At 38.4% G+C, this 57,671-nt stretch carries 51 protein-coding genes (1 of these 51 cut by a window edge); 23 read left to right on the forward strand and 28 right to left on the reverse strand.

Annotated elements, in window-relative coordinates; translation table 11 throughout:
* Positions 1-336: 336 nt before the first annotated feature.
* The 10 genes from F0460_RS04010 to ku form a co-directional block, all read right to left on the reverse strand.
* On the reverse strand, positions 337-867 hold the full coding sequence (locus tag F0460_RS04010; protein WP_150010483.1) for a DoxX family membrane protein: 531 nt from the start codon (positions 865-867) through the stop codon (positions 337-339).
* Positions 868-1,011: 144 nt separating this feature from the next.
* Positions 1,012-2,001 carry an SDR family NAD(P)-dependent oxidoreductase gene (locus F0460_RS04015; RefSeq protein ID WP_150010485.1) on the reverse strand — a complete coding sequence of 330 codons (990 nt, stop codon included), beginning with the start codon at positions 1,999-2,001 and terminating at the stop codon, positions 1,012-1,014.
* 186 nt (positions 2,002-2,187) lie between these two features.
* The gene (locus F0460_RS16115) at positions 2,188-2,346 is read right to left on the reverse strand and encodes a hypothetical protein (RefSeq protein ID WP_190304082.1); all 159 of its coding nucleotides are present in this window, start codon (positions 2,344-2,346) and stop codon (positions 2,188-2,190) included.
* A gap of 83 nt (positions 2,347-2,429) precedes the next feature.
* Complete coding sequence (locus tag F0460_RS04020; RefSeq protein ID WP_150010487.1) at positions 2,430-3,164, reverse strand: DUF72 domain-containing protein; 735 nt, start codon at positions 3,162-3,164, stop codon at positions 2,430-2,432.
* Positions 3,161-3,892: a DNA-formamidopyrimidine glycosylase family protein gene (locus F0460_RS04025; RefSeq protein WP_150010489.1), complete on the reverse strand. Its 732-nt coding sequence runs from the start codon at positions 3,890-3,892 to the stop codon at positions 3,161-3,163. The genes F0460_RS04020 and F0460_RS04025 overlap by 4 nt, the downstream gene beginning before the upstream one ends.
* A gap of 26 nt (positions 3,893-3,918) precedes the next feature.
* Positions 3,919-5,088, reverse strand: a complete 1,170-nt coding sequence (locus F0460_RS04030) for a zinc-dependent alcohol dehydrogenase (RefSeq protein WP_150010491.1) — start codon at positions 5,086-5,088, stop codon at positions 3,919-3,921.
* 20 nt (positions 5,089-5,108) lie between these two features.
* The gene (locus tag F0460_RS04035; protein WP_150010493.1) at positions 5,109-5,339 is read right to left on the reverse strand and encodes a hypothetical protein; all 231 of its coding nucleotides are present in this window, start codon (positions 5,337-5,339) and stop codon (positions 5,109-5,111) included.
* Positions 5,340-5,600: 261 nt separating this feature from the next.
* Positions 5,601-7,463, reverse strand: coding sequence for a DNA ligase D (gene ligD, locus F0460_RS04040; protein ID WP_150010495.1), 1,863 nt, complete (start codon positions 7,461-7,463; stop codon positions 5,601-5,603).
* A 65-nt stretch (positions 7,464-7,528) separates the two neighbouring features.
* The gene (locus F0460_RS04045) at positions 7,529-8,140 is read right to left on the reverse strand and encodes a DNA polymerase ligase N-terminal domain-containing protein (RefSeq protein ID WP_150010497.1); all 612 of its coding nucleotides are present in this window, start codon (positions 8,138-8,140) and stop codon (positions 7,529-7,531) included.
* 36 nt (positions 8,141-8,176) lie between these two features.
* On the reverse strand, positions 8,177-8,956 hold the full coding sequence (gene ku, locus F0460_RS04050) for a non-homologous end joining protein Ku (RefSeq protein WP_150010499.1): 780 nt from the start codon (positions 8,954-8,956) through the stop codon (positions 8,177-8,179).
* A gap of 239 nt (positions 8,957-9,195) precedes the next feature.
* Between ku and F0460_RS04055 the strand changes: the two genes are divergently transcribed.
* Together F0460_RS04055 and F0460_RS04060 are read left to right on the forward strand one after the other, a co-directional pair.
* Positions 9,196-10,152 (forward strand): catalase family protein, encoded by a 957-nt coding sequence (locus tag F0460_RS04055; RefSeq protein ID WP_150010501.1) that lies wholly within the window; start codon positions 9,196-9,198, stop codon positions 10,150-10,152.
* Positions 10,153-10,156: 4 nt separating this feature from the next.
* The gene (locus F0460_RS04060; RefSeq protein ID WP_150010503.1) at positions 10,157-10,720 is read left to right on the forward strand and encodes an HD domain-containing protein; all 564 of its coding nucleotides are present in this window, start codon (positions 10,157-10,159) and stop codon (positions 10,718-10,720) included.
* Between the two features lie 65 nt (positions 10,721-10,785).
* Here the strand turns inward: F0460_RS04060 and F0460_RS04065 are convergent, their stop codons facing one another.
* The 4 genes from F0460_RS04065 to F0460_RS04080 are packed head-to-tail and all read right to left on the reverse strand — an operon-like array spanning position 10,786 to position 12,667.
* Positions 10,786-11,349 carry a YciE/YciF ferroxidase family protein gene (locus tag F0460_RS04065; RefSeq protein WP_150010505.1) on the reverse strand — a complete coding sequence of 188 codons (564 nt, stop codon included), beginning with the start codon at positions 11,347-11,349 and terminating at the stop codon, positions 10,786-10,788.
* A gap of 51 nt (positions 11,350-11,400) precedes the next feature.
* The gene (locus F0460_RS04070) at positions 11,401-11,799 is read right to left on the reverse strand and encodes a thiol-disulfide oxidoreductase DCC family protein (RefSeq protein WP_150010507.1); all 399 of its coding nucleotides are present in this window, start codon (positions 11,797-11,799) and stop codon (positions 11,401-11,403) included.
* Positions 11,796-12,443 (reverse strand): hypothetical protein, encoded by a 648-nt coding sequence (locus F0460_RS04075; protein WP_150010509.1) that lies wholly within the window; start codon positions 12,441-12,443, stop codon positions 11,796-11,798. Before F0460_RS04075 ends, F0460_RS04070 begins: the two co-directional genes overlap by 4 nt.
* Before the next feature lie 41 nt (positions 12,444-12,484).
* Positions 12,485-12,667 (reverse strand): hypothetical protein, encoded by a 183-nt coding sequence (locus F0460_RS04080; protein WP_150010511.1) that lies wholly within the window; start codon positions 12,665-12,667, stop codon positions 12,485-12,487.
* Between the two features lie 411 nt (positions 12,668-13,078).
* On the opposite strand from F0460_RS04080, the gene F0460_RS04085 reads away from it, so the two are divergent.
* The 5 genes from F0460_RS04085 to F0460_RS04105 all read left to right on the forward strand — a co-directional run bounded on the left by F0460_RS04085 (position 13,079) and on the right by F0460_RS04105 (position 17,197).
* Positions 13,079-15,247: a catalase gene (locus F0460_RS04085; RefSeq protein ID WP_150010513.1), complete on the forward strand. Its 2,169-nt coding sequence runs from the start codon at positions 13,079-13,081 to the stop codon at positions 15,245-15,247.
* An 11-nt stretch (positions 15,248-15,258) separates the two neighbouring features.
* Entirely contained in the window at positions 15,259-15,831 is a 573-nt protein-coding gene (locus tag F0460_RS04090; RefSeq protein ID WP_150010515.1) for a YciE/YciF ferroxidase family protein, read from the forward strand.
* Positions 15,832-15,852: 21 nt separating this feature from the next.
* Entirely contained in the window at positions 15,853-16,062 is a 210-nt protein-coding gene (locus tag F0460_RS04095) for a hypothetical protein (RefSeq protein ID WP_150010517.1), read from the forward strand.
* 270 nt (positions 16,063-16,332) lie between these two features.
* A complete protein-coding gene (locus F0460_RS04100; protein ID WP_190304083.1) occupies positions 16,333-16,812 on the forward strand; it encodes a DUF421 domain-containing protein in 480 nt (159 codons plus the stop codon).
* An 88-nt stretch (positions 16,813-16,900) separates the two neighbouring features.
* A complete protein-coding gene (locus tag F0460_RS04105; protein WP_150010521.1) occupies positions 16,901-17,197 on the forward strand; it encodes a hypothetical protein in 297 nt (98 codons plus the stop codon).
* 237 nt (positions 17,198-17,434) lie between these two features.
* Here F0460_RS04105 and F0460_RS04110 read toward each other — a convergent pair whose 3' ends face one another.
* Both F0460_RS04110 and F0460_RS16120 read right to left on the reverse strand, forming a co-directional pair.
* Positions 17,435-18,115: a YciE/YciF ferroxidase family protein gene (locus F0460_RS04110; protein WP_150010523.1), complete on the reverse strand. Its 681-nt coding sequence runs from the start codon at positions 18,113-18,115 to the stop codon at positions 17,435-17,437.
* 49 nt (positions 18,116-18,164) lie between these two features.
* Positions 18,165-19,187, reverse strand: coding sequence for a hypothetical protein (locus F0460_RS16120; protein ID WP_190304084.1), 1,023 nt, complete (start codon positions 19,185-19,187; stop codon positions 18,165-18,167).
* Positions 19,188-19,883: 696 nt separating this feature from the next.
* Here F0460_RS16120 and F0460_RS04120 point away from each other — a divergent pair.
* Genes F0460_RS04120 through F0460_RS04130 form a run of 3 tightly spaced genes read left to right on the forward strand, consistent with a single transcriptional unit; the run spans position 19,884 to position 22,155 of the window.
* Positions 19,884-20,741, forward strand: a complete 858-nt coding sequence (locus F0460_RS04120) for an SDR family oxidoreductase (RefSeq protein ID WP_150010525.1) — start codon at positions 19,884-19,886, stop codon at positions 20,739-20,741.
* A gap of 11 nt (positions 20,742-20,752) precedes the next feature.
* A complete protein-coding gene (locus F0460_RS04125; protein WP_150010527.1) occupies positions 20,753-21,640 on the forward strand; it encodes an SDR family oxidoreductase in 888 nt (295 codons plus the stop codon).
* Between the two features lie 20 nt (positions 21,641-21,660).
* Complete coding sequence (locus tag F0460_RS04130) at positions 21,661-22,155, forward strand: CinA family protein (RefSeq protein ID WP_150010529.1); 495 nt, start codon at positions 21,661-21,663, stop codon at positions 22,153-22,155.
* 61 nt (positions 22,156-22,216) lie between these two features.
* Here the strand turns inward: F0460_RS04130 and F0460_RS04135 are convergent, their stop codons facing one another.
* Positions 22,217-22,573, reverse strand: coding sequence for a hypothetical protein (locus tag F0460_RS04135; RefSeq protein ID WP_150010531.1), 357 nt, complete (start codon positions 22,571-22,573; stop codon positions 22,217-22,219).
* Between the two features lie 707 nt (positions 22,574-23,280).
* Between F0460_RS04135 and F0460_RS04140 the strand changes: the two genes are divergently transcribed.
* The 3 genes from F0460_RS04140 (at position 23,281) to F0460_RS04150 (ending at position 24,748) form a co-directional block, all read left to right on the forward strand.
* Positions 23,281-23,505 carry a hypothetical protein gene (locus tag F0460_RS04140; protein ID WP_150010533.1) on the forward strand — a complete coding sequence of 75 codons (225 nt, stop codon included), beginning with the start codon at positions 23,281-23,283 and terminating at the stop codon, positions 23,503-23,505.
* Between the two features lie 158 nt (positions 23,506-23,663).
* The gene (locus tag F0460_RS04145; protein ID WP_150010535.1) at positions 23,664-24,266 is read left to right on the forward strand and encodes a hypothetical protein; all 603 of its coding nucleotides are present in this window, start codon (positions 23,664-23,666) and stop codon (positions 24,264-24,266) included.
* A 260-nt stretch (positions 24,267-24,526) separates the two neighbouring features.
* On the forward strand, positions 24,527-24,748 hold the full coding sequence (locus tag F0460_RS04150; RefSeq protein ID WP_150010537.1) for a hypothetical protein: 222 nt from the start codon (positions 24,527-24,529) through the stop codon (positions 24,746-24,748).
* Positions 24,749-26,074: 1,326 nt separating this feature from the next.
* Here the strand turns inward: F0460_RS04150 and F0460_RS04155 are convergent.
* The gene (locus F0460_RS04155; RefSeq protein ID WP_190304085.1) at positions 26,075-26,857 is read right to left on the reverse strand and encodes a helix-turn-helix domain-containing protein; all 783 of its coding nucleotides are present in this window, start codon (positions 26,855-26,857) and stop codon (positions 26,075-26,077) included.
* Positions 26,858-27,250: 393 nt separating this feature from the next.
* Here F0460_RS04155 and F0460_RS04160 point away from each other — a divergent pair, with 393 nt between their 5' ends.
* Complete coding sequence (locus F0460_RS04160; protein ID WP_150010541.1) at positions 27,251-28,201, forward strand: erythromycin esterase family protein; 951 nt, start codon at positions 27,251-27,253, stop codon at positions 28,199-28,201.
* A 70-nt stretch (positions 28,202-28,271) separates the two neighbouring features.
* Here F0460_RS04160 and F0460_RS04165 read toward each other — a convergent pair whose 3' ends face one another.
* Positions 28,272-28,610, reverse strand: a complete 339-nt coding sequence (locus F0460_RS04165) for a hypothetical protein (RefSeq protein ID WP_150010543.1) — start codon at positions 28,608-28,610, stop codon at positions 28,272-28,274.
* Between the two features lie 2,128 nt (positions 28,611-30,738).
* On the opposite strand from F0460_RS04165, the gene F0460_RS04170 reads away from it, so the two are divergent.
* On the forward strand, positions 30,739-31,599 hold the full coding sequence (locus tag F0460_RS04170) for a helix-turn-helix domain-containing protein (RefSeq protein ID WP_150010545.1): 861 nt from the start codon (positions 30,739-30,741) through the stop codon (positions 31,597-31,599).
* A 509-nt stretch (positions 31,600-32,108) separates the two neighbouring features.
* Positions 32,109-32,456 (forward strand): hypothetical protein, encoded by a 348-nt coding sequence (locus F0460_RS04175; RefSeq protein ID WP_150010547.1) that lies wholly within the window; start codon positions 32,109-32,111, stop codon positions 32,454-32,456.
* A 1,446-nt stretch (positions 32,457-33,902) separates the two neighbouring features.
* Here F0460_RS04175 and F0460_RS04180 read toward each other — a convergent pair.
* Complete coding sequence (locus F0460_RS04180) at positions 33,903-34,607, reverse strand: RteC domain-containing protein (RefSeq protein WP_190304086.1); 705 nt, start codon at positions 34,605-34,607, stop codon at positions 33,903-33,905.
* Between the two features lie 188 nt (positions 34,608-34,795).
* Positions 34,796-37,171 carry an aminotransferase class I/II-fold pyridoxal phosphate-dependent enzyme gene (locus F0460_RS04185; protein WP_150010551.1) on the reverse strand — a complete coding sequence of 792 codons (2,376 nt, stop codon included), beginning with the start codon at positions 37,169-37,171 and terminating at the stop codon, positions 34,796-34,798.
* Positions 37,172-37,370: 199 nt separating this feature from the next.
* Here F0460_RS04185 and F0460_RS04190 point away from each other — a divergent pair, with 199 nt between their 5' ends.
* From F0460_RS04190 to F0460_RS04210, 5 genes are all read left to right on the forward strand, one after another.
* Positions 37,371-37,766, forward strand: a complete 396-nt coding sequence (locus F0460_RS04190) for a DUF7793 family protein (protein ID WP_150010553.1) — start codon at positions 37,371-37,373, stop codon at positions 37,764-37,766.
* Positions 37,753-38,661, forward strand: coding sequence for a helix-turn-helix domain-containing protein (locus tag F0460_RS04195; RefSeq protein ID WP_150010555.1), 909 nt, complete (start codon positions 37,753-37,755; stop codon positions 38,659-38,661). The genes F0460_RS04190 and F0460_RS04195 overlap by 14 nt, the downstream gene beginning before the upstream one ends.
* A gap of 103 nt (positions 38,662-38,764) precedes the next feature.
* A complete protein-coding gene (locus F0460_RS04200) occupies positions 38,765-39,235 on the forward strand; it encodes a MauE/DoxX family redox-associated membrane protein (protein ID WP_150010557.1) in 471 nt (156 codons plus the stop codon).
* A 496-nt stretch (positions 39,236-39,731) separates the two neighbouring features.
* On the forward strand, positions 39,732-40,748 hold the full coding sequence (locus F0460_RS04205; RefSeq protein WP_150010559.1) for a hypothetical protein: 1,017 nt from the start codon (positions 39,732-39,734) through the stop codon (positions 40,746-40,748).
* A 598-nt stretch (positions 40,749-41,346) separates the two neighbouring features.
* Positions 41,347-41,634, forward strand: coding sequence for a DUF6520 family protein (locus tag F0460_RS04210; RefSeq protein ID WP_150010561.1), 288 nt, complete (start codon positions 41,347-41,349; stop codon positions 41,632-41,634).
* Positions 41,635-41,691: 57 nt separating this feature from the next.
* Here the strand turns inward: F0460_RS04210 and F0460_RS04215 are convergent, their stop codons facing one another.
* The 4 genes from F0460_RS04215 to F0460_RS04230 form a co-directional block, all read right to left on the reverse strand.
* Entirely contained in the window at positions 41,692-42,120 is a 429-nt protein-coding gene (locus F0460_RS04215; RefSeq protein ID WP_150010563.1) for a hypothetical protein, read from the reverse strand.
* A gap of 196 nt (positions 42,121-42,316) precedes the next feature.
* Positions 42,317-43,396 (reverse strand): tyrosine-protein phosphatase, encoded by a 1,080-nt coding sequence (locus F0460_RS04220; protein ID WP_150010565.1) that lies wholly within the window; start codon positions 43,394-43,396, stop codon positions 42,317-42,319.
* A gap of 11 nt (positions 43,397-43,407) precedes the next feature.
* Positions 43,408-46,263, reverse strand: a complete 2,856-nt coding sequence (locus F0460_RS04225) for a TonB-dependent receptor (protein ID WP_150010567.1) — start codon at positions 46,261-46,263, stop codon at positions 43,408-43,410.
* A 144-nt stretch (positions 46,264-46,407) separates the two neighbouring features.
* On the reverse strand, positions 46,408-47,445 hold the full coding sequence (locus F0460_RS04230; RefSeq protein ID WP_190304087.1) for an AraC family transcriptional regulator: 1,038 nt from the start codon (positions 47,443-47,445) through the stop codon (positions 46,408-46,410).
* A gap of 358 nt (positions 47,446-47,803) precedes the next feature.
* On the opposite strand from F0460_RS04230, the gene F0460_RS04235 reads away from it, so the two are divergent.
* Positions 47,804-48,787, forward strand: a complete 984-nt coding sequence (locus F0460_RS04235) for a T9SS type A sorting domain-containing protein (RefSeq protein WP_150010571.1) — start codon at positions 47,804-47,806, stop codon at positions 48,785-48,787.
* 50 nt (positions 48,788-48,837) lie between these two features.
* On the opposite strand, the gene F0460_RS04240 is transcribed toward F0460_RS04235, so the two are convergent.
* The 3 genes from F0460_RS04240 to F0460_RS04250 form a co-directional block, all read right to left on the reverse strand.
* Positions 48,838-51,285 (reverse strand): alpha/beta hydrolase family protein, encoded by a 2,448-nt coding sequence (locus tag F0460_RS04240; RefSeq protein WP_190304088.1) that lies wholly within the window; start codon positions 51,283-51,285, stop codon positions 48,838-48,840.
* Positions 51,286-51,349: 64 nt separating this feature from the next.
* The gene (locus F0460_RS04245) at positions 51,350-52,717 is read right to left on the reverse strand and encodes a RagB/SusD family nutrient uptake outer membrane protein (RefSeq protein ID WP_150010575.1); all 1,368 of its coding nucleotides are present in this window, start codon (positions 52,715-52,717) and stop codon (positions 51,350-51,352) included.
* 17 nt (positions 52,718-52,734) lie between these two features.
* Positions 52,735-55,680 (reverse strand): SusC/RagA family TonB-linked outer membrane protein, encoded by a 2,946-nt coding sequence (locus tag F0460_RS04250; RefSeq protein WP_223810757.1) that lies wholly within the window; start codon positions 55,678-55,680, stop codon positions 52,735-52,737.
* Positions 55,681-56,993: 1,313 nt separating this feature from the next.
* On the opposite strand from F0460_RS04250, the gene F0460_RS04255 reads away from it, so the two are divergent.
* Positions 56,994-57,671: the 5' portion of a hypothetical protein gene (locus tag F0460_RS04255; RefSeq protein ID WP_150010579.1), read on the forward strand. Its footprint extends 285 nt past the window's final position; 678 of the gene's 963 nt are visible here — the first part of the coding sequence; it begins with the start codon at positions 56,994-56,996; its stop codon lies off the right edge, out of view.

A 57,671-nucleotide genomic window follows, 5' to 3' on the forward strand; every position in this document is an offset into this window, starting at 1 on the left:
AAAGTGTTTTTTCGGCGATCTTTTAATCGGTCGAAATTCACTTTTGAGGCTATATACGATCAATTGCTATTTATAAATTAATGAAATCGTGAATCTTCGATTTGATCGAAACGGTGTTTCACACAACGATCTGCTCTCGCTTCATGCAGTGGTTCGACGCTTCCCGAGAATCAGGACAGGCTGATCAAAACGTCATACCGCTAGTTTAATCTCTATTCAGTTTTTAATCAAAAATGAAATAGCTTTATACAGCAAGTCATACTGCATCGTATCTATTTACTTTCCGGGGACAGTGTAATTTAGATTCAGCTTTTTTTATACTAAATTGATTGAGTGCTAATAATACGTATCAAAAATAAAAAAGAAAACCGTTACTACCACGTAAGCTACAAGACCGATTATCTGTAATGAAACAGGAGCGGTTTGGATATTAGAGGAAGTATGAATATTTTTTGATGTATTAAATAAAGGTTTTATCCGGTACCAGTCCCACCCTATCAGCAAAAGTGCTGCGGCAACCATAAAGATCATAATTAATGATTTGTCATTTAAACCAACACTTAACGTAAAAACAAGAATATTGGAACAGATGCCGAAGAATAGCAGTGCTGCCAATGCCGTGTAACGCTGGGTAAATAATAACAATGCTGTAAGCAGCTGACAAAATCCTAAAAATTTCCAATACGTTCCTGTATGGTGCAGTTCTGTAAAGAAAGAACCCGCATACATTTCGGGGCATATTTCAGAAAACCTTTTTCCCTGTATCTTCAACAAACCCGAAGGTATCAACACCGTTGCGACCACAAATCTTAATGCTAAAATAGAATAATACCGCAAACTGATGCGTAGTTTTGCTTTTTCCTCCATGGGTTATTTAAAACTCTTTATTAAATTATTTATTATACCAGACTGTAAACCAGCAAAGACCGAGGCTTAAATAATGTATGAATATATTACAATTCAACGGAAACTGCAATGGGTACTGATGTAATCCATCAATAAAATATTGTATTACTTTTGTAATCTGTTTCTAAAAAATATAAAAGCAAAGCCAATACCGGCACCAATGATTACGGCTTTTTTTAAATTACCCGAGTCATTGTTCAATTCCGGTCGACCATATATTCTAAGAGGTTCCTGCGACTGCTTTAATACGTTGCCTTCTACTTCAGGCCCTTTCTTAATCTTCATCATCAGCCTCACAACCGCCGATGCCGCATTGTTGAAGAGCGTTGGGAAAATTTTGTACATTGTGGTAATTACTCGAGATTTAAAATCCGGGAAGACGTCTTTTTTAGGATTTTTTGCCAATGCAACCATAGCGTCTGCGGTCTCTCTTGGATCTGATGCAAGGGGTGAAATATTCATTTTAAAACCCGAATATTTAGCCGAATGCAGATTGCCTGTAGAATTCTGCAGCTGTGGATAAATATTGCATACGTGTATATTTTTATGGTTGGATATTTCGGCCTGTATACCTTCCATCATACCCCTGATCCCATATTTTGTAGAGGAATATACCGCACTGTAAGGCGCAGGCATGTATCCGCCAATGGAAATATTATTTATCAGAATTCCCTCATTCTGTTCTTTAAAAACCTGTACAGCATTATACGCGCCGTGCATATAACCAAAAAGATTTGTCTTTATAACCTGCTCGTGGACTTCCATGGGAATTTCTTCGAACTTTCCGCTTGCCATAACCCCTGCATTGTTTATCCAGACATCGATCCTGCCAAATTTTGCAAGTGTTTCTGTGGTTATTCTTTCTACATCGGCAGCTATAGAAACATCGGCAGCAATACCAATAACCTGTGTATTAAGCGCTTTACAAAGTTCTACAATCTCATTGATACCTTCCTGTCCGCGGGCAACTATCACTACATTGCAGCCTTCACGGGCAAATGCTTCTGCCGCCGCGCGACCCACACCACTGCTTGAGCCGGTAATCACCACTGTTTTGCCAGCCAAATCTTTCTCATAATTCTCTTCGGTTTTCATAAAAATCTTTTTTCTTTTTCAGCTACTCTACAACATTTATTGTGCCATGATTCACTTTATTACTTTACACCCAAATCGTCTATCACAATAGATCGAATATTAAGCAGCAGATAATCCTAACAACGTTTTTGACATAGAAATGGTCGGAATTTCTTCCGACCATCACTAGGCGTTCACCCTTTTAAATTATTTTTTCTCTTTTGTTTCCTTCTCGTTCGAAGTTACATCGTCACCCTTTCTTTTTTGCTCTTCGTGACCGCGGCTGTCTAAATTGTCTTTGTTTTCAGGTTTGCCGTTCTGTTGTTTTTTTACGAGTGTCGTTTCTTTGTTTTGTTCATTTTTCATAGCTCGGTATATTTAAAATTTAAATTACTTATTGATTGACAAAAGTTGCTGAAATAGTTAAATTTCTGTCATTGTTTAAAGGGTTATGTCAAGCTATCCTTCAGCTTCATAAACTGCATTGCATTTATTACAGCTGCTGTAGATGCCGTGTTGTTAAAATACACATATACCTCTTTGTAGGATGCTGCCTTTATTGTATTGTAAAGTGTTTGTATTTCTTCTTGCGAATATTCAGAATAAAACAGCTTTGGGACACCGTGCATGCGAAAATATCCAATTTTACCACCATCTATCAGATCAACATCCAAACCGGGATAGCTGGGATTGCAAAAAATTACACCCGTCTGCTGTAATGTTTCAACAGCATTTTTGTTCCACCAGCTTTTGTGCCTGAATTCCACAACGTTCTTAAAATCGGAATTTAAAAGTTTTATGAGCTTAACCAAATTCAGTTCGTTGTACAAAAAGCCTGGGGGAAACTGCCACAATACACACGCCAGTTTTTCTTTTAGTCCTTTAGAAACAATCTCGTAAAAATCTGACACTTCTATTTCACAGTCAACAAGTTTCTTTGTGTGCGTAATCACTTTTGGTATTTTGATACTAAAACTGAAATCATCTGGAGTTTTATCATACCATTTTTCTAAACTTTCTACGGTGGGAAACCTATAAAATGAACCATTGAATTCATACGTTGAAAAATGCGTGCAATAAAATTGGAACCAGTCTTTTTTTGGCAGATGATCCGGGTAAAAAACCGATTTCCAAGAAGGTGTTGCAAAGCTTGAACATCCGATGTTAAATTTAGTGTTACTCATACATACAGTTTTTGACAGTTTGTACAAAAGAAACTTCTGCGTTTTTTCTTACCTGTGTATTCCTTTACCAATAACCGACCACATTTAGAACACTCTTTTTTGGTATGCACCAGCCAATTCTTTTTTAGTTGGTTTTCTTTTTTCCATCGCAGAAAGTCGAAACTGTAGTTTTGCGCCTGCTCAACGATTTCTTTCATCTTTTTAGACGGAATTTTGCCTACCAATGAATTTGGATGTACACCCACCCTGAACAAAACTTCGTTCTTGATGATGTTCCCTACTCCTGAAAATACATCCTGATCCAGCAGTTCGTCACAAATCAATTCTTCTTTTTTATCAGCAAGTTTTTTAACTGCCAAACGCGGATTCCACTGTTCACTCATTACATCGGCGGACCAATCGTAAAGAGAATCTGCAGTTCCTTCCAATACCTTTACAGAAGCAGCATAAAAATTCATATGTCCGTTCTTGAAAAAAAGTCCTAAACGAACATTTGCCGATTTTGATTCGTTTACCAGATAACTGCCAAACAGCAAAAAATGAATACGGACGGTAAAGTCGTCAAAGCAAAGCAGCAGGTGTTTACCCCATGATTTAACATCGGAAAGAACTTTACCTTCCAACCTGTCACTATCAATTTTAGTATTACCGTGTGCTTCAACAACCTTTTTGCCGATAAAAACACTCATTTCTTCTTTTGCGATAACAATACTAGGACCTTCTGGCATATCTATTTGATCTGTTTAATTGAAAATTATGCCCAAGGATCTAAAACCACCTTTACACAATCTTCCTTCTTGTTTTTAAAAATGTCGTAAGCATGTGCCACTTCAGTAAGAGGTAGTCTGTGCGTAATGATATCATCCAACACAATTTTTCCATCGATCACATACTGCAACAGCTTGTCAATATGTTTGTGTACGACAGCCTGACCACCTCTTAAGGTTATTCCCTTATCGAAAAACTGACCTACAGGGAAATTGTCATAATATGTTGGATATACACCTAAAACGCTGACTATCCCACCTCTTCTCACAGCACTCATGCAAGCTTCAAGTACTTTAATAGATCCTTTTTCAAAATTTATTACCGCTTTTGCCCGGTCTAAAATAGATCGATCCGGTTCAAAACCTACAGCTTCTATACAGACATCTGCTCCACGACCTTTTGTTGTTTCCCTTATCTTCTCTACTACTTCTTTAGCACCGCTGTCCCACAAAATTGTTTCACAGTTTGCAGTTGCAGCAGCCTTGTCTAAACGGTATTGCAGCGTGTCAACAATTATTACGCGTTTTGCATTTCGCAGCCAAGCACTTTTAGCGGCCATTATCCCCACTGGACCAGCACCGAAAATTACAACAGTTTCACCACCGTTAACTTCTGCCCAATCTACACCCGAATAACCAGTTGGAAAAATGTCCGTTAAAAACAGAACCTGCTCATCTGATAAGAAATCAGGCACCTTACGGGGTCCGATGTCTGCATATGGAACACGTACAAACTGTGCCTGTCCACCATCATATCCACCGTACAGATCGGTGTATCCAAACAGTCCGCCTCCTTTCTGATCAATCAATCCGCCTTCGGGACCGTAGTGTTCATGGTTACTGTTTTCGCAATGAACGGGAAGATCACTGTTACAGAAATAGCAGGTTCCGCATGCAATTGGAAAAGGTATTACCACTCGGTCACCTTTTTTAAGATTTTTTACATCCTTGCCGACTTCTTCTACCACTCCCATAAATTCATGACCCAGAATCATGGGCTTAGGTTGCGGAAATCCACCAGAAAAAATATGGAGATCGGATCCGCAAATAGCTGTTGATGTTACACGAAGTATAACGTCGGTAGTATTTTTAATTTTCGGATCTTCTGTATTATCACAGGTTATTTTACCCGGTGCGTGAATTACTGCTGCTTTCATAAAACATTTTTTTAAAGTTATTATTCGTCTTTAAAATTTTTTCCTGACTTTTTATTTCTTGCCTCCTCCGTATTTTCGTCGGGTACTTTGTCTGCGTCTTCGGGCAACAGATTACTACCTTCTTTTATCTGTGATGCGCCGGCACCTGAATTTGTCTGATTGGCTTCATGAACATCTTTTCCTTTAATGTCTGTCGGGCTTGTTTTTTTATTCTTTTCACTTCCCGGAATGTTTTTGTCATCACTTTTCATCTTTCAAAGTTTTAAGTTGTTATATGGTAAAATAAATTACAAGAAGTATTCCCTTAATATTAAACAGTTCCTGATTATTGACTTAAATGCAGGTTTAATGCTTTGAATTATCTTTAAAAATGTTGATTAAATACTAAAAAAAACACACGTGTAATTTACTGAACATCAGTAAAGTGTCGATAAATTCCCCAGTACATAGAACGGTTACTCGACATATTATGTAACTGTAAACTCACTTCTGTATCAAAGTAACCTTCTTACTTAAGACGATAATTTTTTAATTGCCTTTAGCATATCGATCCCTTTACCCAGCACAGGTTTAAAAATATCGCCTTTTTCTTTCAGTCGATCTAATGCGTTATAGATATTGTAATCGGTTGGTTTTAATCCCTTTTTAACTTCTTTCCAATCCAAAGGCATAGAAACCGGTGCACCCTTTTTTGGACGCAGACTGTAAACACTTGCAAGTGTCTGACCTCTTCTGTTCTGCAGATAATCCAAATAAATTTTATCCTTGTCTCTTTTCTTCAAGCTTCTTTCCAAGGTTGTAAGATCGGGTAATTTCTGCTGAACCATCTGCATGAGCAAGTGCCCAAAATCTTTAACCTGTTCGTAAGAATATTTTGCGTTCATGGGAATGTAGATATGAATTCCCGAACTGCCCGATGTTTTTGGAAAACCTTCAATCTCTGCCAGATCCAGCACCTCTTTTACAACCTGCGCTGTTTTAATTACGTCTTCGAAGGTATTTTTCTCTGACGGATCGAGGTCTAAAACCAAATAATCAGGATTATCTGCCTTTTGAATTTTGCTTGTCCATATATTAAGTTCGATACATCCCAAATTATTCAAATAAGCCAGTGTTTCCTTATCATTACAGATTATGTAATTGATATACTTATCACCGCTTTCAGAGAACACTTTCTGTGTTTCTATCCAATCAGGGGTTTCATCGGCTGCGTCTTTCTGATAAAAACTCATACCGTCAATCCCGTTAGGATAACGGTTCATAGACTGCGGGCGGTTTTTAAGGTGTGGTAAAATATATTTGGAAATACTTTGGTAAAAGGCAATGACATCGCCTTTTGTAACATCATCATCGGGAAAATAAATTTTGTTCTGATTTGTAAGTTTCAGTTCCTGCTTTCCTATTTTCTTCAGCAACTCGTCTTTTCCGGTTCTTTTCTCAGGTTGCACTTTCTTCATCATTTCTTTTTTTGATTGTTTTTCGGTATTAAATGTCACATCATCAGGTTCTACATCATCTCGAAGCCTCAAAAAAATGGGATGGCGGTAAATATGATCTTTGGTAAGTTCCGTGAATTTAATTTCGGCAACCAGTTCTGGTTTTATCCATGTAGCTTTGGTATTTGTCTTGGGTGTAATTTTAAAAACCGATTTATCGGTAATCAGTTTCTGCATTTTATCGTAGATATCAGAAAGCGATTTATCGTTAAAACCACCACCAGTGTGACCGCAGAAAACCATTTCGCCATTGAGATATTTGCCCAGAACGAGGGCTCCGAATTTCTTTCGAGATCCTTTCGGTTGTGTAAAACCGCAGATAACGGCTTCGTCTGTTTTATTGATTTTTATTTTAAGCCATTCCGAACTGCGGATATTTTCTTTGTAAAGACCGTCTGTTTTCTTTGCTACAATTCCTTCAAGACCCATATCTTTTGCTGCCTGAAAAAATTCTTTTCCGTTCTGTAAAATATGGTCGCTGAATTTAATGCTATCGGTTTCAACCAAGGCGTCTTTCAATAATTCTTTCCGTTGCAGATACGATAAATCCATAGTTGAGTGACCGTTAAGCCACAGCAGATCGAAAACCTGATAAGCTAACACCAAATCAGGATTATCACCAATTTGCTGCAGCCACTGAAAGTTTGGTTTTCCTTTATCGTCATAGGCAACAATCTCGCCATCGAGCACCATATCGTGTTCCTGAAGTTTAAGCGAGTTGGTCACTTTTTTGAATTTCTGAGAGAAGTCGACCCCGTTTCTTGAATACAAGCGGATTTTATCTTTAGTTAAGTCGGCAATGGCGCGGTAGCCGTCCCACTTTATTTCGAATGCCCACTCTTGGTCATCAAACGGTTTGTCTGTCGTTTTGCACAGCATGGGTTTAATAAATTGCGTTAGTTTTTTCGCACCGGAAAGTGCCGGTGCATAATTTTTAAAATGTTTTATTCCGTTATTTGATTCCTTTTTTTTTTACTGCTTTTATCTGCTAGATAAGCCGTTACTTTCGAGTTTTTAGCAGTATTTTCTTCTGCGTCGTAGCCTTCGTCGACCGCATATTCGTCTTTATGCTTAATAAGCAGCCAGGCATTATCGTCTTTAGGATTTTTCATTTTAACCAACGCAAACTCCCCTTGCAGTTTTTTACCGTGCAATATGAATTTTAGCGACTGTTTATGCAGTTCGGCGCGCATGGTAAGATCATCACTTTTTCCAGAGGCTTTTTCAATAGGTTCATACGTTCCTTCGTCCCATATTTCCACTTCGCCGGCACCATAATTACCTTCGGGAATAGATCCTTCAAAGGTTCTGTATGAATACGGATGATCTTCTACCATCATTGCCAACCGTTTGTCGGCAGGATTTAGTGACGGACCTTTAGGCACCGCCCAACTTTTCAGCACGCCCTCCATTTCCAGACGAAAATCGTAATGCAGTCTTGAAGCAGCGTGTCTTTGAACAACAAACTTCAACTTTTTACCGCTAGCTTTCTTTTTACCTTTTGGTTCGGCTGTTTCCTTAAAATTCCGTTTTTTATTATAATCCTCCAGTGCCATAACTTATGATCTATTAATGAATAATCTAAACTATTATTAACCCGCTTTTTTCTTAGTTTTTTCCAAACTTGCCTTCAACATTGCCATAAGATCGGTAGCCTTACCTTCCGGTTGCTTTTGTTCAGTAAGTTTTACTTTTTTTCCTTTTGCCTTTTGTTTGATGATTTTAAGCAAGTCGGCATTATAGGTGTCTTTGTATTTTGACGGATCAAATGCCGTTGCAAGCGATTTTATCAACTGTTCTGCCATTTTAAGTTCGTCGGCTTTTGGGGCTTTTCCGGCGGGTATATTTAGATCTTTGTAACTTCTTAATTCTTCGGGATAGCGCATTCTGTTTACCATTAAAACCTTATCTTCATACGGACGGATCAAACACAATATTTCGCGCTCCCTTAAAACAAAAGAACCAATGCCTGCCATTTTTGTTTTCATTAATGATTTCAACAACAGTTTATAAGCTGCTTCGCCATTTTTCTGAGGTTCCAGAAAGTAAGGTGTTTCAAAAAGTGCGGTATCAACCTCTGCTTCTTTCACAAACTGGTTTATACTTAGAATTTTTGATTTTTCGGGACTGGCCGCTTCAAAATCTTCGTCTTCCAACACAATATATTTGTCTTCAATTTTATAACCTTTCACAATATTTTCCCAAGCCACCTCTTTACCGGTTTCGGCATTCACCCGTTTAAATTTAATGTTGCTAAGGTCCTTACTGTCCAACATATCCAAATCTAGTGTACTTGAATCTGTAGCCGAGTATAATTTAATGGGGATATTTACTAATCCAAAACCTATGGCACCGTTCCAAATTGCTCTCATAGCTTTAATTTTTTTTATGTACTGCAAAATCCTTTCCACTATTTTAAGATTTCATGTTTGAAATACTATCGGCAGATTCCTCTAAATATTTAAAAATTTATGATCTACACTGCTTTGTAGTTTTCCACAAAATGTCGTTAAAATCTACAAGTATCTGGTTGAGAAGCACGTATTTAAATACCCGCATCAAAAGCACGGCAGGTTTCGGAAAACGGTTCTACTTTTGCTTGCTATAACATATGGGGGAGAAATTAAAATACACGGCAGATTTAGATGCTTTAACAGCAGCAGAGCACCAACTCTTAGATGATTTAACAATAGACATCCGAGCATTTGTGAGGAAGTCGGCATCTATAAGCAAGGTATCATACAAAACGCGTGATGCCCATGCCACAACGTACAGTATTTTGGAAGGAAAATTTGCAGTTGATCCCGATTTTGAAGATCAACACCTGTTTCCAAAAAAAATAATGGATGCCGTTCTGCGGATTTCAAATGCACATTTAAAGATTATAAAAGGCAACGGTATCCCTGCTTACGGTTTTTCGATAAAAATAAGTGATGCCGGTACAACAACTGCCAATTTTCCATTGGTAAACTTTCCCTTATTTCCTTTTAACAGCGTAGCCGGATTTTTAAAGCTCTTTACCGCGTTAAATCGTTACTATACAGGTAATTTATTACAGAAGACCTATAATATTGCAAAAATACTGTTCGGCGTAACCATGGTTATCCCAAACGTGCTGCATAGATCATTCGTAAAAAACATTATGGGTTCTCTTAAAAAACGCAAAGATCCCATACTGTCATTCGACTACCATTCTATTGGTGTGTACCGATTTGGAGCTCATCTTGTTAAACTGAAACTTGTTCCACATGACAGACACCCTTCAAATAACCTGTCAATAGAAGGTTATATGAAAAACAACGGCCACTTTATAGCACAGCTTTACGTACAGTATGCATACAACATCGCAAACCAACCCGTGAACGAACTGCACAGGGAATGGACGGATTCGCCCTTTTTACCTGTAGGGAAATTTATATTCACGCAGATCGCCGACAAAAATGCTATGGAGCAGGAACTGCTTTCTTTTAATCCGTTTGACAATATTGAATCTTTTAAACCCGTAGGAAGAATTCAGCAGTTACGCGACAAGGCATACAAAGCATCATTAGAAGAACGAAGCAAGTAAGTTTATGAATAGTACTCTTATAAAAATACAACAATTTGCAGATCGTGCGCATGGCGAACAAATGCGTAAGTACAGTTACGAACGATACATAGTACACCCCATCAGAGTTATGGAAACCTGTATGAACTATACTTCTAAAACAACACTACTTGCAGCGGCACTGCTGCACGATGTTTTAGAGGACACCGCCGTTACAGAAACCGAACTGTTACATTATTTAGAGACACTGATGGATACCGAAGCTGCACATGAAACCTTAAACCTTGTGGTGGAGCTTACCGATGTTTATACAAAAGAAACGTATGCGCATTTAAACCGCAAACAGCGAAAGGAAAGAGAAACAGAACGTATTGAAGAAACAAGTGCAGATGCACAAACCATAAAATATGCAGATATATTAGACAACTGTAAAGAAATAACCGCAGCCGATCCAAATTTTGCTCCGAGGTTTCTTAAAGAATGTATGACCATTTTAAAAGCTGCACCAAAAGGAAACAGTGAATTATACAGTCTGGTTTACAACAGCGTACAAGCCGAAATACAAGGTTTAAAAAGAAGATCGCAATAAATTAAACATTAAAACCACCCTTTTTCAAGAGTGGTTTCTTTTTTTTTTGAGCAATATTAAAGTTTTTAATCTTCTTCTACGGCATCAAAATTAATATCATTGTATGCAGCTTCTGTGAGCGTAACATCGGCCTCTTTTTCTTCGTTCAGCGTTTGTTCCAGCAAAGAAGCTACTTTGTCTTCGCCTAACGTTTTGGCAAAAGCAACCAATGTTCCGTATGAGGCAATTTCGTAATGTTCGATCTTTTGCGATGCCGAAATAATGGCCGCATCACGTACCGGTCCCGGTTCGGTTTCTTCTAGAATTCCTTCACCTTCCTTAATAAGGCCTTCCATTGCGTCGCATTTTTTACCACGGTCTGATTCACCCAAAAGATCAAAGACCTGTTTTAAACGATCGACCTGTTTTTCGGTAACCACCACATGTTCTTCAATAGCCTTTTTTAGTTTTGTACTGCTGCTGTTGTTCGCCATTTTCGGCAACGCTTTTAAAAGCGCACGTTCCGCGTAAATGATGTCTTTTAATTCGTCAACAAATAATTCTCTCAAACCTTCGGCAGCAGTGCTTTTCGGTTTCACCATTGTTCCATTTTCTGGTTTTGACGTGTCTTTTTTTTGTTCATTTTTCATAGCTTTATACTTTTTAATTTAACAATACTGGTATAAGTTTATAATGGTTTATTAATCTAAAAACATTCTGCGTTGTTCTTTGGTTGGTAACGGGCAGTTACCTGATGCTAACTTGCTGCGGTTCTTTGCAACGAGATCATATATTTTATCACGCAGAAATTTTGGCAACACTTTAAAAACAGCTGCCAATTTGTACCAGCTACCCAACAGACTGCATATTTTAATGACTGCATTTGATTTTTCATCCACTTTTCCGTCTGGATGTATCAGGTACAGGGTATTAAATCTGTTAAGCGGCAGTTTTTTATCCGTTAAAAATTTTTGTCCGAAATTTCCCTGTAGTGATGCAAAGTTGAATATCCCTTTACGATCGTTTTTCATAACCCAGTTTACCCAGAAATTACAAAAGCCGCATTCGCCATCGTACAATAAAACATACATTTCCCTCATAATAATTTTTCGTTATAATTAAGTAGTCCATGTGACAGTGTTTTCCACTGTACCTTACTCACTGCCAAAACTCCCAAGGTAGCAAAGAGCACATTGCGGACTTTTTTACTTATTTTAGATACTTTTAAGTTAGGCTGTTCGTTTCTACCGTGCACAGAAAGTATAATTTCAGATTCTGTACGGTACAGAATCAAAGTATTTGATGCGTCACCGGTGAAAAAATGATCGACCTCTGATCCTGATCTGGCAGGATTGTGCGCCGGCTGCAACTGCATTACCACCGCATCGCCCAAAATATTCGGTATAGTCATGATACTGCTTATATAAACAAAATCATGTTGAGCATCAATTATCTTCTGTACTTTAGAAAAGCGTACCTTCATAAAATCGCCTTCTTCCGCCAAACGATCCAACCTGTATCCGTGTCGATCCAGCAATATAAAATCGGCATCGGTAAGGGTTGCATAATGTGCCCAATTGTTCACATCGAGCAACCTGTTTTTAATGCTTTTAAAAGCAATATCGGGATTATTCAATTCTTTAAGTTCCAAACTGCTGCAGGTATCACTGTACCTACCCTTTGTTTGTACAGGAATACATTTTTTAAGTTCTGCAGGTATCCTATTAAAATCGTCTATGTTCATACAGCTCCTTATGTTTGGTACTGATTGTTGTGCCTACACTACTATTCCCTATTAAAATCTGTTTCCTTACTACAACGTTTAAAAGCATGCCCCATAAGATTATCTGTATTAAACAATTTTCCGTTTAATCCGTCAATTATTTTACCTGAAAGATAATCAGGTTGTTTGTTCGGGTTGCTGTATAAACCACCATTGCATTCCTGGGTTGACTTATCTGTATTCATAACTTTTTGTTTTAATTAGACAAATAGCTTTTAGCAGATTTATTAGTTTATAAGGATCACAGTGTTTTATTAATAACAAGCAAAATTGAAACCAATTTTATTGTTATGAAAGTAATATCGTTTTAAGTAATATCGTTCAAGGTAGGGATCGCAAAGGCTGATAAGATGTAAACAACAAATTATCAGACTTCAAGCACAATAAGTAGCTACCAAACCGATTTAAAAATGAATGCACTCCATTAAAGGAAAATTCTGCACAAAATGTATAATAAAACCCCAATTTAATTTTGTTAAATTTTTGCTTTTTTTAAGAATCCCTTACAGATCAAAACCTAACTATTATTGGAACATTCTTTGAACATTCAAACACACAACCTACTTAATTAACAAAACAACCAAATACAAATAGCAATGAAAGAAAACGACCCTAACAACCCAAACCGACAAGAATCCAAGCAAGAAGATTTGTCGATCAACAAGTCAGACGGAACCAACAAATTCCTTACAACCAATCAGGGAGTAAAAATCAACGACGATAACAATTCCCTGAAAAGCGGTGAAAGAGGACCTTCTCTTTTAGAAGATTTTATCCTTAGAGAAAAGATCACCCATTTTGATCACGAGCGCATACCGGAGCGTATTGTACATGCAAGAGGATCGGGAGCTCACGGTTTCTTTGAAGTAACCAATCCCATCCCCCAATTTACAAAAGCTGCATTTCTGCAAAAAGCCGGACAGCGTACACCCATTTTCACCCGTTTTTCTACTGTAGCAGGATCACGAGGATCAACCGATTTAGCGAGAGACGTCCGCGGTTTTTCGGTTAAATTTTACACAGAAGAAGGTATTTACGATTTTGTAGGCAACAATATGCCCGTATTTTTTATACAGGATGCCGCAAAATTTCCGGACCTTGTTCACGCGGTAAAACCCGAACCGCACAATGAAATTCCGCAGGCAGCATCTGCACACGATACCTTTTGGGATTTTATTTCGCTGATGCCCGAGTCAATGCACATGATCATGTGGCTGATGAGCGACCGTGCCATTCCGCGCAGTTACCGTATGCAGGAAGGTTTTGGCGTGCACACCTTCAGATTGATCAATGATGCGAATGAATCGCATTTTGTTAAGATCCATTGGAAACCAAAATTGGGAACGCATGCCGTTGTTTGGGACGAAGCACAAAAAATATCAGGCAAGAACCCCGATTTCCACCGTCAGGATCTTTGGGAAGCCATCGAATCTGGTAATTTTCCTGAATGGGAATTAGGATTGCAGATAATTCCGGAGGCAGACGAACACAAATTTGATTTTGATCTGTTGGATCCTACCAAAATAGTTCCCGAAGAACTGGTACCTATCACCATTGTAGGACGAATGGTTTTGAACAAGAATCCGGATAATTTCTTTGCCGAAACCGAACAGGTAGCTTTCCATCCAGGACATATCGTACCGGGAATTGATTTTACGAACGACCCACTGCTTCAAGGCAGGTTGTTTTCGTATACCGATACCCAGCTTTCCAGATTAGGAAGTCCGAATTTTCATGAAATTCCTATCAACAGAAGCACCTCGCCAACGCACAACAACCAGCGCGACGGACATATGCGACAAGAAATAAACAAAGGCCGTGTAAGTTATCATCCAAATTCGTTAGGTGGCGGCTGTCCGTATCAGGCAATGATTGCAGAAGGCGGATTCAGCAGCTTCAACGAACGAGTTGATGCCCATAAGGTACGTGCAAGAAGCAACAGCTTTAACGACCATTTCAGTCAGGCACGTATGTTTTACGAAAGTCAGACACCTACAGAACAACAGCACATGGTGAAAGCATTGCGTTTTGAACTGGGAAAAGTTGAAACAACCGCGATCCGCGTGCGCATGCTGGGGTTATTGTCTAAAATAAACAGCGAACTGGCAGAAAAGGTAGCAGCAGGTTTAGGATCTAAAGTTCCTGCACAGCCAGAGCAGCCAATGAACCACGGTGTTGGTGCAGATAATGTTGGCGGTAACGAACCGACAGAAATTTCAAAAAACATTGTAACATCAGATGCTTTAAGCATGATTAAAAATCCCACGGTAACACCAACCATCGCCTCGCGCAAAATTGCATTTATCTGCAATCATGGTGTTAGTGAGGCATCGGTTATGAAAATGAAAACAGCATTGGTGGCAGAAGATGCCGAAGCATGCATTATTGCTCCGAACCTTGGATTTGTATCAACCAAAGAAGGAGGAGAAATCGCTGTAAAATTCAGTTTCTTTACGTCTTCATCGGTTCTTTTTGATGCCGTTTATATTCCGGACGGAACAAATCAGTCAGCACTTTCATCAGATCCAGACGTGATGGAATTTTTAAACGATGCCTACAGACACTGTAAAATCATCGGAACAGACGGGGACGGCATCGATCTGCTTTCTGCCCCACATTTCATGGCAAAAGGTGATGATTTAAAAGATGATGGAATTATTACCAGCAACCATACAAACAACGAACCATTTGAAACAGCCTTTATCGATGCCGTTAAAACGCACCGATTCTGGAAACGCGAAGAACTATTAGGTACCAACAAATAATCAAGGAAATCATGAAAAATAACGAACGACAAAAAAATACAGATACCACTGCAAAAAGTAGTAATGCGGATATTGTAGAAGCTGGAAAAGATGCTGCGACATCATTAAGAATGTTATTTATAGACGGCCTAAAAGATATCTATTGGGCTGAACAGGCACTCGTTAAAGCCTTACCAAAAATGGCAGCGAATGCTTCGGCACCCAGTCTTAAATCGAGCATTAAGGATCATATTGCCGTAACTGAAAATCAGGTAGTACGTCTTAAAGAAGTATTTAATATATTAGGTGAAAAAGCAGAAGGTATCAAATGTGAAGCACTTGCCGGACTTTTGAAAGAAGGCGACCATATGCTGGAAGAGACCGCTTATGGACCAGTGCGAGATGCTGCCATCATTGCTGCTTCACAAAAAATAGAACATTACGAAGTAGCTACTTACGGCACCCTTTTCGCCTTTGCCAAAGTTCTGGGTGAGAACGATGCAGCGAAACTACTGCAACAGACATTGGCAGAAGAATGTGAAGCTGATAAAATTTTAACCGACGTAGCAACCGGTTGCGTAAATATGGATGCTTCACAACTTTAAAGTAACATAAGGTAGGAAGTTATGAAGATTGCACGATGGATAAAATTCCCGGAAAGCCAGCCCGAAGAATCCGGGCTGTATGTAGTAAACTGGAAAATAAACAATGTTTACATCACTGTTTTGTCTTTTTTTGACAGAAATACCAAAAGATGGTACGATTGTAACGACCGTGAAAAATTACTTGAAGGCATAAATGCGTTCAATCCTTTCAAGGTAATACCACCTGTTTAACCCAAATGCTGACTAAACATGAAAAAGAATACCGTTTTAGCTATTGCAGTGATTTCAATACTTAGTCCGTTACTTATTGTAGCAGCCATCCATTATTTAAACGGCAGGCAAAGTAACAATACGAATATTATGGTTCAACGATAATAAATAAGCACCTGCGGGTGCTTATTTTGTTCTATAAAGCCTACTAATTAAACAGTAACATTAAAACATAAACAGCATATTATGAAAGACTTATTTTTTAAAGACTGGGAAAGCCTTTACCACATTGTGGTCTGCGCAACAGTATCGTATATCACCTTATTCCTGTTTATTCGAATTTCGGGCAAGCGCACACTAGCGAAGTTAAACGCTTTTGATTTTGTGGTGGCAGTTACGCTTGGTTCCACTTTATCGTCAATGATTCTGTTAAAGGTAACCGTATCCGAAGGATTAACCGCACTAATCATAATTATTGCCCTGCAATACCTACTGGCATATTTCGCAAAAAAGTCAAAAACCATGGAGAAAGCCATCAACAGTACACCCACCCTTTTATTTTACAATGGTGAATTTATAAACAGTAACATGGAAAAAGAACTGATTACAGAAGAAGAGATCTACGCGGAGATAAGGCAATACCGAATTGAACGTATAGCCGACGTGCGAGCCGTTGTAATGGAACTTAACGGTGAAATGACTGTCGTAAAAAAATCTGACGTTTTAAGTGCGCGCACTTCACTTGACGATATCGATACAGACAAGAAGTGATCAATTTCAAACTGGAAGCGGTAAATAATGGTCTGTATTTTGCTTGTATTTTATGAAACAATTTTAGCCACTTCAAAAGAAATAAATTATGAATCATACCAATGAACATACAGAAGATCCACAATCGGACGTTTATGTTGAACTTTCTGCCGTAGAAGAAAACAACATACAAAGAGGAATTATATTCAGTAACGTGAATTCGCTAAAACAAGACTGTGAAGTTTCGTATGAGCCGCATGAAGATCCTTTAGCTGCCGGTATTTATTCGTTTGATCTGTTTTACGAGCCAAATATTACAGTTGATGATGCTGGCTCAACAGATAAAAAAACCGAGCAGATATCCACAAATAAAACGTTGCTTAAATTAAAGAAACCACAAGAGTAATAAATGCGTTTTATTCAAAATTGAATATACTTAGGCATCTGAAAGCGGAAAGCGTATCGGCTGAAATACATACCTACCCAGCTAGGTTACAACATTATAATTTTTATAATGCTTGCCCGATGCTCTAAATAAACAATACAAAACCATGTACTCCTTTACATAAATAAGCTGGTAACCCTGTATATGGCTACCAGCTTATTTTTTAACTTTTTTGTAGTACAGCTAAATTAATAAAAATTATTCCTCTGCGGCGTCAAAATTTACATGCTCTTCAGCTATTTCAGTTAGCAGAAAATCTGTTTCTTCTTCTTCGTCCAAGGTTGTTTCCAATAAATCTGCTACTTTTTCGTGTCCCAAAGTTATTGCAATCTGTACCAGTCCGCCGTAGGTAGCAATTTCATAATGCTCTACTTTTTGCGATCCGATGATAATGGCCACATCACGTGTCATTGAACCGTCTTCGGTATTTTTAACCATTTCATCTACTTCCTTCAGAATTCCGTCGATGGCATCACATTTTTTCTTTTTAGCTTCTTCACCCAGATGTTTGAAAATTTTTTCCAATCGCAAAATCTGCTTTTTAGTAACCAGTTCGTGATCTTCCAACGCCTCCTGAAGCTCTTCTGAAGTTGCCTTGTGTTTTATTTTTGCAAGAGATTCTTCTATTTTAGCCTCCGCATAATAAATATCCTGCAAAGCATCTAAAAAGAATTTGCCTAAATCTGTCTGATTATTTTTACTTTTCATATTTTGCTGCTTCGAGTTGTTCTCTCCTTTTTCTGTATCAGACTCATCTGTCTTTACAGCTTCTTTTTTAATTTTATTCTTATCTGCTTTATTATCTTCCATTGGAATTACAGTTGACTCTTCACTTTTAGAAGGAGCATTTTTTTCCGGTGTTTTATCTTTTTGATCCATAGTTTACCATTTTAAAGATTAAAAAAGAGGGAATATCTCCCTCCTTTTCCTAATTATTTCTGCGTCCGCCAAATCCAGAACGAGTTTTGCCAGAAGCCAGACCTCCCATACGGGCAATCTTTGTTCTTTTTGCCTTACTCATAGAAGCGAATCCGCGGTTTGAGGTATCGCCAGACGATGAATTTGATCCACTACGACCTGAAGAAGAGCCTGATCCACGACCTGATCCAGATGAAGATCCACTACGACCTGAAGAAGAGCCTGATCCACGACCTGATCCAGATGAAGATCCACTACGTCCTGAAGACGAGTTTGATCCACGTCCTGAACCTGATGAAGACCCGCTACGACCTGAAGACGAGTTAGATCCACGTCCTGAACCTGATGAAGAGCCGCTACGACCTGAAGATGCGTTTGATCCACCTCCTGAAGACGAGTTAGATCCACGTCCTGAACCTGATGAAGACCCGCTACGACCTGAAGACGAGCTTGATCCACGTCCTGATGATGCGTTTGATCCACGACTAGAACCTGAAGAAGATCCACTACGTCCTGATGATCCGTTTGACCCACGACCTGAACCTGATGAAGATCCACTACGGCTAGAGCCTGAGTTTGATCTACGTCCTGAACCTGATGAAGATCCACTACGTCCTGATGAGTTTGATCCACGACCAGAACCTGATGAAGATCCACTACGTCCTGAACGTCCTCTTGAAGTAAATCTTCCTTGAGAATCTCTTTCAAAGTCATCATCATCGTCGTCATCTTCCATATCATCGTCGTCATCCATATCATCGTCGTCATCTATGTCGTCGTCGTCCATGTCGTCTTCATCATCCCATTCATCTTCGTCTTCATCATCCCAATCATCTTCGTTATCGGAATGTGCCTGGAAATCATCTTCGAATTCAGAGAAGTCATCATCGTACTCTTCGTCTTCAGACCCGTCTTCATATCCGTGCTCATACCCTAACTGGTAAATTTCTTCATGCAAATCTCTCATATCATCATGAGAATTGTTTCTAGAGTTTCTTGAGTTAGATCCTCTGTTGTTGTTTCTTGAATTCATAATAGGTTGGTTTATTAAGTTAATATTTTACAAGTTGCCGGCTTCCTGTATGGAAGTATCACAATATGCAGTCCTTATTATTATTCTTGCACCTTCACCTTAAAACAACAGCAACATGCTTTTTAAACCGGGCAACCAGCCTATTGATTGTGTTTTCAGTAGACCTACTTACTATTTAACATTTTTAAACAGTTCATGATGAACGTATATAATTACTCATGAAAAAAAAATTTAATGTTCCAAAACATCATAAAGTAAACTTCTTATATTATTTATAATTAAAAGTTAAGATAATATACAATTTATTAACTATATTTTTTATTTGTATTCTGTATTTTATATAAAATATTGAAAATATTAAATTATTTTACTACCAAAATATTTATTATAAGACCTTATTTATTAGTACGTTACACATTAAAATCACGAGCCTTTCTACCCAAAAAGAGGGATTTTTCCACAGTTAGGAGTAAGCTTAAAGTCGATCTTTTTAAAGTTTATCTCTTTTTTAAACAGCATGAACTTAAAATAGGAATTAAAGGTTCCTAAATTATCAGCGGCTAATTCATAAAAATTCAGTCTTCCAGGGTTTTAGCTCTGTATAAAACAAAATTAAAAGATCGCAGGTAGCATAAACATGTTATTTAAGTATAGAATTTGCTTCTGCTTATACATTACAAGTCAAAATATCTCACTATGAAAAAAAATTTACAATTTGAAAGTCCGCCCAGTGCTTTTTCAGAAAATGAAATAAGTTCCTTTATGAAAATTACCCCGCAGTATACAACAGACGAGTATAAAGGGACTGACAAGCTGCTGGATAAAAGTGTAGTTGTAACCGCCAGCGATAACGGGGTTGGCAAAGCCGTATCTATTGCTTTTGCTAAAGAAGGTGCTGACATTATTATGGTTTACAACCATTTAAATTATGAAAAAGAAGTAAAAAAAACGGTAAAATTAATTGAAAAACTCGGCAGGAAAGTATGGCTGTTTAAATCGTCTACCTTTGACGAGTTTAAATGTAAACGGCTTTTTGAAAACATTTTGAAGAAAGTGCCCAAAATTGATATACTGGTAAATACTTTTTCCATATCAAACAAACAAGAGACACAAACCGGACATTACCTGCTTCGTAAAAACGACAGTTTAAAAATACAGTCGCTATTCACATTAGGCCGGCTTGCGCCCGAATATCTTGCACCTAACGGCATCATCATCAATTCGGCAACACTTTGTGCGTATGCGCAACCCGACCAGCTTATATTTTACGCCGCCTTAAAGGCCGCCGTTAAAACCTATACATACGAAATGAACAAAATGCTGGCTTTAACGAAAAAGAGCCTTCGCATTAACGGCATCACCACAGGTTTTATATGGTCTGATTCATTACCCGATGAATTACCACATTACAGCAGCCTGCCAACAAACATAAACTCGGCTGCACCGATGCATCCTTATGAAGTTGCTCCGCTTTATGTGTTTATTGCGTCAAAAGAATCGAAATCTATCGCCGGTGAAACTTTAGATGCCGGAGGAAAAATTTACAAATACTAAAAATCATCGTTATGAAAAAAGAAAAAGAAAACAACATCCGTCAATATGCCAGCCCACCCTTTCACGAACCAAGACAAAATCCGCCTGCATCAGAAGATCAGATGGAATTAAAACCCGATCACGGTGAGGAATCTTACAAAGGTTACAACCGCATGACGGATAAATGTGTACTGGTTACCGGAGGTGATTCGGGCATTGGAAAAGCCATTGCCATTGCGTTTGCGCGCGAAGGAGCCGATATTGTTATATCCTACTTAAACGATGTGGAAGATGAAGATGCCAAGGATACAGCAGAGTGGGTACGCAAAGCCGGCAGGGAAGCACTGCTATTTAAGGGTGATATTAATGATAAGACAATATGCCAGGCGTTAATTGAAACCACCGTTAAGAAGTTTAAAAAAATAGACGTGTTAATCAACAATGCCGCTTACCAGATGGGCAGGGAAACAATCGACGAGATAAGCACCGAAGAATGGGAACTAACTTTTGATACCAACGTACTGGCTATGTTTCATTTGTGCAAGTTAAGCATACCTTTTATGCCAAAAGGCAGCAGCATCATTAATACAACCTCGGTAAACGCCTACCAGCCCAACCCCACGCTTCTGCCTTATGCAGCAACCAAGGCGGCAATACAGAATTACACGGCTAATTTAAACCAGATGCTTATAGAGCAGAAGAAAGATATCCGTGTAAATGCGGTGGCTCCGGGTCCCGTGTGGACGCCTTTAATACCAAGTACCATAATTGATTATAAAGACTTTGGAAAGGATACTGCGTTAAAAAGACCGGGACAGCCCGTTGAAATTGCGCCCATTTATGTTTTTCTTGCATCGCAGGAAGCCTCGTACATAGGTGGTATCACTATCCCTGCAACGGGAGGAAAAATTGCCTACTAACACTTAACCAATTAAAAAATATGACAGAAATAAGCGTTTTAAACTGTTGCGCTTTGTTAGCCGAAAGAAAACTTAAAATTGCTTTTACAGAAAGTGCCACAGCAGGAGCGCTCTCTGTTGCATTTGCACTTACCCCTTATTCAGGTGCTATTATGCTTGGAAGCATTGTTTGTTACGATGCCGATGAGAAGGTTAATATACTTAAAGTTCCACAGGAACTAATAGACCAACATACGCCCGAATCAAGCGAAGTAACAACGTGCATGGCCTTAAACGCAAAACAAATGTTTAACAAAGCAGATATTCTTGTTGCTGTAACTGGTCTTACCAAAGCCGGAGGCAGCGAGACCGACGATAAACCGGTCGGCACCATGTTTATTGATTTTATCTTTCCGGATTACCACTTCCAGGTGAAAGAAGTTTTTGCTGGTAATTCCAATCAAATAGTGCACAGCACCATTAAAAAAGTAGCAGATATAATTACTGCCCATTTAAGCAAAGAAGACGAGAATTAAACAAAAAATAACCTCTCTTAACTACTTAGGAGAGGTTATTTTACTTAAGTAAACTGCAAATTTAATCTTCAAAGTTTTTGTTGTTTTTACGATCATCGTCGTTCACAATGTCTTCGTTAAAATCTCTGTCACCGTTTTTTACATTGGTATCCATACCGTCGGGATTTTTAGATCCATCGTATCTTTTTTGATCCTGGTTGGTACGGTGTTCTTCAGAATTATTATTTCTGCCAGCACCTTGTTCCGTTGAATTTTCCTGACCTCTGTCCGGATTCTGGTTTTGATCATTGCGAGGATCATTAGTCTGATTTTTATCAAAAGAAGGATCGTTCTGATTTTTTTGATTTTGATTTTGATTTTGCGGATTGTTTTGGTTGTTCATTCCGTCTTGTCCTGGGTTGTTTTTGTTATTTTCCATGATTATAATTGATTAGGTTGTTTAATAATTTGTATCGAATCTCACTTAAATACATCTGTAAATTTCATTTCATCTACCTGGGTGTTTCCCACTTAGTATACTTCAATAAACGATCCAACTAATTATAAACCTGAGTTTTATAACTTAATTAAGCCTTTAATGCCCGATATCGAAATCAAAAAAACTTACCAAAATAGCGCATTACAAGTTTTAACATTTGTTAAAGAAAGCTGTTTAGTTTAGTAAAACAAGAAATTACTATAAACAGATCAATAAAATGAAGTTTATAGTCAGTCTTTTTATTAATATTTAAATTATATAAACATTAATTAACATTATAAATATTATATATTTAAACATATTGCTAAAAAAAATTAAATTTAAGATACGTAATAATTTCGCGAAAGGTGCCTTATTTTAAATATGAATAAATTATCATAATTGTAAAAAAAGTACATTATATGTACCAATAATACACAAAGTGATGACGATTGTAAATTTTGGAAGAAATAAAACAGCCATATTTTTAAGGGAATACTTTTTGCTTTTACTAAAACATCTTACTTAATTACGGAATATCTTATTTCATTTTGCTATATACAACAACTGACGTTTATATAAACCTTCGTTTAGAAGAAAGTGTCACTAAAACAATATTGCTATGAAAAAGAATTTATTCAAAACATTATGTGTAAGCGCATTCGTTAATGGTTAGTACAACAATTGCGTGCAGAGAAAATAAAAATACGGATGAAGTAAACCGATACGACTCGATACCTGAACAGGAAAGATTACATAACGATCCCGATCCTTTGAATGAACGAGATGCATCAGGAGGTAGTATTGACAATCATCAGGGACGTACAGCAACCCAATCAGATGACATGAATGATACTGTTAACAGTGTAAATTCGTCATCGGATAACCTGTAAAATATATAAGACAACCTTTGGTTACACCCTATTATTCATTTTACATTTTTTGTACCGATTTAAACTATTAGATCGGTACAATTTTTTTAGAATGACAACTACGGCATGATTTTTTTATGTGAAACTAATAATAAACGAGAAACCTAATAAACAATTTAATGAACAAAACTATTACCCTCTATTTAAAACAATCTAAAGCCTATTTACTAATCGTTGGATTTTTTCTAACCTTCCTTTTAACAAGCGGCTGCCACTTTGATCAGGGAGAAGTAAAAATTGCAACAAATAAAGTTTTAGTTTTAAAGTTTGATGAAGAATCAAAAGATTTTAGCTGGGGAAGAGAATATCTTTATTATGATCATCCCGAAACATTTACTATAAAAGCTAACAAAGAAATGAGTGCTGAAGGAACTGTTATCAGTATTTTTTATGAAGAAGAAAATGCATTACTGTTAAAAGCAACTGCAAAGCATGCTCCTTTAGAAGGTGATATTTTAATTCCGGAAGATTTTAGACCTTCAGACCATTTTGAGAGGGTAACAACAAACGATTTTGTAACACCCGCGAATGGTTATAAGGAAATGTCAGAAGATTTATTACCTGAGGTTCATTTTGAAAACATGTGGTCAAAAGTACAAAGCCTTGTAAAGGTCCGCGAGTATTTACAAAGTAACCCAAACCAACAGATTCAGGTATTTTTATATAAGCCTACCATAGAAAGTTCGAACAATAACCGCTGGATCTTTATACTTAAAAATTAATAGAATCAGCAGCGTTAGATAAAAAAGTACAATAGTTGAAGTACAATCTACAGCTGTTACCATTTTACAAAAAAAACTTAAAGAACTATTTACAAATTAAACACCAATCAACATGAGAAGAGAAAGAAAAATAAGTATTACCACATTAGCAATTCTACTGATAATCCTTGGCGGTATATCTATAATGCTGTATGCAGGCGGTTATTAATTTTATATTGTAAAAACCCTTGTTAAAGTAACAAATTATAAATCAATTACGTATGAATATCATAAAATTTACCACCAACGATTTTAAAGAAACATTTGACGGTTTTATATTTACCGCAGAATGTGAGGGTGCAGAAGAGCGTAAATTTGCTGTTGAAGCGCTGCAGGCAGATGGATCTTATTTGGAGGCACCGGTAATTATTACCGCAAAAGAGCATATTGTTGAAATTCATGTGAATACGATACCGTTTGAAGGTAGAGTAATCTATACTTAAAGTAGGATGTTTTTTATAAATTCATTTTAAATACAACTGATTAAATACAACTGAAATATTTATGTTTTATTTTTTTCTAAAGAAATTTAATAAGTGCGGATGTTTTAGTTGAAATGGTCTAACGTTGTATGAATCAACTCCCCCCTATTTGCACATGCATCTTCTGTTCATTTTGCCTTGATGCAAAACGAACCAAAAAATCAAGACTTCAGCTTTTCAACGGTCAAAATATGTTTCATTTCCTAAAAGAAATAAATTATTCATTCCTCGCTATTTTATAATAACGTATTCATGAATCTTCGATTTCGAACAAGTTCTCAAACAGCATTTCTTTTCACGGAAATTTCATCATTTTTGACACTCGTCGAAAACCTAATGTCGTTTTTTAGATTTTGGTTACTATTCAGTTTGATTTTGATTGAGAATTTAATGAACCTAAAGCTTAAATGTGGCTATTTCATAAAGCCAAAAAAGAGCTTTGGGTCTAGATAGATTATGGTTTTTTGATTATTAAACTGTTATTAAGATTGTTGAACTATTTGGAAGATAAATCTCATTTATTTATTTTATGAACATCTCGGTTTTTCTGTACTTTTTAAAGATAAAAAGTACCAAAAATCTTTTTTCTTTCTTAGTCTTGCCTTATCATTAAAACGGTCAATTTAAATTTTGAATACTAAAGAATCGAAAAGTATTCATTCTTTTCTGTTTTTATAATAATGTATTCATGAATCTTCGATTTCACTTTGTTCCCCGATTCTTTTACGGATTCTTCAATTAATTGACGCTCGTTTTACTGATAAATGGCGCTCTGATCCCTCCTAGTTAATTAATCCAGTTTTCAATCCAAAAATCCATAATTTCTATCCATACTGTCATGCTGCACTCCGATGCAGCATCGCATCTAGTTTGTAAATAGAATTTTTAGTTTCAGGTTCGTAATTTAATGAACCCAAAGCTTAAAATGGGGCTACTCCATAAAGCCCAAAAAGAGCTTTGGGTTTATTTTTTTTATCTAACAAATCTTAGAAACCTTACGTATGTATGTTTTTTGATTTGAGTTTTTATTTATGATGTAAAAAAGCATAAGCGAACAGATGATGAGTAAATCGCCTGTCCAGCTATGTGCTTACCTAAAATTCTTTATTAAGGAAATTCAGTTCCACCCTAAGAGGCATGTCCAGTTCTTTCAGCATGTTGTTCCATGTATTAATCTGTGCGAGAATTTCTTCGGTTAAGATTCTTTTGCTCTCTATTTCCTCGTCTAAGTAACTTTCTTCCATATTATTTTTTTAGGTGTTTGTGTATTCGTTACTCCAAATGATCTTACCCCTCGTTCATCCTCTGTCTGTACTGCTTAGGTGTTGTACCGGTAAGCGTTTTAAAAAACTTTGTAAAATTGGTTACTTCACTGAAACCGAACTTGAATGCTATTTCCCCGATGCTGATATCGGAACGGTTCAATTCGATCTTTATTTCTGTAACCAGTCTTCTGTTAAGCCATTTTTTCGGCGTTATGTTTTCGTGCTTTTTGAATGCCTTATCCAATGCAGCCAAACTTATATTCAGTTTTCTGCTAAAATACTGAAGAGAATGCCTACGGTTCAGTTCTTCGTTTACCAGCAATTTAAAATCGCGGACGATCATTTTATCGTTGTCAATTGTAAGCGGTGCTTTTCCCTGTTTTCCCAATTCTTCGCCAATGAGCAATATGCTGAAAACATAGTTGAGCAGTATTTGTTCCTGTAACTCGCTGTAAGGTCTTGCCAAACCATCTGCAATGAGGCCTAACAAACAAAAAAGTTCTTCGAACCGTTCATCGGCAGCAAAATGCACCACCTTTTCAGAACTGTTGAACAACTGCGTGTGATGCAGAAAAAAACTTTTAATGGTAGTTTTACCAAAAAAGCTCTCTGAAAATATCAGTACATAGCCTTCACAGTCGTCTGCCGGACAAAACTGTCTTATACGCAAGTACGTGGTAAATAAAATGGCTTTTCCATCGATGTCGACCGATTCATCACCAATTCTGTAAATTCCTTTCCCCTTCAAATAAAAATGGACAATATAAAGCTCCATTTTTTCTGCAGAAAATACCTCCGGATCCATCCTTGCGAATTCTTCCAATGAGCAGATACTTAAAAAAGGTTTTTTTGTAAAGTTTAAAAAGGGCTTTATAAAAAATTCTTGCATTTAAAATTTCTCCATTTCGCTGCTACCTATCCCCGCTTCTTTTAAAAAAGCAACTTCTTCGTATACTTTATGAAGCAGCGTGTAAACATTATATCAAATGTAATAAGCATTATTCTAATTTCTTTAATACTTTTCCCGTTTTAAATGGTAATTTTATGATTACGTGTCAAATAGTAGCATCTACTAAATTGCCTATGAGCGGCAGGTGCGTATAAGTATTTTAAAGATCACTTTGAAATATTTGCTACCTTACGCAATAATCTGTTAACCATACCTGTTTAAAACCAACATAAATATAAAATCCCTGCCATGCTCAAAATTTTCTGTCTGTTCTTTTTTACCGTTACAACTGTAATGCATGCCCAAAATAATTCGATAAACTGGTTAAACAGCAATGTGCATCATTTACAGAGCGGTTCAAACACAGAAAGCCTTGACGATCTGCATTTCCTGGCAGCACTTGTAAAAGACAAACAGATCATAGGTTTGGGCGAGGCATCTCACGGTACCAGCGAATTTTACATTCAGAAAGGCCGCATCGTTAAATATCTTGTTAACGAGCTTAACTACAGACTCATTGCCTTTGAAGCTCCCAATACTGCTGTACAGCCATTAAACAGTTATATCCAGGATGGAAGTGGTGATGTGACCGTACTATTAAAAAACATGGGTCTTTACAATTCAGAGGAAATGCTGCAGTTATGTAATTGGTTACAGCAGTATAATAAAACAGCTAAAGAAAAAGTACAGCTGATCGGAACTGACCGGGAAGAATTCTGGTCGGATCCAATGATGCGCGATGAATGGATGGCTTTGGTTTTTATGGAAGAGTATGCGCAAAAAAAAGGTAAAGCTATTGTATGGGCCCACAACCTTCACATTGCCAAAGACAATACCATGAGCGAGTATAATGCCATGGGTTTTCATCTGCATCAAAAATTCGGCAGCAATTTTTATGTTATAGGTTTTGACACTTATAAGGGGAGCGTAACGGTGTTAGACAGCAATGGAACACTAGAGATACATTTTTTTGAAGGAACCAACGACACATTCTCAAGTCTGTTTGCCGAGGTAAAATATCCCATATTCTTTGTCGATTTTAATGCAACAGGCAATCCGCTGGGCGGTATGGTAAATAAGATAACCAACCTTTATTCAAACTGGCAAACACCCGTACCGCTTCCTATAAAGGCGGGATCTGATTTTGACGCACTGATCTTTATCAGGGAAACCACTGCTTCGAAAACTCCGAATCAGTAAATTTGCATTTGAGGTGAAGCAAAAGATGTCCTTCGAATTCATTTTTTACTTTTGATTTTCTAACATCCTGTTATTTATTCTTCACATGCCAATTAATAAATTTATCTAAAAACTGAAGAAAGATCTTATCAAGCTCTTTAGCCCTGTCGTGCATGTATTTTATGGAATAGAAATGTATCATGGATTTTTCTGTATGAACTCTGTCTCCGTTTGGCACATATACTTTGCCATCAGACGGATAACGTTTGTATACGTAATCTGTGCAGTGCGTTAATAGTTCGTTTTTCTTATCAATGATGCTTTTCAAATCTTGTCCTGAAAATTCCTGCTGAAACTGTAATAAAAAACTCTCAAACTCTTTAACCTTACTACAAATAATTTTTTCCAAATCTGCATATATATCTTCCATAACGTACTATTTTTAAAGCTGTTTACATAAAGTTACAATTTTTATAAAAGCGATTTACTAATTTATAATCAAAATCTTTCTATTTATTATTGCAGAATAATACAGCCGTTGAATATTGATTTTTATTTATCCCTAGGGATTACGTTTTCATTTTTAACCTGCGAGGTTTTGGTAATCTTGTAGGTTTAATGCTTTGTTTTTGTGATTCTATTATATTTTTTAATAAACTGTTTGACTATTAGGGAAATTAATCTCCACTAATTCCTAATAGAAACATTTCGGTTTTACTCTTCTTTACGTCTAGGCATAATTTTACTGCTTGGAAGCCGTGAACCTTGCGGTTTGAAACACCAAAGAAGCAAAGTGTTTATGCGGTGATCTTTTAATCGGTCGAAGATCACTTTTTAAAGCTATCAGATCGAAACGGTGTTTCACACCCCGATCTGATTTCGCTTCATGCAGTTGTTCGACACTCGACTAAAAGCTCATACCGCTGAGTTTATTTTCTATTCAGTTTTCAATAAATTTTTAAGATTAGTGATTACTGATCCCAAAGCTTAAATGGAGATACTCCATAAAGCCCAAAAACATCTGTGGGTGGGTTTATATAGATTATGTTTTTTTGATTATTACATTGTTACTAAGATTGTTGAACTATTTGGAAGATAAATCTCATTGATCCATACTATAATCAATTTGGTTTTCCTGCACTTTTATTTTACAGACTTTATTTATGGAGAGGTTTATTTTGCACTGCTATAGTACAAAACAGCTATTTGCTGATGTGCCTGCGAGATGATAACTACTTAAAAGAGAAATTATTATATATAAAAAAGCATCCTTAAATAAATAAGAATGCTTAATGAAGCACAGTGGGAGGTACAACCCTTACCCTCTGTAGTAGCGCAAATGTACAACTTTTTAAATAACATTTAAAGACTATCTAAAAAAAGGTTTTTACAAAAGTGTAGTTAAACAATTGGAAGGTTTTTATTTTAATGATTATTGTGGTTTTATTATTTAGAATTGTTTGACTGTTCGGGAAATTAATCTCTTTAAATCATATTATAATCATTTTGGTTTCTCTGTACTTTTTAAAGATAAAAAGTACCAAAAATCTCTTTTTGCGGCGATCTTTTAATCGGTCGAAGATCACTTTTGAAGCTACCAGATCGAAACGGTGCTTTGCACCCCGATCTGCTTACCCTTCATGCAGTGGTTCGACACTCGATCAAAACCTCATACCGCTGAGTTTGTAGTCTTTTTTCGATTTAAAATCAAAATTCCATAAGTTCTAGCCATACTGTCATGCTGCACTACGATGCAGCATCGCATCCAGTTTTGACATAGAATTTTTAGTTTCAGGTTCGTAATTTAATGAACCCAAAGCTTAAATGGGGCTACCCCACAAAGCCCAAAAAGAGCTTTGGTTTTATGATTTGTTTTTATTTTACAATCCTTGTTTACAATTAGACATTTCGTTTCTTAATTTCTACTGTTCATTTTTACATCCAAGAATTATTTTACGGCTTGGAAGCTGTGAATCTTCGATTTGTCTTGACACAAAAACGAACCAAAAAGGTCAAGACTCTATTTTTTAAACGGTCAAAATGCGGTTTATTTCCTAAAAGAAATAAACTATTTATTCTATACTATTTAATGATATGGTATTCATGAATCTTCGATTTCGCTACGCTCAAACAGCATTTCTTTTTACGTAAACATCACCGCTTTCGACACTCGCTTAAAAAATAATGTCGTTTTCAGATTTTTGTTAGTACTAAATTTTTTTTTTGATTTTGGGTTTATTATTTAGAATTGTTTGACTATGCGATGATCTTTTAATCGGTCGAAGTTCACTTTTGAAGCTACTAGATAAAAACGTTTCTCACACCATGATCACCTCTTATGCAGCGGCTTAAGCGATACAAGTCTTTCTGTATCTTAATTTTTTCATTTGTAGCCGAAGAATGGACCAATTACAGCAATTGAAATTTTCTAACACAAACTTATCAGCAAAAAACTGTAAATTGCCTACAAGATTCAATACTGTTAAACGTTAATGAAACAAAACATATCATCTTCTAAACCGCTACCAAAAACATAATAAAATTATTATCTTTAAAAGATGAACCAAAAAAATTACCTTATAACCCGCAGACCTAAAGATAACTTTTTAAAAAAGCACATTGCCTATTACTACTTTCATGTTTCAAACGATGAAGAACATTCGGAAGCTTTTTATTTTTACCCTAACTTCATGCATGCTCTGACTATCTACAAGGGGAACGATGTGGAAATTGATCTAGATGGTAAAAGTTCTAAAGTACGCACATCTGCTGATACAGACAAGCTAACGTTTTTATACTGCATAAATCTGAAGGATAAGATCCATGTTGACCTACAAGGAACTTACCATAAAATTGGAATTGTTTTTTACCCGTTAGGCATCAATCATTTTATTGACAAACCATTAAATGAATTTTTAAGCAATTCTTTTCAGAAGTTAATAATGGATACTATTTTTGAAGAACATATTCGTACACTTAAAAAAGAGCAACCCCTTGAAGAACAAGTGGAAATACTTGAAAGTGCACTTATCGCCGTCATGCGTCCGTTCGAAAATAAGGTTATGCAGAGAGCTGTAAGAGAAATAATTCTATCCAACGGAACTATCAAAGTTGACGCGCTGGAAGCAATAACCTTTACAGCCAGGAAAACACTGCTTCGCCTGTTTAAAAAACATCTGTACGCTACTATTGAAGACTACAAAAAAATGGTCATGTTCCGCAATTCCCTTAACTATGCACTCCAACATCAGGAAATGTTAAACCTAACGGATATAGCGCTTTACAGCATGTATTACGATCAGTCTCATTTTATCAGACACTTTAAGAGCATCACAGAAGAAACCCCAAAAACCCTACTTCCAAAAATTGTTCAGATAGGAAATGAAGACCTTTACTGGCATTTTATAGACGAAAAGTAAAAATGTCCCAATTGTACAATTTTAAGTTATCAGACCATACTAATTTTACTTTAAATATAAACAAGTAATAAATATGGAATCCGATAAAAACCCCTACCAGTCTTTCAATAGTACTACCCGCAATTCAATAAAAAGGAAATGCATTACAATCGGTCTATTGTTATTCATTATGATAGTATTACACTTCTTAATTTTTCCTTTTCTTATCGACAGAAAAATTATTACTGAAAGTATAGCTAATTCCGTTTCGATAGGATTGCTTGGAGGATTATTATTTATACTTTTCATGCGATGGTACTTATCATCAAAAAAATAGTTAAAACAACCTATATCAGCACAAAGAAATCTCAAAACAATAATTTATAAACCTCAAAATTTTAACTATGAAACAATTATTTTGCCTTCCCTTACTTTTATTATTTATCGTTATCGGATGCAGCAGTGACGATTCGCTACCTCTACCTTCACAAGAAAAAAGTCTGGAGCAGCAGTTACAGGCCAAATGGAATATGACTGCATTTAACTTTTACGATGATACTGATGGAGAATTAGTGCAGTCACTAACAAAAAACGGCAACTGTGCTTATTTCGGATATATTGAATTAATGGCAGGTGGTAAAGAGATTGTCGGATATTACAACGCCCAAAACAACTGTTCCGAGCAGAAACATCCCGGAACATGGATGGTTGACGAACAAGAAAGAGAAATAACTTTGAAAATAGACCAGACCGGTATGGAAGCTGCTTATAAAGTTATCAGCATGGACGACCATTCAATGGAATTACAGGTTATTCATGAAGGCGGCGTAAAACCTTCAGACAGCGGTATAGACCTACGTGTGTTACTTGAAAAATAAAGATATAAATGATCTAATATCTGAATTAGTTAGGGCTGTTTCTTAATAGAAACAGTCTTTTTTTTTTGGTGATAACTAAAATATATGTTTAATTATCTTAGGCAAGACACAACATTACTTATTCATCATCGTCCTCACATTCTTAAAAATGTTTTACACTTGTTTTTTGCAAGAGCTTCGGCACATAATACTTCCGATTTTAATTAATCAACTAAATTACTATATTAAAATCTCTACTCTAATAGAAGTGATTATGTGCTTTTCTCAATTTTTTTTTCTATTATATAGTTATAATAATTTCTTTTTCAGTTTAGATTCTCATTTATCCGGAATAGAAATATTTAGTTTTTTCTGTACTTTACGTCCAGGCTTTATTTTACAGCTTGGAAGTCGTGAATCTTACGATTTTTATAGACAAAAAGTACCAAAAGTCTTTTATTGGGGCGATCTTTTAATCGGTCGACGATCACTTTTGGAGCTACCAGATCGCAGTTCGCTACTTCGACGAGCTCAGCAACCGAGGCTCACTGACCACCAGATCTGCTTACGCTTCCGCTAAAGCGAGACAAGTCATGCAGTGGTTCGACACTTCCCGAAAAATCGGGACAGGCAGACCAAAAGCTCATACCGCTGAGTTTATTTTCTATTCAGTTTTCAATAAAGTTCTAAGAATTGTGATTAATGAACCCAAAGCTTAAATGGAGCTACTCCACAAAGCCCAAAAACAGCTTTGGGTTAATTTACCTATTTTTTTGGTCGTGCGTTCGTAACATTTAGGTATTCATTCTTCATGCTTGGTGATTGACACTTTTAGTTTCTCTGTACTTTTTAAAGATAAAAAGTACCAAAAATCTCTTTTTGCGGCGATCTTTTAATCGGTCGAAGATCACTTTTGAAGCTACCAGATCGAAACGGTGCTTTGCATCCCGATCTGCTTACGCTTCATGCAGTGGTTCGACACTCGATCAAAACCTCATACCGCTGAGTTTGTAGTCCTTTTTCGATTTAAAATCAAAATTCCATAAGTTCTAGCCATACTGTCATGCTGCACTACGATGCAGCATCACATCCAGTTTTGACATAGAATTTTTAGTTTCAGGTTCGTAATTTAATGAACCCAAAGCTTAATGGGGCTACTCCACAAAGCCCAAAAAGAGCTTTGGGTTAATTACCTATTGTTTTGGTCGTGCGTTCGTAACATTTAGGTATTCATTCTTCATTCTTGGTGATTTACACATTTAGTTTCTCTGTACTTTTTAAAGATAAAAAGTACCAAAAATCTCTTTTTGCGGCGATCTTTTAATCGGTCGAAGATCACTTTTGAAGCTACCACATCGAAACGGTGCTTTAACGCTTCATGCAGTGTCTTGACACTCGCTTAAAAGCTCATACCGCTGAGTTTATTTTCTATTCAGTTTTTATTAATCTTCTGGAAAAGCTTTGGGTTCAGGTATATTCTTCTTCTACCTTGTTGCGGAAATGGTTCAGCAGTTTAACGAGGAACCTTGCGGGTTCCAGTTTGCGTCGCTTTATGTCGATGTATTCCCTGTAAAGTTGTTCGGTGATCTGTATCTGGAATAATTCGCCGAACTGTTTTGCCAGTTCGTGTACCGTACATTTATCGGTATCTACCGCTCCGGAATAATACAGTGCGTATACCAGTTCCACGGCATCTACTTTGTTTGCTTTCCATTCCAGCGGTAAAGCTACTTTGATATGTTCAGCTCCCACAGGTGCTTTGAGTCGGTTTAACTGCCGTGTGTAAAAACCGATCAGTTTTTCATAGGCAGTTATTTTTGCCAACAACAATCCGTGTGAACACGACGACTCCAGATCTGCATTCAGGTTGTACAGCGTACGCGATGCACCGGAATCAGACAGCCGTCTGAAATAGCGCTCGTCGTTATGGGTATGTGTTTTCTTTATATAGCCGTAAAAGTCTTTTTCATCCCTGATGAAATAGAGCAACCGATCTACTTCCTTTTTATAGGGTTTGGACTGTTTTATTTCCAGATCCTGATGTTTTTCGTAGAAGCTTTTCAGCGAGCTCAGATACACATACTCCTTTACCAGCTGTGGTTTTATCTCTTTAAAATAGACAATTTCATCTTGAACGGAATTAAAACGATAGCCTCGTATGAAGCTATTCAACTCCGTTATTCCGTTCTCTATCTGCTGAATCTTATCATTTAACCTGAATTGCAACTCTGGATCCACATATTCAAATACTTCCATGCCTTTTGTGAGTTCGGTTACCCGTTCCAATAACTTTACGTTCATTTTTAGTTGTTTTTTAAGGGGGTTAAAACAGTGCTTTAACGTGTGAAAGTTGTAAGGAACTACTCGAATGTAGCCAACAAATCAGAACTGTAGGTATCCTTAGCCTGTACGTAGGCATATTTTTTAATGATTCGTGCACCCATTTTTTTCTTTTCAAACGAAGCAGACAAACCAAGGTATGATTTGGTACACTTCATTTCTACCGCAAACAGCAACGTATGGTACAGCAACTGCCTGTACAGCAACAGACGGTCAGGTACCTCATCCATCCCGATCAGTACAGGACTGAAAGACCGGGCCACATCATTGTAATAACAGAACATACAGCCCGCCAAACTGCCGTCTGCAGGATTCACTGCCTTGAGAAAATACCAGTTGGGGTGCTGGTTCATTTCATCAAAAACCTGTTCTTCGTACGGAAAGTTATTTATTGCGAGGTTGTTGTCTTTCACCATGAGGTACAGCCTGTGCGCGTGCTTCAACTCATCTGGTGTAAGAAATGAGGTAAGCGTAATAGTATAAACTCCGGTGTAAGGCAGTACCTCCTCCTTCAAATGGCGCCTGTTACGCTTAGAAAGCATCTCAGAAAAATTTTGATCATTCAATTCAGCCACTGCAGTATCGGGCATTTCAACCTGCACAAACCCTTTATCAAGAAAACAGCTGTTCAGGTTCGCGTCTTCTTCAAAATCTCGAAAAACCACTTTCTCTGCTAAAGTTTTGTCAAAATCAGCTGTTATAGTTCTAATCATTTCAGAAAGCACCTCGGTGCAGTTATCTTTTAGATAAAGATGAACACCTTCGGAAAACGTAGTTCCAGACGACCAAGCGAGTTCGACAAGGAATAGTGGCTCCTTTTTTCTTACCTCCTCTATTTTCTGTGAAACCTGCGGTTTTGCAAGCATATCTTCCTTCCAAAGAGCTTCGGACATCCCTACCATACCCACACAATCACCATCGGTATCAAAAAAACCGTAATACCAGAACGTCATAAGGTTGTATGATGAAGCAGGAAGCGAAGTAAAAGTTTTTTCGACAAACAGCATCCCAGCGTAATCAAAGGCGTTGCTGTTGCCAAGGGTATCGTTCCACAAGGCTTTCGGAATATCGGCGATGCTGTTCCACTTCTTAACCGTATATCGCTTATGAGGCAACGGTTTGCTTAACTTCCCAGTATCCATACGGAATGCGGTGTGAACCGTGTTAATGGAATTGCCCGTTTGTTCCAATGCCTGTGGGTAGTGGTATTTTAATGCTTTTACCAACTCTTGTATATGTTCCGGTTCGTTATGGTTTGAAACCGTTATCCGTAATCCGGCATTCTTTACCGGTACGGCAGGAAATATTCCCGGATTTACAATAAACCCGGCCTCCATCAACCTGTTTACCAATAAATAGGCCGTCTGCGGCATGGCGGTAGCCACATAAAATACCGGGGTGTTACAGTTTGCTACCAATGGAATGTCTGTATCAGACAACAACCTGTTCATCAGTCCGATCCGTTCCCTGAGTTTGCTCTGCAGTTGCTCCACTTCCGGTGACAGGAAAATCTTTGCGGCTGCCGTAGCGGCTGCCACCGCCGCGGGCTCCAACTGAGCTGAAAAGGTCAGCGGTCCTCCGAAATTCTTTACCTGCGCATGGAGCTCCGGATCACCGCATAGTACAACCGCACCACTGGCTCCGAAAGTCTTACTAAGGGTAGTTACCAGCACCATGTTGTGCGGTACACCGTTCCAATGGCTGTAAGCAAAGCCGGTACCGTTCTTACCGATCCAACCTGTACCATGAACATCGTCGATATACAGATGGAGTGCCGGATATCTTTCCGCCAAGTTTTTTAGTTGTTCCACCGGTGCATGGTCGCCGTACATCGAATAGATGCCGTCTGCCATATACCAGACCTTTCTGCCCGAACTTTGGTATTTTCTTAAAAGATCCTCCAGCTGCTCCATATAGTTGTGTCTGATCATGTGCACCGGAACGCCACCCGCTTTTACCATTTTACAGGCGTGCTGTACACTCCAATGAACCTGATGATCCATCACCACCACATCATCGCTGCCCACTGCCTGTGGAATCACTCCCAAATGCGCCAGCGTACTGTTCTTACACACAATGACCTGTCGGTTAAACATTTTGAAGAGCAACTCTTCCAATTCGGCATACAGCGGGTGCGATATATAGGTCTTTGAAAGGGGAAACTGCGTACCGTACTTCATAACGGCATCTGCTGCCGCCTGCTTCAGGCGCATATCCTGTTCCAGTCCCAAATAACCCGTCGTGGCAAAATGCCAGCAGTCCGTATCAGCGATCTTCAGTGATCTGCCGGTGAGTATTTCGTCTTGTGCGTACAGATGCACCGCATTCTGCATACGCGCATTTTCAATAAAACTGTTTATTGTTTCAAATGCATTGTTGTGGTTAATTTTAGCCATAATCTTCTTTTTATTTTTCTAAAGTTGTAAATTAAGCGCTGAATAAAAAAAAGGATTTGGACAACTCTGCCTTTTGTATATGCTTTTCTACTTATATGAGATGTTTATGTTAAAAACCATGGCTTTAAAAAGACCGCATTTTATCAATATTAAAGTTATTTTACTAATTTTTTGTAGATTGTAACATAAAACTACAGATATGAACACTTATCATGAAAATAACTACGCTACCTATTCTCTACTTTTGGGAATCGTATATGTTTATTACAAAAAAGATGTGGTAATAGACCTTGAAGCTGCCAAAGAAATTGTTCGTGACCGGCTGCAATTTCAGGACGGCAGATCATACCCCGTACTTTGCGATATTACAGACGTACACTATGTAGCATACGAAGCCCGCACGTACCTTGCCTTTTACGGATCACAACTCACGGATCATGTAGCGCTGGTATGCCGCCAGATGGGTAATTACCGTATGGCAGAGTTTTTCATAGGAACCGATCAGCCCTTACAGGAAACACAATTGTTTACAAACGAAGCTGCGGCACTGGAATTTCTTGAAACCCTTAAAAAAAAGAATAATGACCTTTCTTAAAAACGTACATCCGCTTATCGTTCAGATAAATGAAAAACTAATGGAAATGGCGCGGGGGGACTTCAACACATTCATCCCTAAAAGTAGCGAGCAAGGCGAAATAGAAAGTATTGCGATGAGCGTGAACATGCTGTCTGAAACCCTTGCCCACCGCATCCGCCAGACTGCCTATTCAACAAAGACCAATGCAGACCATTACTTTCAGGTGTTCCACCTGCAACTGGATGAAGATTTAGTCATCAGGGATTTCAGTACTTTAAGCAGTTCCCTGCTGAACGTTCCTGCAAACCAGCTGGCTAATGCTTCCATAGCCAGTTTTTTATCGGAACGTTCGTACAACAACCTGTGTACTGTGGTTAAACAACTGCATTCGTTATCCAAGGAAACGGTTACCGTTTCTTTGGAATTTCAACATCATTCCCTGCCTTTCTTTTATGAAACACAGGTACAGTACAGCAGCTATACCCAAATGTTTACCCTGCACCTTACGGCCATACGGTTTAAGAAATTTACCCCCGAAACCGATACGCCGTCAAAAAGTCGTGCCGAACAGAGAGATTATGTAGAACGGCAGATACAGAAAATACATACCTACCTTTGCAGACCCGAAAACTCCCAGAGGGCTACATTGGACTTCCTCAGCAGGAAATTTTTCATCAACAAAGAAATACTGAAAACGAAATTTAAAGAAATGTACCGCGATACCGTTTGTAACTTCCATCTGCGGATGCGCATCGAGCAAAGCAGACTGCTGGTTACCAGCACAAAAAAACCGTTGAAGGAAATTGCTGCCACTACGGGCTTTAACTGTTATGCGAGTTTTCACCGCACCTTCGTGAAGCACCACCATGTGAGTCCGAAGATCCTGCGCAAACGTATGCAGAAGAGGGAATAACTATTCAAAAAAAAAACTTCTTATCGTATATGCGATTTATTTTTTATCTATTTCTTTTCTCGTTTGCCTTTGTGAGCTTTACAATATACAAAAATGTAAAGTCATGCGTAACATTCTATCAACCAGCAGACAGGTCTTTATTTACTTCTTCATTATACTGTTCGTATATGCAGCGGTAAGCAAGCTGACCGACTTTGAAAACTTTCAGGTACAAGTAGCACAGTCACCTTTACTTAGTGTTTTCGCCACTTTTATTGCATACGCCACCGTCATCGGTGAACTGATCATTGCCCTGATGCTCTGCTTTAAAAAAAGTAGGTTATTGGGGCTTTATCTTTTTCTGGGGTTTATGACCGCGTTTACGGTTTATATTTTTCTGATTTTAAATTATAGTCCGTTTGTTCCCTGTTCTTGTGGTGGGGTTTTGGAGGATTTGGGGTGGTGGGAACATTTGTGGTTTAATGGGGTTGTTTGTTTAGTGACAGTTTTCATAATAATTACGGACAATGATACCATTTCTTCTTCTTTTGTGACCAAAAGAAGCAAAAGTCTTTTTTCTTTAATCTTGCCGTAGTTCAAAAATGGTTGATCTATTCCTCTAAAGCTATCTGATCGAATTGTCGCTCTGCTCCCCGATCATCTCACGCTTTAGTCGTCGACTCAACTTCATTTTTTCACTAATGGCGTTTTAAGTTCGTGCTCTATTAAATATTCAAGTTTTAAACTTTAATCTGTTCATTTTTTTCTTGACAAAAAAACGAACCAAAAAAGTCAAGACTTCAGATTTTTCAACGGTCAAAATATGTCTTATTTCCTAAAAGAAATAAACTCGAACAAGTTCTCAAACAGCATTTCTTTTCACGAAAATTTCAACATTTTTAACGCTCGTTGAAAATCTAATGTCCCTTTGGATTCGCGACGGTTCTCATCTGCGGTTTTGTTTGAAGCGGTAAAAAGACAATTGAGACGGAATTAGAGTAAAGCACATTTACGATAGAACATATAACTAAAAACTTATAACCATAAACTATAAAATTATGAAGAAAAAAATATTCTATATCGTATTAACCATGGTGATCAGCGGTGCGGTGGTGATTGGATTGTTCGTGAGTTCGGAGCATATCATGAAACGGGAGAATCCGTTTGTGCGGAGGTTTATGCCGCATCATATAGACAAAGCAGAGTATCTGGATATGGAAGTGAATTCGTACTACATCGCGGGGCTTACCAATGATACAATCTATCTGGGGAACTATACGGCTCCGCTACTGATAACGGCTGTGCCTACAAATCTAGGTACGAAGGTGGAGCATCAGATTAAGCTGGATGAAACAAAACGTTCGTTCCGCAGTCTGACTATACGTGTGCAGGAGCAGGAGTTCTTTGTGGGTGACGGTACTATTCCAATTATATATAAGGGAAATACTGCCGACTGGACTGCTACTAAATATATGGAAGAAAAAGTATATTTCTCTTTACTGCAACCGATGAAGAGCAATACTTTTTTGTTTAGAAGTCAGCGGGCTGTGAACGGTGAGCATGTTTTAGGAAGATTGGATGTTAGTGACAGTACAAACTTTGAACTGTATGATGAAGCTTTGCAAAAGCAGATCGACGGGGTCTTTGATACCGACGGACAATTGGTTACCGATGCTAAGACCGACCAAGGTGTTTATACGTACTACTATCGCAACCAGTATCTGGTTTATCAGCAGCAGGGTAACAGATTTGTAACAGGTAAAACCATAGATACCACTACCCTTGCGAAGATTGAAGTAACCACTTTAGCCAATGGCGAACGCAAGATGGGTGCGCCACCGCAGAAGGTCAATTCTAAGACCTATGCCTACAACGGACTGCTGTATATAAAATCGGAACTGATGGGTAAGAATGAACCGAGAAGCATGTGGAAACAGGCAAGCATCATAGATGTGTACGACTATAACAAGAATGAGTATTTATACAGCTTTTACGCTTATGACCACCAAGGTGAGAAAATTAAAGAGTATGCGGTAAATGATGGTTATTTCTTTGGGCTTGTTGGGAATTCGTTAGTGAGGTATGTTTTTTTAGGGAAAAGGGAATGAGAAGTTTGACGGGTGTTGGATGCTTGATGCGAAATGTATTTGTATACTGTAGTGGTAGAAAATTGAGCTTCGAGATCTCCACTTTGGTAATAGGCATATTCGGTTTCTCTATACTTTTCGGATGAAAAGTATCAAAAATCTTTTTATTGCGGCGATCTTTTAAACGGTCGAATCGAACTTTTGAAGCTACCAGATCGAAACGGTGCTTTGCACCCCGATCAGCTTGCGCTTCATGCAGTTATTCGACACTCGCTTAAAAGTTCATACCGCTCTTGATTCGTGTAGAATGACTAATAGTGTTTTAGTTTAAATAGGAAAAGGAGAACAATTAGGGAGTGGATTGTTGGGAACAGGAACCGGTTACGGGCAAACCGGATTCCTATTTCCCAACTATTAACCACATGCTTAAACTAAAATTGATAAAATAATTATACAATCAGGAGTTGGAGTAGCAGCTTAACGCATAAAGTCATGGGTAGATCATTGCATAGCTGCTCTCCTCCTTCTCTAAAATAAAAATACTATCGGCCGATAGACAGGGGTAACGGTTGAAAACCTGTAAAAAAGAGTAGACCGAAAAATTATAAATTTTTATATTATGAAACAAACATTTAAAAAAGCCATGATGCCACTTGCAGTAGTGGTGTTGGGCGCAGCGGCGGCATTTGCAACAAATGCAGCGAAACAGAGTGAGAAAATTGAAACCGCAGCAATTCAAGGGTATTACTATGACCACAATGAAACTGCGGGTAACAGATGTAAACCGATTACGGTTGACTGTAAAATGGGTGCAGGACCTGTATGTACAGATTTTGTATTGGGACAGATATGGGCACTTGATGCGGAGACAGAAACTACCTGTTCAGGTTATTTATCACGACTGTAAAATAGTTTTTAACTTTTAAATTAAAGGGCTGCTTAATGCAGCCCTTTAATTTAAAAGTTATTTTTTCTTTGATTTTTTTGCTTTCTTTTTTCTAGCTGCAGCTTTCTTTTTAGCCTTTTTTTCCTTCAGTTTCTTTGCAGCCTTTTCTTTCTTTGCTTTTTCCTTTTTCTTTTTCTTCGCTTTTTTGTCTTTCTCTTTTTGCTTTTCTTTTGCTTTAAGCTTTTTCTTTGCTTTTTTCTCTTTTTCTTCGTCTTTCTTACTCATCTTCTTTACTTTTTTCTTGTTTGATTTATCTGTTTTTTCTGTATTTTTTTCAAAGGTATCTGCTGTGTTTATCACTTCGCCTTCTACACTTTCTATTTCCAAACCTTCGTTATCTAACGATTCCTTTTCATCAAGAAATTCTACTTCGATCTCGGGTTTTGCTACATCTACAACTTTTTCATTATTGACAGCAGTATTGTCCTTTTTTTTATCTTCTTCCATATATTTTATTAAAGTTAACTTTACGTTAATCAAATGTAAACTATTAACTAATAAGTCAATGTTAAGTTTTTAGTTCAGACAAAAGCTTAACATTGGAAACGAATGGTTCTACAACAATCTAAAACAAAAGTAACCCTAAACACATTTGTGTTTAGGGTTACTTTTAATTATAGCCTGTTAAAACAAACCTTTTAATTTATCTGTATGTATATGTATCTATCAGTTTTTTGCGGTCTTGATCTGAAATTCCCATTTGGTTTTTCAGATATTGGTCAATTCCGCCAAACTGCGAATCGATGATATCAAAAGCAGCCTTTAAAAATTCACGGTCAACCGTCATCAGTTTTGCCAAAGCTTTTGTGTCCATCCCCGGAAACATTGATTTTCCTTTTTCTGCCTGTTCCATCATCCCTTTAATTTTATCTTTTGTATAAAAATTTGTCATTTCGTACTCGTCATAAATTGTTTCACGATCTACATTTAATGTCGAAAGTATCATTGCAGACATAAACCCCGTACGGTCTTTACCTGCGCTGCAATGAAAAACAACCGGTTCTTCCGTTGCCAGCATCTGCTGTAATATGCCCTTAAACTTTGCCGCATATTCACTTGCAAACTGTTTGTTACCTACCATCAACAACTCTGCTGCATCTTTTTCGGTAAGGGTTCCGTTCTTCATTTTTTCTTCGATACCTGCAAACATACTGCTGTGCATTTCATCAAAAATAGGTACATGAATATTCTGTACACCTTTCGGTAACATGTTAGGCGCCTGCTTTACCTCGTTTGTAGAACGCATATCGAACACTTTTGCTACATTAAGTGCCGCATAACGTTCCAGTTCTTCACTAGTAAACGAAGCCATCGCATCAGAACGATAGAATTTTCCCCACTGAACAAAACGACCGTCCTGTGTTTCAATACCCCCCAGATCTCTGAAATTTGCCGTTTTTTTGAAGGGTATTTTTCTTTCTGCTACCATTACGGTATCCTTTTTATAGTTTACAACGGCATAAAACGGGCGCAGACTCTTTTTCTCTGCTGTATAAACAGCCGTATTTTTTACGTTTACCGGCGAATTCCAATCAATGGATCCGACAGATCTTCCTTCATAAATTACATAATCACCCACTTCATTAAATTTCAGTGTTATGGTTTTATCGTCTGAAGAAACAGAAACTGTTTCCTGCAATGTTTGCTTAATGTTCGTCTGCGCAAATATAAACAGCGGCATAAAAGCAACTGTTAAGGCTATATTATTTTTAAGATTTTTCATTTTTAAGATTTTTAAAACAAGTTAATATTTACGCCCGCCATTCCTCTAACAGAATAATATTCCAGCTGTTCCGGACGGTTTGACGTACCCTGGTAATAACGCAACGGGGCATTTGTAAGGTTGTTTACTTCTACAAATGCGGTTATTTTCTTTGATATCTTGTATGAAGCAGACAAATCTACCGTGAAATTTTTGTCGTACCATCTGTAGTTTTCCGGGTTTCCCTGAACTACCGCTAAAGCTTCCCCCTTGAAGTTGCCTGCAACACGAACCACTGTTTTTCCTTTTTCATAAAACAGCGCTGCGTTGAAGATGTGTTTTGACTGGTTTGGAAGTGGTTCTTCAGAAGTTGTTACAATCACTTCTCCGTTAGCATCTGCCGAATAGTTAGGTACCTGCATTTCTGATTTGGTGAACGTATAATTAGCATCTACTCCCAGACCACTCAAAATACCCGGTAAAAAAGACAACCTTTTGTTAATACCCACTTCAAAACCTGCCAGCCAGCCGCTTTCAGAATTTTCAGGCTGTGTTAAACGGTACAGACTATTATCGATGACGCGGAAGCTTTGCGCCGTGTATATCACGTTTTCTAGCTTTTTATAAAATACTCCTGCATTTACGATACCGATATCGTCGAAAAAGTATTCACCTAATAAATCAAAGTTATTTGCGAATGTTGGTTTCAAATCGATATTTCCTCTTGAAATTGTTGGTGGAGTACTTAGCAGACTTCTTGATTCCGTAGGGTTCAGATCGGCAAAGTTAGCACGCGCAAACGTTCTTGTATAAGCAAAACGGATATTAAAATTACCCTGAGGCGAATATTTTAAATGCAACATTGGCAGAAAGGCATTAAAACTACTTGTACTTGTAGTAGGCTTTATTTCAACGGTTTCGTCCTGTAGGGTAACTACTTCATTACCTGTGTATTTAATTTTGGTATGTTCAAAACGGAATCCACCAATCAACCTCAACTGACTGTTCAACTTGTAATCTCCCATTACATAGGCTGCATACACATCTTCGTTTCCTTTATAGAAAGAAGCTGCCGAACTAGGATTCTTTTCATCCATGGCAATCTGGTAAAACAGCGGATTGTTCAAGTTTTCTTCAGAAAAAAGATTCCCCAGCTGGTTCAAACTTATTCCCGGCATCATTGCGTCACTGTAGGTATTTCCCAATTCGGTAAGGAATCCACCGTTGTATGGAAATGCGCGACCTTCCAAGCTGCCCATCGATATCGGATTGTCTTCACCGCCCAAATAGGCATATATATTCATGGGATTACCTCTCTCAAGGTATTTTGCCTTTAACTTTGCACCTGTTTTAACAGTAAATTTATCAGAAGGTTTATACTCAAGATTCATCTCTCCTACCCAATCCCTTTCATAACTTCCCATATCTATAGCCATGAGCTGTGTAAGCATCATATCATCCGGGGTTACCGTACCATTCATACGAGGAGCAAGGCTTTTGTACGAATCACCCTGATAGCCTGCAGGACTGTCTATATCCAAATACCTTTTACCGTCCGGCGCCAGTCCGTTATAGGTCATAGGTGTTGAAAACACTGACATAAGGTAACTGCTGTGTTTGGAATTTGAATCCTTCGGTTTTCTAGACTCCATATCGGTAGCATACATTGCCGTTTTCCAATCGAATTTCCATTTACCGCTATCAGAATCATGAATACCGCCGAATTCCCCACCATATAAATTAATACCGATTATTCCCTGGCGTACACGCATAGAGAAATCGTTTTCTGTGAAGTTGTAAATATTTTCAATTGCACGTTCATCGTCCTGAAAATCGGTGTAAACAGCCCTTAGAAATAATTTGTGGCTGTGGTTGAACCTGTATTCAAACCCCGTGTTAATACCTGCTGTCCTACGGATACCGTTATAATCCCTTAACTGTAGATTTTCTATAGAATGATCGTTTGGATTGTAAACCACCTCCATATTATCGGTTCCCCAGTTACGTTTCCAATAAGAAGCAGCAATCATGTAACCGAACTTTTCATTTTTTGAACGGTCACCGTAAAGGAAAGAAGCTCCGTAAGAACCATCGCGTACCTGATCGTTGTATCCACCCGAAGCCGTAAGGTTCAAAGTTCTTTTATCTGGAGCTGTTTTGGTAATAAAATTTACCGATCCGCCAATGGCATCACCCTCGATATCCGGTGTGATCGCTTTAGAAAGCTGAACATATTCGATCATTTCAGAAGGAAAAATATCCAACGGAGATGTACGGGTTCCAGAAGAATTGTCGGAAGTACCTTCGGAAGTAGGCATACGGCTGCCGTTAATAAGCGTTGAGTTCCACTGTAAAGGTGTACCGCGCACGGTAACGTACCTTCCTTCCCCGTGATCTCTTTCAATAGAAACTCCGGAAATACGCTGAACAGCTTCGGCAGCATTTCTGTCCGGAAGCTTACCTATGGCATCAGACGCAATTACGTTCATGATACCAGCAGCATTTTTTTGAATATTATATGCCTTTGCCTGGCTTGGTGCCTGATAACTGGTAATTACAATAGCATCTAATTCTTCCGAATCGGCCGTAAAATTTAAGGTTCCTACATTGTTTACCTGTCCCGAAAGTACCTCCACTTCATATACCAGATCGGTATGACCCAAGTACGATACAATAAGGGTATATTTACCAGGAGGAATATTGTTAAGGGAAAACTCGCCCTTTAAATCGGTGTCTGCCGTGTATTCCAGTTCCTGAATAGCAACAGAGGCTCCCGGCAGCTTACCGTTTGTATCTGCAACCGATCCGAAGACACGACCGTGATCCTGTGCATAAACCGCAGCCTGAAAAAACAGCCCGGCCAATAATGACATGTGTTTGAATTTCATTGTTTTTAAATTTTCGGCAAATGACGAAAAAAGAAAAATTTACAGTGTGCGAACCAATTTAAACGAACGTACGTACGCCCTCGTACGCCTAAAAAACAAAACAAACATCTGATTATCAGAGTTTTAATCAATATAAACAAATTATTAAGGAATGTTTACCAAATTATTTTCCCTGTTTTTAATGTAATCGCTTGGTGATGTTCCCGTATGCAGCTTGAAGTATTTATTGAACGTTGATTTAGAATTGAAGCCACTTTCAAAGGCCAGTTCCAGAATTGATTTTCCTTCTGTTTCAATTTCGTGGATATGTTCTAAAAAATAATCAACCCTTTTATAGTTTATAAGCTGGTAGAAATTTGTATTCAGATGCTGGTTTAAAATATACGACAGGTCGTGCTTGCTTATACCGGTTTCTTCAGACAATTGGTCAAAAGTCAAATCCATATCCAGGTATGGTCTATCCTTTTCCAAATATACCTCCACCTTATCAACATACGTGTGCAACTTTTCTGCATCGTATCCTACCTTTTGGTACTTTGGTTTTACCTCATCCATTTTGGTTTTAAAGATCAATTCTTTCAACAGTTGCTGCTGTTCTGCGATTTTATGCTGATATGGCAGAAATACCCTATAATACATAATCAAAGAACTGATTACAAGGTTTTGAAGAAACGCCAAAAATGAGAACACGTTATAATGAAAAATGCTAGCAGTAATAATTGCTACCAATACCAACTTATTGGCAATAAAAACCGCAACCAGAACCTTATCGGTCTTAAAAGAAAAAAACGGTCTTTTATCGGCTGTTTTAAAAACATAATATATATCTGCAAACAAATAAACAACCAGTGAAACCAGCCTGAAATACAACGCAAAACTGCTTACTATCAAAACTACCCCGTGATTTTTAAGTTCAGGAAAAAAGAAAATAATAAAGACTTCACCAATAAACAATACAATTGAAAAAAGAAACGGAAGCAGATGCAGAAGAATTGTTCTGTTGTTTATTTCCTTCTTTGTAACCACACACCTGATGTATAAATGCGTAAGTGCCGCAAATGCAAAAGTAGAAGATACGGTTACCAGTAGGTTTGGGACGTTTTCGTTCACAAGGAGAACAAATTTAGAAAGCACCGATATTCCTGCAATAAGTATGTAGATTTTTAGGAGTTTATCCTGCATTAAACCACTTTTTGACCGGGAAATAAAAAACAGGTTTATAAACAGCTGCAGCGTAATTAAGAGTAAAAAAAATTCCATGGCTTTTATTTTGTTTTTGTTGCGAAATATACGGCAGCCAGTTTATTTTAAAATTAACGGAATGTAAACATATTTGGTCTAAAGTTATTATTTAAAAGCCTTACCGAATATCCAAAAATGCTTCGTCAACGGAATTCGCTAACTGCTTTATCCCAAAATATCTAAAGCCATCAGTACCTTAAATTTAAAATTTTATTATTGGGCTAAAGAATCATTTCATATTAAAACAAAATACTTTTTTTATATTTTTATTATATTTGAATAATAAACAAAATAAATTATGAAAAAAACTACACTTTTTACACTAATATTGATATTATCAGTTGAATTTATTAGCGCACAAGTACTATTTACAGAGAATTTTGATACTTATCCGGTCGGAGATTTGAATACTGATTATACCGGTACTACTGTAGGACAAGGAGGATGGCTTGTATCAAGATATTCCAACGGATCAGATACTGCATTGGTAACAACTGAAACGGGAAAAGGTAAGGCACTTACAATAAAAACCAATACTAATACTTCTTCTGGAATTAACATAAAGCAGGCTCAAGGCGTTATAAATAACTTGTGGAATAACAGGTCTGCAGGTCATGATATTTTGAAATTTGAATATGAATTTCATGGTTCAGGTATTTACCACGCAGTTGGTGGAATATCAAGTCAGGGATCAGTTTTGGCTAATGCACTTTTTTTTCCGGGTCAAAACCGTATAAGTGTTGGTTACTGGCATACTAATAATATAAGTGCGCAAAATACTGTAAAATTTTATAACTCTACTAATTTCCCTCATAATATGTGGATAAAAGTAGAAATATTTATAGACTATAATACCAAAACTAACCATTTTTACATTCCAACCCTTAATTATTATAACTCATTTCCTTTCACACATAACCGAACACCTGATAATTTAGAATTTGATACGAGATATTCCGCTGTCCATGAGGTTAAGTTTGATAATATCAAATTATCAGCATTACCAAGTTTACCTTCCTATTTAAGCAGCAGTGAGCATTTAGCAGCAAAGTTTAATCTATATCCAAACCCGGCTACAGATATTGTGACCATTACTAACAGTGAGAAACTATTTGTTAAACAAACTGAAATTTATGATTTAGCAGGTAAAGTAATCAGCACACAAAGTTTTAACAGTGAAGCAGAAGTACAGTTAAACGTTGCAGATCTAGCAAGCGGCACCTATATGCTGTACCTTGAAACGAACCAAGGAACAGCAGTTAAAAAATTTATTAAAAAGTAAAAAGCAACCTAAATAGGTTGCTTTTTTACTGTTAATTATACAAGGACAGATTAATTGCTGCTTTCATACATCCATTGTTGTTTGTCCTTACTTTTTAAGTGGTAATCAAACCACTGTTTAATTTTTAGCGTCAGATCTTTTTGGTTTGGTTCTGTACTCAATACATGTCCTTCTTTTGGATACATTAAAAGGTTTACCGGTTTGCCAAGGTCTTTCAATGCCAAAAACATCGATACACTCTGGTGCCAGTCAACATGATAGTCTTCCCTACCAGTCCACAGCAGCAAAGGTGTCTGTACCTTATCTGCGTGAAGTATGGGCGAGTTGGCAAGATATGATTCCTTTGCCTTAAAAAAACCTTTACCGATGCGGAAGCTCTCTTCATAATACCTCCAGAATTCCGGCTTCCTTCTTTCCCAGTTTACTGAAAAATACCAGTTGACGATATCTGCAATGCCGGCACCCGAAACAGCTGCTTTAAACATGTGTGTAGCGGTTACCATGTAGTTGGTTTCATAACCGCCGAACGAATGGCCGATGATACCCATATTGTCACGATCAATCGCCACCTTATCCTGCAGTTGATCCAGAGCTTCTGTTATGTAGTTCAATATAGAACCACCCGGATCTCCGTAAGTATAGTAGATGTCGGGCTCTATCACAATATAGCCATCACCTACGTAGTCGTGGTAATTAAAACCTGTCATACTTTGTGCAAAGGGAGAGGTATATTCATTTTGAATTATAAGCTTTTGTTCGTACACATCTACAATTACCGGGTATTTCCTGGCAGGGTCATATCCCTTGGGGAAGCGTACTATCGCTCCCGTTTCCTGCCCGAAAGCGTTCTTCCAAGTATAATATTTTACTGCGTGTTGGGTTGAAATACTGTCGTGCTTATTGCTTTTATACAGTATATCCGTATCTCCAGTCACTAGATCAACATACCATAACTCGGGTACTGACTGTCCGTTTTCCCTCACAAAGGTAACGATGCGTTGAGACCTTTTAAGCTGACCGTATTTAAAGTTGCCTTCTACCATATCACGAACCTTATGATCTGTACCTGCATAGGCAATACCCTCTAGACTGTGATCCAGTGAATGCCAACGCAATACGTTGTCTTTATACTCAGCTGTTTTAAGTATCTTACCGGGTACGGGTCCGTCATATATAATATTTCCGTTGCATTCGTCCATATACCAGGTACGGTCTGCAGTAGCTGTAAAAACAACTGCAGGTGATTTACCATCAAACCTATAATACGTAATGTCATTACCAACAGGAACTGCTATCCTTTTTTGTCCATCTGTAAATATGCCAGACCCTTTCCGCTGAAAGCGTTCGAAATAAGAGGTTTTGTTTACTGCAACCGTATCGGTTTCATTACCGAGCTTTTTGTGTGTGCTTTTGTCTTCATCATACAGATACCAATTATTCCGGTAAAAATATACCGCATACGGTTTATCGGGTATAAAATAAATTGTTTTTGCCCCTTCTGTGAGCTCAGCCAACTTTTCGGCTGTTTTATATTTGCTGTCGATCCTATAAAAAGTTTTGGTCGGGATAAACTTTGTAAGGTCGTCATTGATCCGGTACGCATATATGCTTTTTGAAAACGGATGAACCAAAAACTGCATTGCAGGGAAGCGCTCTGCGAGGTTTAATACCGTACCGGTTCCCACATCTGCTACCACAAATGAAACAGCTGCAGGGCTGTCCGGTCTCAGATAATCACTGTTTCCCTCCCATACCTCTATTTCATCTGCCCTGTCTGCTGCCCTGCCCACCGCAGAAAATGCGATCTTTTGGTTATCAAGTAAAGAAACCTGCATACGGGAGATATCTATTTTGGTATTAAATGCCTTTTTGTAATCTGCCACCGTTAGCAAAGGAGTAATTTTATTTTTCAACTGTTTAAAAACAACGAGATTTTCAGCATCGGCAGCAATCAAATAAATCAAACTACCGTCTTTATTCCAAAGTACGTGTTTTGCCTGCATACCGTTATCCACATTCCCCAAAAGTCGCGTACTGCCTGTGCTTGTTAACATATTAAAAACCTCACCCGAAGCTTTCACCAATAAAACAGCGTTACCATTTGGTGAAGCTTCATAAAACTTGACATCTTCAAACTTCAACATCTTTTGTGTAGCGGGGTTTAACAGCACCACTTCTTTCGTATTGTTCAGATACAAAAGCTTCTGCTGCCTGTGCAGCCAACTGTAAGAAACTACACCGTCTATTTGCTCTGTGTTGAAATCATGCAACGATACTTTGACCAACTGTCTTTTATTGTTCATTCCGAAAAAGTACTCATTGGTCAACTCGGTTTTAGTACCCATCCCTTCAAAGGTCAAAGATCTGTTAGAAGCTACTTCCCTCAAAATCAGATCGGGCTTTCCATCTTTAACACTCACAAAAGTTACATACCTGCTGTCTGGGCTTACCTTATCGTTTGCGATATGTTCTACCATTGCTTGCTTCTCTTGTGCCACAGCTAGATTTGGAAGCAGCGTACAAAAAAAAAGTATTTTAAATAACATCTTCATATACCTTGGATTAGTAGCCCGGATTCTGCGGAAGCAGACGGGGATTTAACAATAATTCGTTTTCGGGCAGCGGCAACAGGTTGAAATACGATTTCCAACCAGGTTTTGAAGCTGCGAGTACCTCCAGTTTACCCGTTCGTTTAAGATCAAAGTAGCGATGCCCGAACTCACAAAACAATTCCCGGCGGCGCTCTTGCAACACCACAGCAGTCATTGCATTTATATCCGTTGCAACAGCAGGGGGCAAAGCGCAACGCTCACGAACTGCATTCAGGTAGTCTTCAAAATCGGTAGTGTTACCCAGATGCGCCGAAGCTTCTGCCATGATCAGGTACATTTCTTCGATACGCAACACCACGGAATATTCCTGTGATGCCGATGTAGCACTTCTTTGTCGGTATTTATAGGCGCAGTAGTTTTCCGGATTACCGTTTACCTTGTTCAACCAATTTGCAGCTCTGAGATCACCTGTTTCAAAAGAATTTACCAGTTCCATTGACAGCCTTGACTGTGGAGCCGGTATCACCGTAAAAATATATTCGGTACCTTCCAAGGTATTTCTACCGGGATTATCTGGTTTAAACTGCCAGATGGCACTTTTACTGTCTTTTAAAAACACTTTTTCCACTGTTTCCATTTCGTAAGCAGGGTCATCCAATACTTTTTCGGCATACTGCGCCGCCAACTGCCACTGCTGTAAATACAGATACATCCTTGACAAGAACGCCTGTACCACCCGCTGATTGATACGCACCCTTTCTGCCGACGGATATTCGGGCGAAAGCAGTTCTTCTGCCTCTTTCAAATCGGCAACCGCTTTTTCCATAACCGCTACAACCGGCATCTTTTCAATGCTCTTGTTTATATTGTAATCTGTTACCGTTACATAAGGCACACTGCCAAAGGTCTGTGTTAGGTAAAAATGCAGTATACCGCGTATTGCCAGTGCTTCGCCACGAAGCTGACTGTTTACTTCGGCAGATACACCAGAGCTTTCCTGCAACCCTTCCAACACACTGTTGGCGCCGTAAAGCTGTTTGTAGGTATGGTTCCACACATCCCTGATTCCGTTATTTCCTGCCAACACCGATCCTTCGTAGAACAGGCGGTGGTTGCTTGACTGCGGATTGACCACTTCCAATTCATCTGTTAAGCAACCCAGGTAGTAACCCATTCCGAAACGGTTGCCCGCGAAGAAGCCATTGGCACGCATCTGGGTGTAGATGTGTGTTACTGCAGAAACCGCCATGCGGTCGTCGTTAAACACCTTTGGCGAACCGATCTGTTCTTTAGGCTCACCCACTTCCAGGTAGTCTTCGCAGCCTGTGAAAAGCAGTGCCGCACAAAGAAAACCAAATATAATTGTTCGTTTTTTCATGATTGTAGCTGTTAAAGTTAGAAGTTAAGAGAAGCGCCTACCGCTATGGTGCGTAAGGCAGGCAGGTAGCCTGTAGCAGTTTCCGGATCGCTGCCCCAGAATTTCGTAAGCGTAAACAGGTTGTAACCCTGCAGGTACACCAGCTGTGTTCCTTTGAACCAGTGTTGCGGAAGCCTGTACTGCAGCTGAACCGATTTTAAACGGATGAACGATCCATCGGAAATACTGAGGTTGCTGTTTCTGAGGTAGTCTGTTGCCTGCAGTGCCGGACGGTTTGCCCCGGTTGTAGGCATCTGGTATACCCCACCCGGATTTTCGGGCTGAAAATAATCAGCATAGCGCGTATGGCTGTTGTTCATAGATCCGAACAATCCTGCATTATAGTCGGGATTACGCACCGTTTGCTTAACAAACTGTACCAGAAAGCCTAATGAAAAGTTTTTATAGTTTAACTGGTTTGCGATACCCATGTGGTATTTCTGCCCAAGGTTCATAATCATAGAGCGGTCGTCACTTGTTATTACACCATCGCCATTGCGGTCTTCCACCTGATAAAGACCCGTTTCAGGATCAACACCCGTTATATGGTATACCTTCTGTATAAATACCGGATAGCCTACCGTATATTGCAATGCATAAGTAGATTCTTCCAAATTAGGGAAATCCAACAACTTGTTTTTAGGAAGCGATAGGTTTATATCGGTACTCCATTTAAAATTTTCCTTTACCACATTCAAAGACCTCAGGGTAACTTCCCAGCCCGAGTTTTCCACCAAGGCACCCAGATTTGCCTGTACGCTGCTAAAGCCTGTTGTTCCCGGCAACGGAATACCCACCAGCTGATTAGACGAGCGGTTGCGATACCATGCCACTGACGGTGCCAGCCTGCCGTTGAAAAATTCCAGTTCTACTGCTGCTTCCAGTTTTTTGTTGCTCTCCCAGCTGAAATCGGGATTGTACAGCCTTGCAGGCTCCAACCCCACATTACCGTCGTACTGGTTATGGCTTATCCTATAGGCATTCAAGTATTGGTAATCTCCTATCAAATCACTTCCCGTAATACCGTAGCTGGCACGCAGTTTTCCGAAGCTTAGCCAGGAACTGTTTTCCAATGCCCCTTCCCTACTGAACAGCCATGCAGCACCTACCGCACCAAAATTGGCAAACCGGTTGTTGGGACCGAAACGGCTTGAACCGTCACGACGGCCGGTAAGGTTTACAATATACCTGTCCAAATACTTATAGTTAAGCCTTCCGTATAATGCTATGTATTTATACAGCGTCTCGGAATCGGTCAATATGTTTTTATTCACCGCATTTGCCAGATTCATGATGAGGTCGTTTGACGAAAAATTACCACCCTGCACACTGAACGCCTGCTGTTCCCTTGTTTCAAGGGTAGCACCGGCAACCAAGTTCCACGCATTATTGCCCTGCTCTACATTCCATACCACTTTAGGTTCCACAATAAAGCTGCTTCGTTTGAGTGAAGATTTCGTCATGGCAGATTCCCTGCTGGTATAGTTGTATGCCGGACTGTAAACGGTATGCGGTACCGTAACAATTTCTTCGGTAGAAGCATCGCTAAAACCGGTAGAAACACCGATCTGCAGGTTTTGTAAAAGGTTGTACGACAGATTTACATTCGCCGTATAATCGGCTGTTTTTGAGAAATATTTAGAATTGAGTTTTGCTGCCGGATTTTCAAAGGTGTTGTTCTCCCAGTTCAGGTTGCCCTGTGCATCATACAATGCAGGTGCATTCGGCGCCAGAAAAATAGAGTTTGTAAGATCATTGGCCATGAGCCTGTTGTTCTGGTTGCTTTTCTGTACGCTTACCTGCAAACCGAAACGGTCGTTTGCAGACCTGTGGTTCACATTCAGTAAAAAATTGGTGCGTTTATAACCAAAGTCGCCCATGTACACGGTACCGTCGGTGCGGTGTCCTGCACTTAAAAGATAAGATGTGCGCCCCGAACCGCCTCCCACAGAAAACTGGGTGTTGTGCGATACCGCCTTGCCCCCTATGAACTCGCGCTGCCAATCGGTATATCGGTTTTGATCCCATGTTCCGTTTATATCATACGCATTTGCAGGATATTCTGTAATGCCGTCGTTTGCGAAAGCATCCCTACGGACTTTTAAATACTGATGCGTATCCATTAGATCCATGAATTTTGAAACGGTACTTACGGAAGTGGTGGATTGAACGGAGAATGTTGTTTTATCTGTACTGCCTTTTTTTGTGGTAATAAGCACTACCCCGTTTGAACCACGGGAACCGTAAATAGCGGTCGCGTCGGCATCCTTCAAAACCTCGATACTTTCAATATCGTTGGGGTTGATGCTGTTCAGCGGGCTTGTATTCCCAGAAGGAAACAGCATAGCGGTAAGGTTCATATCCGAAGCGGACTGTGACGGAAATGGAACACCATCAACGATATACAGGGGCGCATTTCCCTCGGTACGTAAACTGTTGCGCCCCCTGATCTGTATATCGAAGCCGCCGCCGGGGGTACCGCTGCTCTGCGTAATGTTCACCCCTGCCATACGTCCCTGCATTGCGGCCAGCGGGTTGGCAACTGGTTGCTGACCAATTTCCTTCGAGGTGATCTTTGAAATGCTTCCGGTTCGTTCTTTGTCTTTAACGCTGTAATAACCTGCATTAATCACCAGTTCTTCCAACGTATCATCGTCTGGTGTAAGGGTAACGTTGAGTATACTGCCGGAGGCTTTTACGGTCTGGGTTTTGTAGCCGATGTATTCGAATACGATGACTGCATTTGGTGAGATACTTAAGGTGTAGAAGCCCTGTTCATTGGTTTGGGTACCATTAGCGGTGTTTTGCTGCCACACGGTTACGCCTTCTATTGGTGTACCGTCGGCAGTTTTTACCACGCCGCTTAGAATTGTTTCTTGCGCGTGTAATTTGTTGCTGCTAAAAAAGAGTAATATGAGCAACACCCACATTAGGGGTACAGCAAGTGCTGCAAAAGTAATTTTTTTCATACCTTTGGGTTGTTAATTTATTTACGTTAATTAATACTATCTCCCTGATCCGGTTGCCAAACTTAGTTTCAGGGGGATTTTTTTTTAACCTGCGAGGTTTTGAAAACCTTGTAGGTTTATGTTTTGATTTTAGTTTTTAATCATACTTCTGTTTTTTTATTATATAAGATTGTTAGACTATTTGAGAAATTAATCTCATTTAGTCATAATATGAACATTTCGGTTTTGTTCTTCTTTTGTGACCAAAAGAAGCAAAAGTCTTTTCTTTTTTATCTTGCCGTATCATTAAAACGGTCAATTTTAATTTTGAATTCTAAAGAATCGAATCGTCACTTCGTTCCCCAATTCTTTTACGCATTCTTCAATTAATTGACGCTCGTTTTACTGCTAATGGCGCTATACTTCTCCTAAGTAGTCTATTCATTTTTAATCAAAATCCTGATGTTCAATAATTCCAGATTTTAAAAACGACATTATTTTTTCAGCGAGTGTCAACTCTTTGAAGAAAAGGAATAAATCAAATACGACCGTAGGGAGCGATTATTTGATTTCCTTTTCAAGAAGTTTGTTGACCGTTGAAAAAATAGAGTCTTGATCTTTTGTAACTTTTACATCAAGGTAAAAGTTAAAGAAAAGTCTTACTAATCCAGATTATTCTACTAATCACTATTTTAATCAAAGAACAAATTTTTTTTTGCAGAGCGGCGGCACATAACTTCCTCCGGGTTTTAACTACTTATAAATCAACTAAACTAACCTTGTTAATATAAATCACTACTTTACTCTGGTTGGAAGTCGTTATGTGCTTTGCTCTGACCTTGGCAAACTACTTTTTTGTATTATGATTCGGTTTTAGTTGCAAGGTTTTATTTTAAGGTGGCAGCTTTCTGCTATCACTTTTAATTTTGATTTTATTCATAATTCGTTTTTTAAAATTTTACCTCGCGCGCGCGCGCGCGTTTTTCGAAAATTCTCTTCTCGTGATAAGTGAGCCACGCCAAGATTTATTTTTTTCCTGTAATATTGATTAGAGCGTAAGATCTTTTTCGATTCTAAATCTCCATTGTAATGCTCTTATTGCGGTCAAGCTTTTAGCGGTCAAAATCTTATTGTTGAACAATTCGGGTTCATGCTGTGTTTTCATTAATTCGAGATCAGGTTTATATAACTTGATTGTACTTGAGCATTCTATGTTAAAGCTGTATGGCACATAAATTGTCTATAATACAGTGAAACAGCTTTTTATAAACCGTATTAAATCTATCTTTATGAAAAACCTATTCTCTATTTTATGCTTTGTGCTGCTGGTTTCGTGTTCCAGCGACAACGGTTCGGACATTAATACTTCTCCTAACAGCTATCCGCCTGATTTAACGGGTACCATCTATTATAAATGGGCTACAGAGGGAATTCTTAAAGTAACTTTTCCATCGGCTACGGGCGGTTCGTTTATTGGTGATGATTCCAAACTGAACAGCTTTGATGTATCGCGAGACGGCAAATACCGCCTGACCGCTACTAACGCAAGTACTCTGGGAAACTACGTTGTTAAGTTTACACTGAGCAACATGGATAACGGATCTATCGTTAACGAGTTCAACTATACCAGTCCGGCGGGAAACAGCTACTGTAAGGGTCAACTTTCTCCGGACAACAGTCTGATCCTTGTGGAATCGAACGATGAGGAAGACGGCATTACCCTACTTAAAACAGACGGTGAGCTTTTGGTACGTTTGGACGGACTGAACAACACGCCTTTCAGCATGGATGATATGGCGATGTGGCTGCCTGGCAACGAACTGCTTGTTACACACGGTAACAATATCATCCGTATACCGCCTCCGTACACTTCGGGCACCCTTATCAAGGAAATGAACTACGCAGACTGGGGGCACCTTGCGGTGAACCATCAGGGTACGCAACTGGCTGTACGCATTGACAACCAT

Source organism: Paenimyroides baculatum, from assembly GCF_008629655.1.
GTDB classification, from domain to species: Bacteria; Bacteroidota; Bacteroidia; order Flavobacteriales; family Flavobacteriaceae; genus Flavobacterium; species Flavobacterium baculatum.

What these genes read in the sequence shown, in the direction of transcription:
- F0460_RS04095 (WP_150010517.1), top strand. Translation starts at nt 15,853, where the DNA reads ATGAAGATTGCACGATGGATAAAATTCCCGGAAAGCCAGCCCGAAGAA.
- F0460_RS04205 (WP_150010559.1), top strand. Translation starts at nt 39,732, where the DNA reads ATGGTGATCAGCGGTGCGGTGGTGATTGGATTGTTCGTGAGTTCGGAG.
- F0460_RS04145 (WP_150010535.1), top strand. Translation starts at nt 23,664, where the DNA reads ATGAACAAAACTATTACCCTCTATTTAAAACAATCTAAAGCCTATTTA.
- F0460_RS04155 (WP_190304085.1), bottom strand. Translation starts at nt 26,857, where the DNA reads ATGGATCCGGAGGTATTTTCTGCAGAAAAAATGGAGCTTTATATTGTC.
- F0460_RS04185 (WP_150010551.1), bottom strand. Translation starts at nt 37,171, where the DNA reads ATGGCTAAAATTAACCACAACAATGCATTTGAAACAATAAACAGTTTT.
- F0460_RS04075 (WP_150010509.1), bottom strand. Translation starts at nt 12,443, where the DNA reads ATGAACATAGACGATTTTAATAGGATACCTGCAGAACTTAAAAAATGT.
- F0460_RS04220 (WP_150010565.1), bottom strand. Translation starts at nt 43,396, where the DNA reads ATGAAAAATCTTAAAAATAATATAGCCTTAACAGTTGCTTTTATGCCG.
- F0460_RS04045 (WP_150010497.1), bottom strand. Translation starts at nt 8,140, where the DNA reads ATGGCACTGGAGGATTATAATAAAAAACGGAATTTTAAGGAAACAGCC.
- F0460_RS04210 (WP_150010561.1), top strand. Translation starts at nt 41,347, where the DNA reads ATGAAACAAACATTTAAAAAAGCCATGATGCCACTTGCAGTAGTGGTG.
- F0460_RS04070 (WP_150010507.1), bottom strand. Translation starts at nt 11,799, where the DNA reads ATGAGGGAAATGTATGTTTTATTGTACGATGGCGAATGCGGCTTTTGT.
- F0460_RS04165 (WP_150010543.1), bottom strand. Translation starts at nt 28,610, where the DNA reads ATGGAAGATATATATGCAGATTTGGAAAAAATTATTTGTAGTAAGGTT.
- F0460_RS16120 (WP_190304084.1), bottom strand. Translation starts at nt 19,187, where the DNA reads ATGAATTCAAGAAACAACAACAGAGGATCTAACTCAAGAAACTCTAGA.
- F0460_RS04170 (WP_150010545.1), top strand. Translation starts at nt 30,739, where the DNA reads ATGAACCAAAAAAATTACCTTATAACCCGCAGACCTAAAGATAACTTT.
- F0460_RS04195 (WP_150010555.1), top strand. Translation starts at nt 37,753, where the DNA reads ATGACCTTTCTTAAAAACGTACATCCGCTTATCGTTCAGATAAATGAA.
- F0460_RS04215 (WP_150010563.1), bottom strand. Translation starts at nt 42,120, where the DNA reads ATGGAAGAAGATAAAAAAAAGGACAATACTGCTGTCAATAATGAAAAA.
- F0460_RS16115 (WP_190304082.1), bottom strand. Translation starts at nt 2,346, where the DNA reads ATGAAAAATGAACAAAACAAAGAAACGACACTCGTAAAAAAACAACAG.
- F0460_RS04200 (WP_150010557.1), top strand. Translation starts at nt 38,765, where the DNA reads ATGCGTAACATTCTATCAACCAGCAGACAGGTCTTTATTTACTTCTTC.
- F0460_RS04245 (WP_150010575.1), bottom strand. Translation starts at nt 52,717, where the DNA reads ATGAAAAAACGAACAATTATATTTGGTTTTCTTTGTGCGGCACTGCTT.
- F0460_RS04175 (WP_150010547.1), top strand. Translation starts at nt 32,109, where the DNA reads ATGACTGCATTTAACTTTTACGATGATACTGATGGAGAATTAGTGCAG.
- F0460_RS04190 (WP_150010553.1), top strand. Translation starts at nt 37,371, where the DNA reads ATGAACACTTATCATGAAAATAACTACGCTACCTATTCTCTACTTTTG.
- F0460_RS04140 (WP_150010533.1), top strand. Translation starts at nt 23,281, where the DNA reads ATGGTTAGTACAACAATTGCGTGCAGAGAAAATAAAAATACGGATGAA.
- ligD (WP_150010495.1), bottom strand. Translation starts at nt 7,463, where the DNA reads ATGCTGTGCAAAACGACAGACAAACCGTTTGATGACCAAGAGTGGGCA.
- F0460_RS04135 (WP_150010531.1), bottom strand. Translation starts at nt 22,573, where the DNA reads ATGGAAAATAACAAAAACAACCCAGGACAAGACGGAATGAACAACCAA.
- F0460_RS04150 (WP_150010537.1), top strand. Translation starts at nt 24,527, where the DNA reads ATGAATATCATAAAATTTACCACCAACGATTTTAAAGAAACATTTGAC.
- F0460_RS04025 (WP_150010489.1), bottom strand. Translation starts at nt 3,892, where the DNA reads ATGCCAGAAGGTCCTAGTATTGTTATCGCAAAAGAAGAAATGAGTGTT.
- F0460_RS04060 (WP_150010503.1), top strand. Translation starts at nt 10,157, where the DNA reads ATGAATAGTACTCTTATAAAAATACAACAATTTGCAGATCGTGCGCAT.
- ku (WP_150010499.1), bottom strand. Translation starts at nt 8,956, where the DNA reads ATGAGAGCAATTTGGAACGGTGCCATAGGTTTTGGATTAGTAAATATC.
- F0460_RS04105 (WP_150010521.1), top strand. Translation starts at nt 16,901, where the DNA reads ATGAATCATACCAATGAACATACAGAAGATCCACAATCGGACGTTTAT.
- F0460_RS04085 (WP_150010513.1), top strand. Translation starts at nt 13,079, where the DNA reads ATGAAAGAAAACGACCCTAACAACCCAAACCGACAAGAATCCAAGCAA.
- F0460_RS04160 (WP_150010541.1), top strand. Translation starts at nt 27,251, where the DNA reads ATGCTCAAAATTTTCTGTCTGTTCTTTTTTACCGTTACAACTGTAATG.
- F0460_RS04230 (WP_190304087.1), bottom strand. Translation starts at nt 47,445, where the DNA reads ATGCAGGATAAACTCCTAAAAATCTACATACTTATTGCAGGAATATCG.
- F0460_RS04130 (WP_150010529.1), top strand. Translation starts at nt 21,661, where the DNA reads ATGACAGAAATAAGCGTTTTAAACTGTTGCGCTTTGTTAGCCGAAAGA.
- F0460_RS04035 (WP_150010493.1), bottom strand. Translation starts at nt 5,339, where the DNA reads ATGAAAAGTGATGACAAAAACATTCCGGGAAGTGAAAAGAATAAAAAA.
- F0460_RS04090 (WP_150010515.1), top strand. Translation starts at nt 15,259, where the DNA reads ATGAAAAATAACGAACGACAAAAAAATACAGATACCACTGCAAAAAGT.
- F0460_RS04125 (WP_150010527.1), top strand. Translation starts at nt 20,753, where the DNA reads ATGAAAAAAGAAAAAGAAAACAACATCCGTCAATATGCCAGCCCACCC.
- F0460_RS04030 (WP_150010491.1), bottom strand. Translation starts at nt 5,088, where the DNA reads ATGAAAGCAGCAGTAATTCACGCACCGGGTAAAATAACCTGTGATAAT.
- F0460_RS04065 (WP_150010505.1), bottom strand. Translation starts at nt 11,349, where the DNA reads ATGAAAAATGAACAAAAAAAAGACACGTCAAAACCAGAAAATGGAACA.
- F0460_RS04080 (WP_150010511.1), bottom strand. Translation starts at nt 12,667, where the DNA reads ATGAATACAGATAAGTCAACCCAGGAATGCAATGGTGGTTTATACAGC.
- F0460_RS04120 (WP_150010525.1), top strand. Translation starts at nt 19,884, where the DNA reads ATGAAAAAAAATTTACAATTTGAAAGTCCGCCCAGTGCTTTTTCAGAA.
- F0460_RS04015 (WP_150010485.1), bottom strand. Translation starts at nt 2,001, where the DNA reads ATGAAAACCGAAGAGAATTATGAGAAAGATTTGGCTGGCAAAACAGTG.
- F0460_RS04055 (WP_150010501.1), top strand. Translation starts at nt 9,196, where the DNA reads ATGGGGGAGAAATTAAAATACACGGCAGATTTAGATGCTTTAACAGCA.
- F0460_RS04225 (WP_150010567.1), bottom strand. Translation starts at nt 46,263, where the DNA reads ATGAAATTCAAACACATGTCATTATTGGCCGGGCTGTTTTTTCAGGCT.
- F0460_RS04020 (WP_150010487.1), bottom strand. Translation starts at nt 3,164, where the DNA reads ATGAGTAACACTAAATTTAACATCGGATGTTCAAGCTTTGCAACACCT.
- F0460_RS04110 (WP_150010523.1), bottom strand. Translation starts at nt 18,115, where the DNA reads ATGGATCAAAAAGATAAAACACCGGAAAAAAATGCTCCTTCTAAAAGT.
- F0460_RS04010 (WP_150010483.1), bottom strand. Translation starts at nt 867, where the DNA reads ATGGAGGAAAAAGCAAAACTACGCATCAGTTTGCGGTATTATTCTATT.
- F0460_RS04235 (WP_150010571.1), top strand. Translation starts at nt 47,804, where the DNA reads ATGAAAAAAACTACACTTTTTACACTAATATTGATATTATCAGTTGAA.